Origin of the sequence: Pseudoalteromonas sp. BSi20480, from assembly GCF_000241365.1 — a bacterium.
Classification (GTDB): Bacteria; Pseudomonadota; Gammaproteobacteria; order Enterobacterales; family Alteromonadaceae; genus Pseudoalteromonas; species Pseudoalteromonas marina.
On the sequence record NZ_BADX01000073.1, the window covers coordinates 1 to 55,688 of the forward strand.

General features: G+C 38.3%; 51 protein-coding genes and 3 pseudogenes. 25 read left to right on the plus strand and 29 right to left on the minus strand.

Features of this window, described 5'->3' with window-relative positions:
• Both P20480_RS10505 and P20480_RS10500 read right to left on the minus strand, forming a co-directional pair.
• A pseudogene (locus tag P20480_RS10505) lies at positions 1-1,630 on the minus strand (AMP-binding protein); the annotation flags it as partial.
• Between the two features lie 115 nt (positions 1,631-1,745).
• Entirely contained in the window at positions 1,746-2,597 is an 852-nt protein-coding gene (locus tag P20480_RS10500; RefSeq protein WP_008129123.1) for an alpha/beta hydrolase, read from the minus strand.
• A gap of 358 nt (positions 2,598-2,955) precedes the next feature.
• Between P20480_RS10500 and P20480_RS17980 the strand changes: the two are divergent.
• Positions 2,956-4,244: pseudogene (locus tag P20480_RS17980) on the plus strand (alkaline phosphatase).
• Between the two features lie 62 nt (positions 4,245-4,306).
• On the opposite strand, the gene P20480_RS10495 reads toward P20480_RS17980, so the two are convergent.
• The 4 genes from P20480_RS10495 to P20480_RS10480 form a co-directional block, all read right to left on the minus strand.
• Positions 4,307-4,636, minus strand: a complete 330-nt coding sequence (locus P20480_RS10495; RefSeq protein ID WP_008129130.1) for a hypothetical protein — start codon at positions 4,634-4,636, stop codon at positions 4,307-4,309.
• 76 nt (positions 4,637-4,712) lie between these two features.
• Positions 4,713-5,414, minus strand: a complete 702-nt coding sequence (tsaB, locus tag P20480_RS10490) for a tRNA (adenosine(37)-N6)-threonylcarbamoyltransferase complex dimerization subunit type 1 TsaB (protein ID WP_008129131.1) — start codon at positions 5,412-5,414, stop codon at positions 4,713-4,715.
• Positions 5,415-5,423: 9 nt separating this feature from the next.
• A complete protein-coding gene (locus tag P20480_RS10485; RefSeq protein ID WP_008129133.1) occupies positions 5,424-7,340 on the minus strand; it encodes a DNA repair helicase YoaA in 1,917 nt (638 codons plus the stop codon).
• A 128-nt stretch (positions 7,341-7,468) separates the two neighbouring features.
• Positions 7,469-8,092, minus strand: coding sequence for a transglutaminase-like domain-containing protein (locus P20480_RS10480; RefSeq protein WP_008129135.1), 624 nt, complete (start codon positions 8,090-8,092; stop codon positions 7,469-7,471).
• A 196-nt stretch (positions 8,093-8,288) separates the two neighbouring features.
• On the opposite strand from P20480_RS10480, the gene P20480_RS10475 reads away from it, so the two are divergent.
• Positions 8,289-9,239, plus strand: coding sequence for a GlxA family transcriptional regulator (locus P20480_RS10475; RefSeq protein ID WP_008129137.1), 951 nt, complete (start codon positions 8,289-8,291; stop codon positions 9,237-9,239).
• A 113-nt stretch (positions 9,240-9,352) separates the two neighbouring features.
• Here P20480_RS10475 and P20480_RS19810 read toward each other — a convergent pair whose 3' ends face one another.
• Positions 9,353-9,508 (minus strand): hypothetical protein, encoded by a 156-nt coding sequence (locus P20480_RS19810; protein WP_008129140.1) that lies wholly within the window; start codon positions 9,506-9,508, stop codon positions 9,353-9,355.
• A gap of 407 nt (positions 9,509-9,915) precedes the next feature.
• Between P20480_RS19810 and hisG the strand changes: the two genes are divergently transcribed.
• The 11 genes from hisG (at position 9,916) to P20480_RS10420 (ending at position 18,576) form a co-directional block, all read left to right on the plus strand.
• Positions 9,916-10,815 carry an ATP phosphoribosyltransferase gene (gene hisG, locus P20480_RS10470; protein ID WP_008129142.1) on the plus strand — a complete coding sequence of 300 codons (900 nt, stop codon included), beginning with the start codon at positions 9,916-9,918 and terminating at the stop codon, positions 10,813-10,815.
• Between the two features lie 5 nt (positions 10,816-10,820).
• Positions 10,821-12,122, plus strand: coding sequence for a histidinol dehydrogenase (hisD, locus tag P20480_RS10465; RefSeq protein ID WP_008129145.1), 1,302 nt, complete (start codon positions 10,821-10,823; stop codon positions 12,120-12,122).
• The gene (gene hisC / locus P20480_RS10460; protein WP_008129147.1) at positions 12,112-13,221 is read left to right on the plus strand and encodes a histidinol-phosphate transaminase; all 1,110 of its coding nucleotides are present in this window, start codon (positions 12,112-12,114) and stop codon (positions 13,219-13,221) included. The genes hisD and hisC overlap by 11 nt, the downstream gene beginning before the upstream one ends.
• Complete coding sequence (gene hisB / locus P20480_RS10455; RefSeq protein WP_006793446.1) at positions 13,218-14,279, plus strand: bifunctional histidinol-phosphatase/imidazoleglycerol-phosphate dehydratase HisB; 1,062 nt, start codon at positions 13,218-13,220, stop codon at positions 14,277-14,279. Before hisC ends, hisB begins: the two co-directional genes overlap by 4 nt.
• Positions 14,276-14,866, plus strand: coding sequence for an imidazole glycerol phosphate synthase subunit HisH (gene hisH / locus P20480_RS10450; RefSeq protein ID WP_008129152.1), 591 nt, complete (start codon positions 14,276-14,278; stop codon positions 14,864-14,866). Before hisB ends, hisH begins: the two co-directional genes overlap by 4 nt.
• A 33-nt stretch (positions 14,867-14,899) precedes the next feature.
• The gene (locus P20480_RS10445; protein ID WP_004586383.1) at positions 14,900-15,634 is read left to right on the plus strand and encodes a 1-(5-phosphoribosyl)-5-[(5-phosphoribosylamino)methylideneamino] imidazole-4-carboxamide isomerase; all 735 of its coding nucleotides are present in this window, start codon (positions 14,900-14,902) and stop codon (positions 15,632-15,634) included.
• Entirely contained in the window at positions 15,616-16,395 is a 780-nt protein-coding gene (gene hisF / locus P20480_RS10440; protein ID WP_006793443.1) for an imidazole glycerol phosphate synthase subunit HisF, read from the plus strand. Before P20480_RS10445 ends, hisF begins: the two co-directional genes overlap by 19 nt.
• Positions 16,386-17,000, plus strand: a complete 615-nt coding sequence (gene hisIE / locus P20480_RS10435; RefSeq protein ID WP_006793442.1) for a bifunctional phosphoribosyl-AMP cyclohydrolase/phosphoribosyl-ATP diphosphatase HisIE — start codon at positions 16,386-16,388, stop codon at positions 16,998-17,000. Before hisF ends, hisIE begins: the two co-directional genes overlap by 10 nt.
• 119 nt (positions 17,001-17,119) lie before the next feature.
• A complete protein-coding gene (locus P20480_RS10430; RefSeq protein ID WP_033025356.1) occupies positions 17,120-17,650 on the plus strand; it encodes a hypothetical protein in 531 nt (176 codons plus the stop codon).
• A 2-nt stretch (positions 17,651-17,652) separates the two neighbouring features.
• Entirely contained in the window at positions 17,653-17,838 is a 186-nt protein-coding gene (locus P20480_RS10425) for a DUF1289 domain-containing protein (RefSeq protein WP_006793440.1), read from the plus strand.
• Between the two features lie 63 nt (positions 17,839-17,901).
• Positions 17,902-18,576: a glycosyltransferase family 25 protein gene (locus P20480_RS10420; RefSeq protein ID WP_008129162.1), complete on the plus strand. Its 675-nt coding sequence runs from the start codon at positions 17,902-17,904 to the stop codon at positions 18,574-18,576.
• 115 nt (positions 18,577-18,691) lie between these two features.
• On the opposite strand, the gene P20480_RS10415 is transcribed toward P20480_RS10420, so the two are convergent.
• The 5 genes from P20480_RS10415 to P20480_RS10395 all read right to left on the minus strand — a co-directional run bounded on the left by P20480_RS10415 (position 18,692) and on the right by P20480_RS10395 (position 26,687).
• Positions 18,692-20,206, minus strand: coding sequence for a M56 family metallopeptidase (locus tag P20480_RS10415; protein WP_008129166.1), 1,515 nt, complete (start codon positions 20,204-20,206; stop codon positions 18,692-18,694).
• A gap of 113 nt (positions 20,207-20,319) precedes the next feature.
• Positions 20,320-20,700 (minus strand): BlaI/MecI/CopY family transcriptional regulator, encoded by a 381-nt coding sequence (locus P20480_RS10410; RefSeq protein WP_008129167.1) that lies wholly within the window; start codon positions 20,698-20,700, stop codon positions 20,320-20,322.
• Positions 20,701-20,958: 258 nt separating this feature from the next.
• On the minus strand, positions 20,959-22,230 hold the full coding sequence (locus tag P20480_RS10405) for an O-acetylhomoserine aminocarboxypropyltransferase/cysteine synthase family protein (protein WP_008129169.1): 1,272 nt from the start codon (positions 22,228-22,230) through the stop codon (positions 20,959-20,961).
• Positions 22,231-22,660: 430 nt separating this feature from the next.
• Entirely contained in the window at positions 22,661-24,748 is a 2,088-nt protein-coding gene (locus P20480_RS10400) for a bifunctional diguanylate cyclase/phosphodiesterase (protein WP_008129171.1), read from the minus strand.
• Positions 24,749-24,905: 157 nt separating this feature from the next.
• The gene (locus P20480_RS10395; protein ID WP_008129173.1) at positions 24,906-26,687 is read right to left on the minus strand and encodes a M61 family metallopeptidase; all 1,782 of its coding nucleotides are present in this window, start codon (positions 26,685-26,687) and stop codon (positions 24,906-24,908) included.
• Positions 26,688-26,891: 204 nt separating this feature from the next.
• Between P20480_RS10395 and P20480_RS10390 the strand changes: the two genes are divergently transcribed.
• The 6 genes and pseudogenes from P20480_RS10390 (at position 26,892) to P20480_RS10370 (ending at position 33,973) form a co-directional block, all read left to right on the plus strand.
• Positions 26,892-28,427, plus strand: coding sequence for a GGDEF domain-containing protein (locus P20480_RS10390; protein ID WP_008129175.1), 1,536 nt, complete (start codon positions 26,892-26,894; stop codon positions 28,425-28,427).
• Positions 28,428-28,498: 71 nt separating this feature from the next.
• Positions 28,499-29,843: pseudogene (ppnN, locus tag P20480_RS17990) on the plus strand (nucleotide 5'-monophosphate nucleosidase PpnN).
• Positions 29,844-29,853: 10 nt separating this feature from the next.
• A complete protein-coding gene (gene xni, locus P20480_RS10385; protein WP_008129180.1) occupies positions 29,854-30,627 on the plus strand; it encodes a flap endonuclease Xni in 774 nt (257 codons plus the stop codon).
• A gap of 69 nt (positions 30,628-30,696) precedes the next feature.
• Positions 30,697-31,083 carry a DUF3192 domain-containing protein gene (locus P20480_RS10380; protein WP_033025357.1) on the plus strand — a complete coding sequence of 129 codons (387 nt, stop codon included), beginning with the start codon at positions 30,697-30,699 and terminating at the stop codon, positions 31,081-31,083.
• A gap of 7 nt (positions 31,084-31,090) precedes the next feature.
• Positions 31,091-32,779 (plus strand): hypothetical protein, encoded by a 1,689-nt coding sequence (locus tag P20480_RS10375; protein WP_033025369.1) that lies wholly within the window; start codon positions 31,091-31,093, stop codon positions 32,777-32,779.
• Between the two features lie 186 nt (positions 32,780-32,965).
• Positions 32,966-33,973: an isocitrate dehydrogenase gene (locus P20480_RS10370; protein WP_006793428.1), complete on the plus strand. Its 1,008-nt coding sequence runs from the start codon at positions 32,966-32,968 to the stop codon at positions 33,971-33,973.
• Between the two features lie 52 nt (positions 33,974-34,025).
• On the opposite strand, the gene P20480_RS10365 is transcribed toward P20480_RS10370, so the two are convergent.
• Positions 34,026-37,040: an immune inhibitor A domain-containing protein gene (locus P20480_RS10365; protein WP_008129188.1), complete on the minus strand. Its 3,015-nt coding sequence runs from the start codon at positions 37,038-37,040 to the stop codon at positions 34,026-34,028.
• Positions 37,041-37,525: 485 nt separating this feature from the next.
• Between P20480_RS10365 and P20480_RS10360 the strand changes: the two genes are divergently transcribed.
• Both P20480_RS10360 and ilvN read left to right on the plus strand, forming a co-directional pair.
• Positions 37,526-39,253 (plus strand): acetolactate synthase 3 large subunit, encoded by a 1,728-nt coding sequence (locus P20480_RS10360; protein ID WP_008129190.1) that lies wholly within the window; start codon positions 37,526-37,528, stop codon positions 39,251-39,253.
• The gene (gene ilvN, locus P20480_RS10355) at positions 39,253-39,750 is read left to right on the plus strand and encodes an acetolactate synthase small subunit (protein ID WP_006793425.1); all 498 of its coding nucleotides are present in this window, start codon (positions 39,253-39,255) and stop codon (positions 39,748-39,750) included. Before P20480_RS10360 ends, ilvN begins: the two co-directional genes overlap by 1 nt.
• 91 nt (positions 39,751-39,841) lie before the next feature.
• On the opposite strand, the gene P20480_RS10350 is transcribed toward ilvN, so the two are convergent.
• The 16 genes from P20480_RS10350 to P20480_RS10275 all read right to left on the minus strand — a co-directional run bounded on the left by P20480_RS10350 (position 39,842) and on the right by P20480_RS10275 (position 51,790).
• A complete protein-coding gene (locus P20480_RS10350; protein WP_006793424.1) occupies positions 39,842-40,117 on the minus strand; it encodes an HU family DNA-binding protein in 276 nt (91 codons plus the stop codon).
• A gap of 207 nt (positions 40,118-40,324) precedes the next feature.
• Positions 40,325-40,864 carry a DUF3833 domain-containing protein gene (locus tag P20480_RS10345; RefSeq protein WP_008129191.1) on the minus strand — a complete coding sequence of 180 codons (540 nt, stop codon included), beginning with the start codon at positions 40,862-40,864 and terminating at the stop codon, positions 40,325-40,327.
• 1 nt (position 40,865) lies between these two features.
• Positions 40,866-41,342: a chalcone isomerase family protein gene (locus tag P20480_RS10340; RefSeq protein WP_370587932.1), complete on the minus strand. Its 477-nt coding sequence runs from the start codon at positions 41,340-41,342 to the stop codon at positions 40,866-40,868.
• A 51-nt stretch (positions 41,343-41,393) separates the two neighbouring features.
• On the minus strand, positions 41,394-41,903 hold the full coding sequence (locus P20480_RS10335; protein ID WP_033025361.1) for a DUF2878 domain-containing protein: 510 nt from the start codon (positions 41,901-41,903) through the stop codon (positions 41,394-41,396).
• On the minus strand, positions 41,881-43,143 hold the full coding sequence (locus tag P20480_RS10330; RefSeq protein WP_008129194.1) for an SAM-dependent methyltransferase: 1,263 nt from the start codon (positions 43,141-43,143) through the stop codon (positions 41,881-41,883). Before P20480_RS10330 ends, P20480_RS10335 begins: the two co-directional genes overlap by 23 nt.
• Before the next feature lie 49 nt (positions 43,144-43,192).
• Positions 43,193-43,921, minus strand: a complete 729-nt coding sequence (locus P20480_RS10325) for a DUF1365 domain-containing protein (protein WP_008129195.1) — start codon at positions 43,919-43,921, stop codon at positions 43,193-43,195.
• Positions 43,914-45,170 (minus strand): NAD(P)/FAD-dependent oxidoreductase, encoded by a 1,257-nt coding sequence (locus P20480_RS10320; protein WP_008129196.1) that lies wholly within the window; start codon positions 45,168-45,170, stop codon positions 43,914-43,916. Before P20480_RS10320 ends, P20480_RS10325 begins: the two co-directional genes overlap by 8 nt.
• The gene (locus P20480_RS10315; protein WP_008129197.1) at positions 45,167-45,877 is read right to left on the minus strand and encodes an SDR family NAD(P)-dependent oxidoreductase; all 711 of its coding nucleotides are present in this window, start codon (positions 45,875-45,877) and stop codon (positions 45,167-45,169) included. The genes P20480_RS10320 and P20480_RS10315 overlap by 4 nt, the downstream gene beginning before the upstream one ends.
• Before the next feature lie 2 nt (positions 45,878-45,879).
• Positions 45,880-46,308 carry a nuclear transport factor 2 family protein gene (locus P20480_RS10310; RefSeq protein ID WP_006794850.1) on the minus strand — a complete coding sequence of 143 codons (429 nt, stop codon included), beginning with the start codon at positions 46,306-46,308 and terminating at the stop codon, positions 45,880-45,882.
• 1 nt (position 46,309) lies between these two features.
• Positions 46,310-47,704: a deoxyribodipyrimidine photo-lyase gene (gene phrB, locus P20480_RS10305; RefSeq protein WP_008129198.1), complete on the minus strand. Its 1,395-nt coding sequence runs from the start codon at positions 47,702-47,704 to the stop codon at positions 46,310-46,312.
• The gene (locus P20480_RS10300; RefSeq protein ID WP_010556229.1) at positions 47,704-48,657 is read right to left on the minus strand and encodes a YbgA family protein; all 954 of its coding nucleotides are present in this window, start codon (positions 48,655-48,657) and stop codon (positions 47,704-47,706) included. The genes phrB and P20480_RS10300 overlap by 1 nt, the downstream gene beginning before the upstream one ends.
• Before the next feature lie 8 nt (positions 48,658-48,665).
• Positions 48,666-49,346 carry a ChrR family anti-sigma-E factor gene (locus P20480_RS10295; protein ID WP_008129204.1) on the minus strand — a complete coding sequence of 227 codons (681 nt, stop codon included), beginning with the start codon at positions 49,344-49,346 and terminating at the stop codon, positions 48,666-48,668.
• Positions 49,339-49,962: a sigma-70 family RNA polymerase sigma factor gene (locus P20480_RS10290; RefSeq protein WP_008129206.1), complete on the minus strand. Its 624-nt coding sequence runs from the start codon at positions 49,960-49,962 to the stop codon at positions 49,339-49,341. The genes P20480_RS10295 and P20480_RS10290 overlap by 8 nt, the downstream gene beginning before the upstream one ends.
• A gap of 67 nt (positions 49,963-50,029) precedes the next feature.
• Entirely contained in the window at positions 50,030-50,608 is a 579-nt protein-coding gene (locus tag P20480_RS10285; RefSeq protein WP_033025371.1) for an LON peptidase substrate-binding domain-containing protein, read from the minus strand.
• A gap of 235 nt (positions 50,609-50,843) precedes the next feature.
• Positions 50,844-51,116 (minus strand): hypothetical protein, encoded by a 273-nt coding sequence (locus P20480_RS10280; protein ID WP_008129211.1) that lies wholly within the window; start codon positions 51,114-51,116, stop codon positions 50,844-50,846.
• Between the two features lie 341 nt (positions 51,117-51,457).
• Positions 51,458-51,790 (minus strand): hypothetical protein, encoded by a 333-nt coding sequence (locus tag P20480_RS10275; RefSeq protein ID WP_008129213.1) that lies wholly within the window; start codon positions 51,788-51,790, stop codon positions 51,458-51,460.
• Positions 51,791-51,940: 150 nt separating this feature from the next.
• On the opposite strand from P20480_RS10275, the gene trhA reads away from it, so the two are divergent.
• The 4 genes from trhA to P20480_RS18000 form a co-directional block, all read left to right on the plus strand.
• On the plus strand, positions 51,941-52,570 hold the full coding sequence (gene trhA / locus P20480_RS10270; protein WP_008129215.1) for a PAQR family membrane homeostasis protein TrhA: 630 nt from the start codon (positions 51,941-51,943) through the stop codon (positions 52,568-52,570).
• Between the two features lie 266 nt (positions 52,571-52,836).
• Complete coding sequence (locus P20480_RS10265) at positions 52,837-53,991, plus strand: YaaC family protein (protein ID WP_008129217.1); 1,155 nt, start codon at positions 52,837-52,839, stop codon at positions 53,989-53,991.
• A gap of 195 nt (positions 53,992-54,186) precedes the next feature.
• Positions 54,187-54,603, plus strand: a complete 417-nt coding sequence (locus P20480_RS17995; RefSeq protein ID WP_238530294.1) for a hypothetical protein — start codon at positions 54,187-54,189, stop codon at positions 54,601-54,603.
• Positions 54,604-54,639: 36 nt separating this feature from the next.
• Positions 54,640-55,688: HNH endonuclease (locus tag P20480_RS18000; RefSeq protein WP_138922282.1), on the plus strand; the 1,049-nt coding region annotated here is incomplete at its 3' end.

Sequence of the window (55,688 nt, forward strand, 5' to 3'; positions counted from 1 at the left end):
TATTTTACCTACGTTTGTTTTAGGTAACTCATCCCTAAACTCAACGAGTTTTGGAACCTTGTAATTAGTTAAATTATCACGACAATGGTTTATTATATCTTTTTCTAGTTAAAGAAGGGTCTTTTTTAACAACAAAAACTTTAACTTGTTCACCGCTGACATCATGAGGAATACCAACAGCCGCCACTTCAAGCACACCGTCGTGCATTGCAACAACTTCTTCAATCTCATTTGGGAAAACGTTAAAGCCAGATACTATGATCATGTCTTTTTTACGATCTACTATATAGAAGAAGCCTTCATCGTCATATGTAGCAATGTCACCTGTTGCAAACCAACCGTCTTGTAAACATTCGGCTGTGGCATCTGGGCGCTTGTAATAGCCAAGCATAACCTGAGGGCCTTTAACGCATAATTCGCCAGGCTCACCTTTAGCTGCCTCTTCACCATTCTCAAGCATTAGCTTAATGTCAGTATTTGGTGCAGGTAAACCAATAGAACCGTTATAAGACTCTAAGTCGTAAGGGCTAATTGTAACAAGTGGAGCACATTCAGTAAGGCCGTAGCCTTCCATCAGTTTTGACCCCGTCACTTTTTGCCACTTTTCAGCAACAGGACGTTGAACCGCCATACCACCACCTAACGACATTTTTAGGTGGCTAAAATCAAGTTCATCAAAACCTGGTGTGTTTAGTAAACCATTAAATAATGTGTTAACACCGGTGATTGCTGTAAATTTAGTTTGGCTTAATTCTTTTACAAAACCCGGCATATCACGCGGATTAGTAATCAATAAGTTTAAACCACCATATTTCATGAACGTTAAGCAGTTAGCCGTAAGTGCAAAGATATGGTAAAGCGGAAGTGCAGTAACAACCACTTCTGTTCCACGGTTTAGTACCTTATCTAAACATCCAGACACCTGCTCAAGGTTACCCACCATATTACCATGGCTCAACATAGCACCTTTAGATACACCGGTCGTACCGCCTGTGTATTGTAAAAATGCTAGGTCAGATAAATTTAATTCAGGGCGTGTGTAAGCATTTTCGTCAGCGTTTAACAAATCTGAAAATTTAATCGTGTTTGGTAAGTTGTATTTAGGCACCATCTTTTTAACGTGCTTAACAACAAAGTTAACAATGTGCTTTTTAAGGCCACCCACCATGTCACCAACTTGTGTAACCACGATGTGTTTAACGTCTGTTTTACCTAAAGCCTTTTCAAGAGTATCTGCAAAGTTTGCAAGAATGAAAATGGCGCTTGTGTCTGAATCTTTTAACTGATGTTCGAGCTCACGTACAGTGTATAAAGGGTTAACGTTAACTACCACACACCCTGCTCGTAAAATACCTAAAATAGAAATAGGTGTTTGTAATAAGTTAGGCATCATTACGGCAACTTTGTCGCCTTTTTTGAGTCCCAAATCATTTTGAATATACGAGGCAACTTTTTTAGTTGCTGTGTCTATTTCTTCATACGACAACGTTTTACCCATGTTTGTGAATGCAGGTAAATCTTTGTAATCAGAAAAACTTTTTTCGAACACTTCGAGTAACGAGTTGTAATGCTCAGGATCGATTGTTTCAGGCATACCTTCTGGGTAGCGCTTAAGCCAGATTTTTTCCACTCTTAGCCCCTGTTTATAGTTATATTTTTATTAACCTTAATCTAAGTAAGGCACTTTAACAATTGAGCAAATACTCTAATGCGGGAATAATCCCACATTTAACGTCAATATACAATTAACGTGCACCACTTTGCACCATAAATGCTTGAATGTGTTCATAACATTCTTTGCTACTTTGCATATGGCAATGGTGCCCACCCTCCACATTAATTACACTCAAGTCATTGTAATAATTAATATACTTTTCTAAATTTTGTTTTACAAACACGTAACCTTGGTTACCTAAAATTAATTGGCATGGTGCAATTAATTCTTTTATTGCACCAATACATTGCACTTCATCAAACCTAAAACCTGAATGATTTTTGAGCTTAGGATCGGTTGTTAGTGCAAAACCCTTAGAGACTGCTTTGATATTTCGTTCCATCAATAGCGAAATTAATTCAACATCTAAGTCGGTTGTTTTAGACCGTGCCTCGTAAATATCTTTTTTACAGGGATATATTCTTGTTTTTTTATTATGCGTTCTTGCACGATTAAGCACAGCATTTTTTAGTTGCTCCGTAACTTCCTCGCTGGGTGTTGTTACGCAGCCAATACCCTCAATAAAATTTACCGATTTAACCATTTGACTAAAGCAACTGGCGAAAAGACCCGCGACCATAGCTCCCATAGAATGCCCGACTAAATGAACTTTGTCAGCACCAATGGCTTCAATAAATTGATAAACATCATCGATGTAATCAACAAAATAGTAATGTGCGTCATCACTGCGCCACGATGTTAAACCATGTCCAGAAAAATCAATACAGTACCAAGTTTGCTCTGGCTTTTGGCCATCAAGCATGGGCTTAAAACTTTTACAATTATCTAACCAACCGTGAAGTGCTATTACTACCTCTTCACCAGAGCCTATTTTTAAACCATGAATATCTAAATTACGTGTTTGAATATTAAATGGCCGCACATAAACCTCTTTTTATTTTTGTAAATTTATAACATACAAGTTGTCAGACCACTAAATAGTTTCACTAAATGTTTGTTATTTTAGTCGCTGAGGCTACAACTGCAACCTAGAAGAATAAATAAAAACCGTCATTTATTCATAATGTTATTTTTAATTTAGCTCGACTATTATGTGTGTATTTTTTGTTATTTGGTGTTTCCTAATAGATATTTTAACGGCTTTACAATAATTTTTACGCACAATAATCGCTTATATATAGCTAAATCATCATTTGTCGCAATCTATTAATTTATTTATCATAGTTAAGGTATACAATAATTTAGCTATTAATAAAGTACACTCAAAAGGTACATAAAACATGAAAAAACAATTAAGTGTGTTAGCTCTAATGTGCACTGCATCTGGTGCAATGGCCGAAACTGCACCTAAAAATGTAATTTATATGATTGGTGATGGCATGGGGCCTGCTTATACTACTGCTTATCGTTATTTTAAAGATGACCCCACTACAAAGTCTGTTGAGCAAACCGTTTTTGATACCATGCTGACAGGAATGGCGCGTACTTACCCTGACGATCACACAGTTGTAACCGATAGCGCCGCAAGTGCGACAGCGTTGAGCAGCGGGCATAAAAGTTATAATGGTGCAATTGCCGTAGATACTGATAAAAAACCACTTAAAACAATGCTTGAAATCGCTAAACAGCGAGGCATGACTACAGCCCTATTAGCTACATCACAAATAAACCACGCTACACCAGCAAGCTTTGCCGCTCATAATGAATCACGTAATAATTACGACGAAATTGCTAATGATTATATTGATAATAAAATTGCAGGCAAACTACCCGTTGACCTAATGCTGGGTGGTGGTACTAAATACTTTATTCGAGACGATAGAAATTTAGTTGACGAATTTAAAGCAGCGGGTTACCAGTATGGTGACGATATTCAAAACCTTAATCAAATTACGCAACTTCCAGCTATCGGTTTATATGCCGCTAAAGGCTTACCTTTTGCGTTAGACGAAAACCCAACAAGGTTAACTAAGCTTACTTCTAAAGCACTCGACCTTCTAGACAATCAAAATAAAGATGGTTTTTTGTAATGATTGAAGGTAGCCAAATTGATTGGTGTGGGCATGCAAACGATATAGCTTGTGCCATGGCCGAAATGGATGACTTTGCATCTGCTATCGAAAAAGCTAAAGCGTATATTGATAAAAATAAAGATACTTTATTAGTTATAACTGCTGATCACTCTACAGGTGGCTTAACATTGGGTGCGCACGGCCAATATAAGTGGGAAGCAGATGTTGTGCATGGCGTAAAAGCAACAGCGGGTACAATTACACAACACTTACTTGAGTCTGATGATTTAAAATCAGTGTGGAATAAATATACCAGCATTGCATTTACCCCTGAAAACAAAATAAAACTAGAGCAAGCTAAATCTATGGGTCACAAAGCACTCAACTTAGCCGTTAAAAGTATTATTAGTGACACAAGCTTTACTGGATGGACTACGGGTGGCCATACTGCAGTAGACGTACAAGTTTTTGCTTATGGTAAAGGGAGTGAGCAATTTGTTGGCTCTCAAAATAATACAGATATAGCTGATAAGTTAATACACTTTATAGAACAGTAAAATACGTATAAGAACAAAAACCGAACTATGTTCGGTTTTTTTTATTAAAGGTTGATTACTTTTTAAGCGTAAATATCTACCCCTATTAAATTTTGTACTTCAGCTCTGCGTTCTAAATTTGCAAACTCAGTATAGGTAGAAATGGCTTTGCTATTTTTTGCACTAGGCTGGTCGTAAATTGTTTGGCTGAAGTTTTCACCCTTTGCGCTAGTTTTGAACAATCTATTAGCAAGCTCAACGCCCTCGGCACTGGTTTTTACATAATCAGTATTTGTTTTTTGAGCAGCAGCTTGATCTGCCAAACCTTGTGGTCTTGCAATTACTCCCTTAGCAGGGATTACTCTACCAGGAATATCACCTGTAAAAAAACCTGAGCCAATAGGCAGCGTCATCACGCTTCTCCAACCTTAAACATAACTAAAATTATGATTTAAAAACAATCAATTTGCAAATTAACGCGGTACTGTTTTATTCGCGCCCTGGTAACTTTTTCCATGTTACAGTATCACGAACGTACTTTGGTTGGGCATCACTTGCTTGAACGCCCTGGCCTGCAATAAATGCGGCATCAACAAAGGCAAGCATAAAACGTGCATCTGGTAATGTTATGTCTGTATTAATAGTGATGTTTTCAAAGTTTGCTAATGCATCAGGGTACGTTTTAAAACCTGTGCCTACTGCAACTGATGCTTCGTTACTCGTTATATACTCATTAGTTAAAAGTTCAGGTTTAATAACACACTCGTTATTAACTAATTCCATTAAACCATTATTTTCTTGGTATTGTGCAAAGTAAATTTCACCCATACGCGCATCTATACTTGGAAAAACAAGTGAGCTGTTGTTTTGCTCGTATGCTTGTTGCGCCATAACAGCCAATGTAGAAACACCTACCAATGGTAAATTAGTTGAGTACGCTAACCCTTGAGCTATAGCAACACTAATTCTTACGCCTGTAAAACTACCGGGCCCTTGGCCAAAACCAATAACATCCAATTCTTTTAATTTACAATTTGCTTTGGCCAATAACTCATCAATCAAAGGTAGAATTTTTTGACTATGCTGCTGAGGGCACTCTTCAAAATGATGAAATGTCTCTCCCTTATAATGTAAAACAAGTGATAGTGCTTCTGTTGAAGCATCAAGGGCAAGAATATTACGTTTGATCATTTTATTACTCTAATTAATTTGTTGTAAAAATGTATTAGCGACTTCTAAGCTTCGCGTACGACGCATTGCAGGTAAGCTTTTTAAGAACACTTGACCATATTGGCGTGTTACTAATCTATTATCACATATAACAAGCACGCCTTTATCTTTGCTATCGCGAATTAATCGCCCTACACCTTGCTTTAAGGCAATAACTGCTTGTGGTAATTGGATATGTGCAAATGGGTCTTTTCCCTGCATTTGGCAATCCTGCATTTTAGCTTGCAACAAGGGGTCGTCTGGCGCTGCAAAAGGCAATTTATCTATAATAACACAGCTTAATGTACTGCCTCTCACATCTACCCCTTCCCAAAATGATGCCGTACCGAGTAGAACTGCATTACCATGGCGGGTAAATTTTTCTAAAATAATCCGCTTAGACATTTGCCCTTGCATATAAACGGGGTAGTCTATTTGCGTTGTGAGCCCCTCTGCAACTAAATGCATCATACGGTAACTTGTAAAAAGCACAAAACAGCGCCCTTGCGCTGATTTTATAAGCTCAAGGGTTAATTTTACAATAGCATGAGGCATATTATCAGCATGCGATTCTGGCAAGTATCTTGGCAAACACAATAATGCTTGGTTTGGGTAATCAAACGGGCTGTCAACCATCATGCTTTGTGCTGGTTTTAACCCTAAGCTTACATTAAAGTGGTCAAGCTTATTATCAACCGAAAGCGTTGCAGAGGTAAATACAAATGCAGCACCGGTATCTTGCATCATTTGTGAAAATTTTGCTGATACATTTAACGGCGTAATATTTATAGTTAAAAAACGCCGTGTTGTCTCATACCAGTAACTAAAACCAGTTTGTGCTGTATCAAAAACCCGCTCTAATTGACCTTTAAATGCTAAAGCCCGTTCAAACGGATGTTCTATTTTATCGCTTCTGTCTAAGCATAGTTTTAGTACTTGATAAACAAAGTCCAAATCGCTAATGACACGATGCAGTGCTGCACATATTTGCTTATCGCTTAGCTTTTCTCGCCAATCACCTCTACTGCCATCGATACCAAACTGCAAGCGTAAATCAGCTACACTGGTCTCTAATTTATTCAAGCTTTTACCAAGTTGTAACATATCAGGAATTTCAGCTCGGTATATCGCGCGTAAATCGTTAATTAAATCCACCAGCTTTTTAGTACTTACACTTTCACCAAAATAGTCGCTGGCAATTTCGCTTAATTGGTGAGCTTCATCAAAAATATAAGCGTCGGCTGTGGGCATCAATTCAGCAAACCCACTTTCTTTAACAGCCATATCTGCAAAAAATAAGTGATGATTAATAACAACAACGTCAGCTTCAGCAGCAGTTAAACGCGCTTTTCGTATGTAACACTCTTGAAAGTCTGGACACTCTTTACCTAAACAATTATCTGCAGTGGAGTTCACATAAGGTAAAACTTTGGCGTCATCTTCTATACCAATACAATCAGCTAAATCGCCTGATTGTGTTTCACTTGCAAATTTAGCAACCATGGCAAGTTGATGCATAACATCGGGATCGTCTGTAGGCACATGCGCAACATGTTGATTTAGCCTGTAAGTACATAAGTAATTAGCGCGACCTTTTAGTAAAGCCGTTTTTTTTGTAGCACTGAGTGCCTTTACTAATTGAGGTAAATCACGATGATACAGTTGCTCTTGCAATGCTTTAGAGCCAGTAGAAATAATTGTTCTACCCTTAGACTTAAGCGCGGGTGCCAAGTAAGCGAACGTTTTGCCTGTACCTGTGCCGGCCTCAACAACGAGTTGGGAACTGTTTTTTAACGCTTGGGCAACTGCAACGGCCATATCAATTTGCGGTTGACGTGGTGTGTAGCCATCAAAAGATAACGCTAAGGGGCCGGTTGCACTAAACAATTGTTTGATAACAGCAATCACATTTTAAAAACAATAGCGCGATTTTACGTAAGGCTGTAACCAAGGGCAAGCAAATCCCCCTCCTAACAAAATATAAAAATTAAAATTAAGTAATAAAGACTGCAAAAGGAGCAATACATATAAAATATTTACTTACCAATATTTGAAAAATCGAGAGCTAAATGCGGGTAATAGTGATCACAACTTTTGTTAATAAGTGTCGTTGGCATTGCATCAAATTGCCCATGATCTTTTAAATACTCCATATGCTTTTCGCCGTCAGCAGTAAATTGATGAAATAAAGAGTGGTTTACTCCATCAAATTCTAATGGCTTTATACTAACGAGGTCACATAGCTCTTTATTAAAGGCAGGTGTCGATTTCACCCACTTTCCCTCAATAAACTGCTCTACATAAGCGTGCATTGTAAACACATCATTTTTTAGTAACTTGTCTAACTTAGGTGTACTTAAATGATTACGAACATCTGCCAAACCCAAGCGGGCAGGAATATTAATAGCTCGGCTCAATGCAATTTGTAATGATGCCTTTGGAATACAGTATGCTGCTTTATTGTCTAAGCAATAGTCACTACTAAGTGACTTTGCCCCATCTAAAAGTGTAAAAGGATCATATTTAATTCCATCTCTTACAAGATAATAAATTGAAACGGCCTTAGTGCGATCGTCATGGCCTTTAACATTTTTCAACCAGTTATTTATTTCACTGTGCTTTTGATTAAAATAAGCATCATTTTGTATATACTGCTGCAAACCATTCCCCTTTGTGACTCTGATTTTTATAAATTAAAATATTTAAAATGCATTTAATATGAAACAAAACAACTTTAAAACAATCACTTAAAAAAATAACCGCTATTTAAAGTAGGTTTTAATGTTACTTTTACAAAGATTAAAATAATATGTCTTCACGGGTACTTTTAACAGTCCGATTGGGCCAAATGAAATTATGAAAAATATAGCAATTATTGCCTACGAGGGATGCTGGGCAGTCAGCGTATTATTAGCTAAAGACTTTTTTACCATTGTTTCGTTACTCGACTCGCATTATTCATTACCTCAAAGTTATAACGTAGAAATAGTTACGACAGACGGTGCACCTATAACAAGCTCAAGTAATTCAATTGTTGTTGCCGATAATTCGCTTTCTGAGAAACCGTATGATTTAGTAATTATTCCACCAATTGAGGGCTCTAAATTAAAGAGCATGCCCTCTAGCAGTATATTAATAATTGAATGGTTAATACCTAAAATCAATAGTAGTACGTCTATTCTCAGCTTGAGCACTGGTTCTTATTTTTTAGCCGCCACAGGCGAGTTAAATAACACAGCCATTGCAACTCATTGGAGTTTGGTTAAACCATTAAGAAAACTATTTCCCGACTGCCAGTTTATTAATCATAAATCGTATTTAAAAATGGGAAGTATCTATACAACGGGCTCTTTTGAGGCGGGAATAAGTGTACTACTAGAAATAGTTGCAAAAGACAAAGGCGATCGCTTTTCCCAGCAATGTGCCACACATTTACTTATTTCTGACTCTGGTAAGTTAAATTTTGCATTACCAAAATATAGTAGCCACAGAGACGAAAAAATTAGTGAAGTGCAAGACTGGATTTATAATCACTCAAGCAACGTAATCACAATCGTTGAGTTAGCAAAATACTTTAATTTTAGTGAGCGCAATTTAAAGAGGCGATTTACGCAAGCAACCGGTATATCTATAAATAGGTACGTGCAAGAAGTGAGAATAGACAAAGCCAAAAAACTATTACTGTCTACTGATAAAACCGTAAACGAAATATCAATTAACGTAGGCTACGAAAACAGCAGTTTCTTCACCCGCCTATTTAAAAAAACAACAGGGCTAACACCCGCAAAGTGGCGTAAAAATGAATAATAAGTTTTAATTTTATGAGCATTTATGCCCATGTGTCTAAATGCTCAATACCATCGTCATCTTTATTAACGCTTTTTTCTGAGTTGACGGTAGAGTCTCATCACTTAAACCGTTTAGTTTTTTCTTTTTCTGTAATTCTCTCTTTTTTTGTTTTCAAGTTCTACTTTTTCACTCGCCGCGCTACTTTGCACACCTGCAATATGGAATGCCCCTTTAGTTTCAATTGACAGTCGCGTTATTCTACCCAAATAAGGGATCATCATATCCATTAATACATCCTTAGAGCCAAAGCCTAGTTGTGAGTGAAAATCAACCAATTGATATAATACAAACTAATGCAGTTACATCTATAGTATCGGCAGTTATAAGATATGCTTTAATTAAGCTTAAAAAACACTTGCCATAGTGGTGCATAATATGTTTTTATAATCGCGAAATTTATTAAAACAAATATTTGTTCAGCGTTACGTTAGTAACGAGCAGCACAAAGGAAATAAAATGCGCTTAAACCTGACAACAGTACATCATCACCACCATTCACCGGAATAACCTGTCAGGTCTTTCGCTGAGAGGTTATTCCTAAAAGGAACCTCTGGCGATTCAAAACACATTGATTCATTTTCGCCCTGAGGTTCCCCTCGGGGTTTTTAGTTTTTAAATTAAAGGAAAATGAATAATGAATAACACAAATCGTCTACGTATCGCCATCCAAAAAGGCGGACGCCTGTCTAAAGATTGTCAAGATTTACTAAAGCAACTAGGTGTTAAATTAAACCTACGTGAGCAACGCTTAATTGCACACTCAACCAATATGCCAATTGACGTACTTCGTGTGCGCGATGACGATATTCCGGGCTTAGTAATGGACGGTGTTTGTGATTTAGGTATTGTTGGCGAAAACGTACTAGTAGAAGTACAAGCAGAACGTGAACGCCAAGGTGTACCAAGCGAAGTTAGCAAACTAGCAAAACTAGACTTTGGTTACTGCCGCCTTGCACTTGCATGGCCACAAGAGCTTGGTCCACGTGATAAAAGCTGGTTTGAAGGCAAACGTATTGCAACAACCTACCCAGAAATTTTAACACAGTGGTTAAAGCGCGAAGGCATTAATGCAAGCACTGTAATGCTTACAGGCTCTGTAGAAGTAGCCCCACGTGCCGGTCTTTCTGATGCAATTTGTGATTTAGTTTCTACCGGTGCAACGCTTGAAGCGAACGGCTTGATTCAAGGTGATACAATTTTAGAATCAAACGCGTGTTTAATTCAAAATAAAGATCTTCAAGATGAAGACAAACTCGCGCTAATCAATAAGCTTATGCCGCGCCTTCGTGGTGTTAAACAAGCCAAAGAAAGCAAATACATTATGCTACACGCGCCAAAAACTAAACTTGATGAAATTTGCGAAATTTTACCAGGCTCTGGCCAACCTACTCTACTAGCACTTGCTGGAAATGAAGAATATGTAGCGCTTCACATGGTAAGCAGCGAAACATTATTTTGGGAAACAATGGAGCAGCTTAAAGCCCTAGGCGCTAACTCTATTTTAGTAATGCCAATTGAAAAAATGATGGAGTAAGTACCATGCTTCGTTGGAATGAGGAATCTTCACAAGTACAAGCAGCGGCGCTAATGCGCCCTGCGGTTTCTGCCAGCGCAAAGGTTGAAGCTATATGCCAAACAATTATGAGCGATGTGAAAGAGCAAGGTGATAAAGCCTTACTTGATATGGCTAAAAAGTTTGATAATAGAGCTAACCCTCGTTTACGTGTACCGCTTGATGAAATAAACGCATCAGAGCAGGCACTAAGCGCAGAGCTTAAATACGCAATTGACACCGCTTATGCAAACGTTAAACGTTTTCACGAAGCGCAATTGCCTAAAGATATTAAGTTATCAACCCAACCTGGCGTTGAATGTGAACTGAAATATCAGGCCATCGAAGCTGTGGGTATTTATGTACCTGGTGGCAGTGCTCCACTGCCATCATCGGTTATTATGCAAGGTGTACTTGCACAATTAAGTGGTGCTAAAACCGTCGTACTTGCAACCCCTGTACAAGGTGATGAAAGCATTAACCCTGCGATATTATATGCAGCTAAGTTATGTGGCATTACAACTTTAATTGAAAGCGGTGGCGCAGGTGCAATTGCCGCAATGGCCTACGGCACTGAATCAGTGCCTAAAGTGAACAAAATTTTTGGCCCAGGTAATAGCTTTGTAACGATGGCCAAACAGCTTGTTGCGCAAACAATTCCTGGTATGGCAATCGATATGCCAGCAGGCCCTTCTGAAGTACTAGTTATTGCAGATGAGCGTGCAAACCCAGAATTTATAGCGGCAGATTTACTCTCGCAAGCTGAGCACGGCGCAGACTCGCAAGTTATTTTATTGTGTAACAGCGAAAGTATCATTGAGCAAACGCAGCAGGCTCTTACACGTCAGCTTGTTAAATTAAGCCGCAAAGAGACAGCCGAGCAAGCTCTGGCTAATTCATCACTTATTTTAGTGGACTCTGTTGAGCAAGCATTTGACGTATCAGCGCAATATGGCCCTGAGCACTTAATTTTGCAATTAGCAGATTCAACACCTTACTTAGATAAAGTAAAAAATGCAGGCTCGGTATTTGTTGGCGACTACACGCCAGAATCAGCGGGCGATTACGCATCGGGTACTAACCACGTGTTACCTACCTACGGTTACAGTGCAACCTATTCAAGCTTAAACTTGCTTGATTTTTTCCGCACTTACACAGTACAAACTATAAGTAAAAGTGGCCTAACACAGCTGTCAAAAGCTATTTTACCACTAGCAGATGCAGAAGGCCTTGATGCACACGCAAATGCGGTTTCAATTCGTTTAGAGGCAATTAAAAATGAGCAATGAGAGCGCACAAGCGACTAGCTTATTACCACAAAATATTGCAGCCCTTGCTGCCTACAGCTCTGCTAAAAGTGAAAAGCTAACAGGGTCAACGTGGTTAAATGCCAATGAAAGCCCGTACGCTAAAAATATTGAACTGAGTATTGAAGATTTAAATCGCTACCCAGATCCACAACCGCAATTGGTTATTGACCGCTATGCTGCGTATGCAGAGCTTGAAAGCGAAAACGTATTAATGACGCGCGGCGCCGATGAAGGCATTGAGCTTTTAGTACGTACCTACTGCGAACCTGCAAAAGACAGCATTGCGTTATTTTTGCCAACCTACGGTATGTACAAAGTAACCGCTGATACGCATAACGTTGCAATCAATGGCTTAACCCAAGCGCTATTACTTGATGGCAGTGTTGATGAAATAGTTGAGGCAGTGGGCAGCTCAAAACTGGTGTTTATTTGTAACCCAAATAACCCAACTGGTAGCTTAACCCCCCTTGAAAAAGTAAAAGCACTGGCAACAGCGCTTGCCGGTAAAGCCTTAGTTATTGTTGATGAAGCCTATATTGAGTTTTGCCCTGAGCAAAGTGCTACAGCGCTGATTAACAAATATAGTAATGTAGTGGTACTGCGCACTTTATCTAAAGCGTTTGCGCTTGCAGGGCTAAGAACCGGTTTTACACTTGCACAAGAAAGTGTACTTGCACCTATTCGTAAAGTTATTGCGCCGTATCCGGTATCGGGCGTGGTAGCAAGTATTGCTGCACAAGCCATAGCGCCTGATGCAATTACATCAATGCGCCGCCAAGTGACTATTTTAAATAGTTTAAAGGCTAAGCTTGTCCAGTGGTTAAACGCATCCCCTGCTGCATTAAAAATTCTCACTGGTGAAGGTAACTTTGTTACCTTAAAATTAGCCGACAAAAACTACTTTAAAGTAGCACTTGAACAAGGCTTAGTGATGCGCGCGTTTACCCTATACGGTGAAGACGATTGGCTACGTATCTCCATTGGTAATGAGCAAGAACTTGAGCAAGTAAAAATTTGGTTAGATGGCCTTGATAAGCCAGCAACCTCACCTCTTTTATCAGGACAAGAAGTATCATGAGTAACCCCTATTTATTTATTGACCGTGACGGCACCATAATTGAAGAGCCAATCACCGACAAACAGGTAGACAGCCTAGAAAAATTAGCGTTTTTACCTGGTGTTATCCCGGCTTTATTACAGTTACAAGCCGCAGGGTACCGTTTAGTGATGGTATCGAATCAAGATGGCTTAGGCACAGACAGCTTCCCGACTGCTGACTTTGACATAGCCCAAGATAAAATGATGGACATAATGCAAAGCCAAGGCATTAGCTTTGACGAGGTATTAATTTGTCCACACTTTGACGAGCAAAACTGTGATTGCCGTAAACCTAAAACAGGTTTATTAACTGAACTTATGCGCTCTGGCAAAGTTGATTTAGCACGTTCATATGTAATTGGCGATCGCCAAACAGATATTGGCCTTGCACAAAACTTATGTTGTGAAGGCATTTTGTATGATGGCAGCTGGCCTGCCATTGTTACAAAGCTAACCACGGCCAATCGCGAAGGCCGTGTTACGCGTAACACCAAAGAAACCCAAATTGATGTAGCCATAAACCTAGATCAAACTAAAAACGGCAGCATTGAAACAGGCCTTGGCTTTTTTGATCATATGCTTGATCAAATTCGCACCCACGCCAACATTGGTCTAAATATTAAAGCGAAAGGCGATTTACACATAGACGAGCACCACCTTGTTGAAGACATAGGTATTGCCCTAGGTGTTGCACTTAAACAAGCGCTTGGCACTAAATCGCAAATAGCGCGCTATGGTTTTGCGCTACCTATGGATGAGTGTAAAGCTGAAGCACAAATTGATTTATCGGGCCGCGCTTCATTTGTATTAAACGCTAACTTTAGCCGCGAAAAAGCCGGCGATTTAGACGTACAAATGGTGGAGCACTTTTTCAAAAGCTTAAGCGATAATGCCGCTATTAGCCTTATTTTATCGGTGAGCGACGGTAACTGTCATCACCAAGTAGAAGGCTTATTTAAAGCATTTTCACGTGCCCTTCGTATGGCAGTAGCACAAGACACGACCCAACAAACAGCCAGCTCTAAGGGATGTTTATGATTGCCATAATTAATACCGGGTGTGCCAATATAAATTCAGTTCGTTTTGCCTTTGAACGCTTAGGTCAAACGCCAACAGTCATTACCTCACCAGAGCAATTAGCTGGTTTTGAGCGTGCAATATTACCAGGCGTTGGACATGCATCTGTTGCCATGAAGCGCCTTGTAGATAACGGCTGGCAACAAGCTATAAACGAATACCAGCGCCCTCTTATGGGAATTTGCTTAGGTATGCAGTTACTGTGCGAAAGCACCGAAGAAGGTAACGTACAATGCTTAGGTAAAATACCAGGGCAAGTAAAAGCCCTTGATGTTGGTAGTTTAACGTCGCCGCATATGGGTTGGAATAACTTAAGCGTAAATAAAGAGCATGCACTTACTAAAGGGTTAACACAAGACGAGCAAGTGTACTTTGTACATAGCTTTGCGCACACCGTAAATGATGCAACACTTGTAAGCGGCGAATACGGCCAAACCTTTTCAGCCATTGTTGCAAAAGACAACTACGCTGGCATGCAGTTTCACCCAGAGCGAAGTGCAAAAGTAGGCACTCGTTTATTACAAAATTTTGTTGATTGGCAGTTATAAACGGCCCATTAACCAACAATAAAGAGATTATTTGTGATTATTCCAGCATTAGACGTATTACAAAATCAAATTGTTCGTTTATACCAAGGTAAGTACGACACCGCTCAGTTTTACCCTTTTGAGCTTGGCGCACGTTTAAAAGAATACGCCGACAGCGGCGCAGGTAAATTGCACCTTGTAGATTTAGAAGGCGCACGCGATCCAAGTAAAAAACAGTGGCAACATATTCAAGCTGCAACTAAAGCGCTTAACGTACCGTATCAAGTGGGCGGCGGTATTCGCTCAGAGCAGGATGTAAGCGATTGGCTAAAAGCCGGTGCTAACCAAGTTGTTATTGGTTCTATGGCGGTAGAAAAACGCGAGCAAGTAAAAGCCTGGATAGAACAATTTGGCGCAGAGCACTTTGTTATTGCCCTTGATGTAAATAAAACAGCCACGGGCTGGGCTCCTGCAACCCATGGTTGGTTAAGTGAATCTGAGTTTGGTTTACTTGAGCTTGTAGATTTTTATGTAAGCTTGGGCGTTATTGACTTTTTATGTACGGACATCAGTAAAGATGGCACCATGACTGGCCCATCGTTTGAGCTTTATGAAGATTTAACTCGCCATAACAGCAGCATTAAAGTGCAAGCTTCGGGTGGCGTAAGTTCACTTGATGACATTAAAAAGCTTAAAGAGCTTGGTGTAGGTGGCGTTATTTTAGGTAAATCACTGCTTGATGGCGCATTTAGTGTTGAGGAGGCGTTGGCATGTTATCAAAACGCATAATCCCGTGTTTAGATGTAAAAGACGGCCAGGTAGTAAAAGGCGTTAAATTTAAAGGCCACGAAATAGTGGGCGATATTTTAACAATGGCAAAAGCATACAGCGATGCCGGCGCCGATGAACTGGTTTTTTATGAAATCAGCGCAAGTGTTGAAAAACGCCTACTTGATGTAAATTGGGTAGAGAGCATTGCCCGCCACATCGATATTCCATTTTGTGTGGCTGGCGGTATTAAATCGGTAGCCGATGCAGCACGTGTACTAGAGCGTGGCGCTGACAAAATAAGTATTAACAGCCCTGCTATTGCCCGCCCTGAGCTTATAAAAGAGCTACACGATGAATTTGGTAAGCAATGTGTTGTTGTAGGTATTGATAGCTTTTACGATGAAGTGACCGGCGAGTATTTAGTGTATCAATTAACCGGCGATCCTAATGCATCAAGCCGTACACGTTACAAAACCGAGGAATGGGTTAAACGCGTACAAGACTTAGGCGCAGGCGAAATTGTTTTAAACTGTATGAACCAAGATGGCGTACGTAACGGTTACGACAATGAGCAGCTAAGTAAAATGCGCGCATTATGTAATATTCCTTTAATCGCATCTGGCGGTGCAGGCAGTATGCAAGATTTTGTTGATGTATTTAAACAAAGCGAAGTCGATGGCGCATTAGCAGCAAGCGTTTTTCACAAAAATGTGATTAACATTGGCGAATTAAAACAATTTTTAACCGATAACCAAGTGGCAGCAAGACTATGCAAGTAACACAACAAAACCAAACTCAAGTAGATTTTGCTAAAAGCGAAATGATCCCTGCGATTGTTCAAGATGCTCGCTCTGGTGTTATTTTAATGCAAGGGTTTATGAACAGCGAAGCACTAAAGGCGACGCTTGAAAGTAACAAAGTAACCTTTTACTCGCGTTCAAAGTCACGTTTATGGACCAAAGGTGAGTCATCAGAAAACTACTTAAACGTAGTATCGGTGCATACCGATTGTGACTACGACTCAATTTTAGTACTGGCTAATCCAGAAGGCCCAACATGTCACTTAGGCACACAAAGCTGCTTTGGTGATGACGCTAAACCTAGCCTGAGCTTTTTAGCGCAATTAGAAGATGTGATTGTTGAGCGTAAAAACGACGACCCAGCAAAAAGCTACACCGCTTCATTATTTGCTAAAGACTTAAGCCGTAGCTGTCAAAAAGTGGGCGAAGAAGGCGTAGAAGTAGCGCTTGCCGCAATGAAGCACGATAACGATGAGCTTACTAATGAATCGGCTGATTTAATTTATCACCTTACTGTATTGCTACAACGCCAAGGCTTAGCCCTAGAAGACGTTGTAAAATGCCTACAAGGTCGCCATAAATAGCGCCTACTAAAGTAAATTAAAAAGAGGCTCATATTTTATGGGCCTTTTTATTTTCCCTTTTAGTTGAATAAATGATGTGTGTTATAGTGCATGGCTCAATTTATCGGTTACTGTGAACTATGAAAAACTATATTATCCTTCTTATTATCATGTTTATTTTAGCGGGCTGTACCAGCAAAACTAATCAGACCACAATTACAGCAACTACAACGCATCAGTCAGTAAAAACCAAAATCACATCCGATGAATGTAGCAGCGTAAATAACCTAATAAATGGTTATGAGTTTGGTTTTAATTCAATCAAAGCAGATAAAGTGAATAACCCGTTTTCAAACCAATGGCACACTAATACTCATATCATTGGATCTGCCTGTACAATTACTTTAAATAAGTCTGAGCAAGTAAGTTACCAATGCCAAACACCTGTTAAAGCGCAAACGCATGCAGTAAATTCGCATCAAACACTTGCTGAACAGTTACGCCAATGCCTATCAAAAACAGGTTGGTTTGAAAGCCAAAAAGAAACAGCCAGTTCAATTTACAGCACCTTTGTACTTGATACTAAAAACCCGGTTATTACACTGTCTACAAATCAAGAAGGTAATGGGTTTTCTACTCGCTTTGAAATTGCTCCACCGTTAGGATTTTAATAATGCGAAAAACGAATAAAAACACATCTAAATTAAAAAGCGACTGTTTAGGCATATGTGAACGTCGCAGCGGTTATTGCACTGGGTGCGGTCGAACTAATGAAGAAATATTTGATTGGATCATTCTTTCTCAAGAAGAAAAAAACGCCATTTTAGCACAGCCGCGAGCTGACTTAAAAAATCCATAAATTTGCCATTTGCGTGTAACAGCCCCTCTTTAGTATTGCTGAAAACGCTAGGGGGTGAACATCATGGCAGCATTATTTGTAATAAACTTAGCGCGCTCAACGCAGCGACTCGCAAATACTCAAACGCAACTGGCACGTGTTAGCTTGCCATTTGAACGTATTGATGCCGTAGATGGCGCACAATTGAGTACACTACAAAAGTACCTACATTACAGCCCGCAATTGAATAAACAACAGTATCACTATCCGCTAAGCAATGGCCAAATTGGCTGCTATTTAAGCCACCGTAAAGCATGGCAAAAAATAGTTGATGAGAAATTAAAATACGCGATTGTGCTAGAGGATGATTTTTATATTGATGACAGCATTCATAATGCGATAAAAAATATTGAGCAGCTACAGCAGCCCTGGCAGCTTATTAAACTCGCCGCTTATGAAAACCGCACTCGCCCTATTGCCTATCAGCAAAACCTAAATAACCACCAGCGATTAGTCATACATAAAAAACTAATGACCGGCTGCTGCGCCACAGCAATAAGCTATGAAGGGGCTAAGCAATTACTTAAAGCCACAGCTCAATTTGGCCGCCCTGTAGATTGCGACTTACAACATATTTGGGAAACACACGTAAATGGTTTTTCGCTTATGCCATACCCTGTTTCGCAAAATACAGATATACAGAGCGATATTGCAAGCTGCGCTACTAAAACCAAGGTTAAAAAGCTTTTTGCGGCGTAAAGCACAGCAAATTAAAAGCTGTATTTTTAATAAGGTTTGTACAAGCGCCTTTGTAAAAAAATTTAAACAAAATGAAAAAGGAGCCTCAAAGGCTCCAAGTTTAATTACTCAACGCTTATAACATCCTTAAAAGTTGAGAACCTGGTATGCCAGTTTGCGGTAATAACGCGGGGGTAACTGCAAATACTTCTGGGATTTTACTACTGATTTCGTTCATCTTTTTGCGGTTATTTTGTTTATCATAAACATAGTATTTAAGGATATTTCCGTATACATCATCTTTTGCATCTACCTGCTCTAGAGTTTTTAAAGCCTTATCGTAATCAGCAAGGTAAATGTATGCCAGTGCTAAGTTATCAGCAGAGCCAACATGTAGTTTCCCTCCAAGCTGTTTTGATAAATCTTCAAGCTCTTCAACTGCAAGCTCATAACGCCCTAGTTGTATATACGCGGTTGCTAGTGAATTTTTTAAAAAGTAAGGCGGGTTACTACCAGGCTCATACCATTTTTCGTAAGCACTCAATATATCTTCATATTGCTCGAGTTTAGAGTAAACGTGATTTAGCAGCCTAAAGCTTTGTAGTTTGATTTCAGCTTCTTCAAAACCAGCAAGTTTATCTCTATTTAAGTGCCATTGTTGAATGCCTTGCGCAGCTTGGGTTAACAGTTCAGAGTTATCACTTTTTGCCCCTGCTGCACTTTTAAGAAGTTGTGCAAGTTGTTGATTATAAGCTTCACTTTTTACAGGTACCTGAGAAGTTTTACTACTTTGCTGTTTACTACTCGTATTACCATCTACAATTTGCGCTGCAGCTAAAGCACTAAAAGACATTGCCGCCGCAACCATAACCAAATATTTACTTTTCATTGTTTTTTCCTTGTTTAACATTTTGATCCTCTGAATATTAAAGCTCTTAGAATGAGCAATATTCAAAAGTGGGGGGGTAAAAAAGTTGTTTTTATTTATAACGTTTTGCTTTTTTAGTAATAAGCTGGCTAAATCTAATTGGTATTTATCTTTTAGCTTTTCCATACACAACTCGTCACAGCTAAGTTCAAGTTGCTCTCTTGCTAAACCAGTTAACTTTAAGCAGATAGGATTCCACCATAAAACGCTTTCTATAAAACAAATAAGCCACGTCCAATAAATATCACCTTGTTGTAAATGGGTTGCCTCGTGCTGAATGACTGAATCTAATTCTTCACGATTTATCATCGTCGACTCTAACCAAATAACAGGCTTTATTAATCCTGTAGCAAAAGCTGGCTCTGTATGGGTTGTTAGCCTAATTGGATACTGATTTTTGATGTGTTTAAGTTCAGGACTTGGCTTTGAGTTAATGTATAGATTTTTTATAAGCTTTACATATAAGCCCATGCGTAATAAAAACAATCCAAAACCGGCTAAAACTAAAACCATAAAAACATTACTAAGTGATGGCAATAAGTCCCATATACCCATATCGCTTTGTAATTCGTCCTTAGTTGCTACTTGTTCAGCGTTTGGTATTAATGCTTTAACATCGGGAATTAATTGCGCCACGTTGAATGTGTAACGATTTGTCCCTTCAAATAACGGTAGCTGGGAAAAGTACTGCCAAGGGACAAACCAACATGCCAAGGCAATCATTAAAATGTAAAAGTTTAATCGTGCAGGGGCATTTTATAACCCTTTTACTGTAAGTAAAATACATAAGCTAATAAGCGTGCAAGTTAGTAAATAATCCGTCATTACCCTCTCCTTTAATCTAACTTCTTATTTTTTAAAAGCGTTTGTAAGTATTCTATATCTTCATCATTTAGCTTTTCTTCTTTGATAAAGTGGGCAATTAAACTACGAGAATTACCTTTAAAAAATCGTTGCATAAAACTAGGCATAGCTTGCTCAGATAACATGTCTTGAGTCACGATAGTTCTAAATACGATAGCTCGCCCTTCAAGCCCACAGCGCTCTATAGCACCTTTTTGCTCTAGCCTATCAACAATGGTTTTAACCGTTGTATAAGCTACTTTTTTATCTTTTTGTTTATCTGATAAAAGTACTTTATGTAGTTGACTTGCGGTGCAGGGTTCTTCCTGCCAAAGCAGCTGCATAATATCCATTTCAAAATCACTAAGTTTCATTGTTGCTCCTATTACTACACTTGTAGTTGTACTGTTACAAATGTAGTAGTAAGAAACCTTAGTGTCAAGACAAAATTGACATATGAATAAAAAATAAACGATAGAAATATAAAAGTCTTAAGAAGGTTTTATAGAAAAGGCATATAAAATAAAGAGATATACTTATTAATCGATTTTAGAAAAACATAAAAAACGAGAGTGTATTTTCAACTAACGCTTTTTATGCTTTAAAGTTTTTTATGACAGGTAGTGAGGTAACTATGCTTTATCGAGCGCTTGGCTTACATCCGCAATTATGTCAGCAATGTTTTCAATACCGACTGATAGACGAATTAAATCGCGGCTCACACCTGCGCTTGCAAGTTCTTCATCATTTAATTGACGGTGCGTGGTTGACGCTGGATGGCACGCAAGCGACTTTGCATCGCCAATATTAACTAAGCGTAAAATCATGTTTAGTGCATCAATAAAACGAGTACCCGCTTCAAGGCCACCCGCAATACCAAAACTTAAAATACCCGATGCTTTGCCACTGGTGATTTTTTGGCTCATTTCTTTATACGGGCTTAATGTTAAACCAGCGTAGTTAACCCAAAGTACTTTAGAGTGATTTTCTAAATACTCAGCTAACTGCTGTGCATTTTCGCAGTGGCGATCCATTCTTAAGCCTAAGGTTTCAAGGCCGATTAAAATGTCGGATGCGTTTTTAGGGGCAAGCGCTGCACCAGTATTTCTCAGTGGCACTACTCTACAACGCCCAATAAATGCAGCTTCAGCAAAGGCTTCGGTATAAACCACATTGTGATACGACGGATCGGGCTCGTTCATCATTGCAAAGCGTGTGGCATTGGCTTTCCAATCAAATTGACCTGAATCAACAATCATACCGCCAATAGCTGTACCGTGCCCGTTTATGTACTTTGTCAGTGAGTGAACCACTATATCGGCGCCTAGCTCAAATGGCCGGCATAAATACGGTGTAGCCACAGTATTATCAACGATAAGTGGGACACCTTTGCTATGAGCAATCTTAGCTAAACGCTCAATATCAACAATATTACCTGCAGGGTTACCGATAGATTCACAAAAAACAGCACGGGTGTTGTCATCAATGGCATCTTCGAATGCGCTAAAGTCATCAGCCTTAATCATACGCGCTTCAATACCTTGGCGGGGTAATGTATGGGCAAATAAATTATACGTACCGCCATATACTTGGCTGGTGCTGACAATATTAGTGCCTACTTCACATAAGCATTGAATCGCATAGGTAATAGCTGCCATGCCCGAGGCTACCGCTAGCGCACCAATGCCACCTTCCATTGCAGCAATACGCTGTTCAAGCACGGCATTAGTAGGGTTCATTATGCGGGTGTAAATATTACCAGGTACTTTTAAGTCGAATAAATCAGCACCGTGTTGCGTGTTATCAAACGTGTAAGATGAGGTATTATAAATAGGTACTGCTGCTGATTTCGTGGTTTCTTCAGACTCGTAACCATGGTGCAGTGCTAATGACTCTAATTTCATAATTAATTCCCTTGGTAAATTATTAAAACATACCACTTAAGGGTAATTAAATGCACGTAAAAATATAAAAACAAAATAAAGAGATAATATAATCAATAAATGCACAATTTATGATTAAACTAGTTGATTTTATTTTAGAGCACCTACCAGCTAATACTAGAGCATGCACAAAACTTGTTAATTCTTATTGTCTATTAAATTGTCACCTCAAAACATAGCAGACGCTGAATGTGAAGTGCAGATTTAACTCGACCGATTTAAGAGCCATGGCACAGTAAAAACCCAACAAATACGCCTTAATGCTGCTGTATATGGAAGTAATAAATTAAACGAAGTCTTAAATCGATTTATGTTTGAATTAGAAAACCATTTAAAAAATGTTATTTAAACACGGTAGTTACATCGCACCAGTTACAAGGTTTACTGCAAGTTAACTATAAAAACGTATCGAAAAATCAATGAGGTCCTGCTCAGGTATTGGTTTACTAAAATAATATCCTTGAGCTAGATCGCAACCAAGTTCTTTTAATATTGTGAGTTGTTCTTTTGTTTCTACGCCTTCAGCGACAACTTTTAACCCTAAACCATGTGACATGGCAATTGTTGCTTCTACTAAACTGTAATCCTCATTATTTTTTGTAATCCCATTTATAAAACCACGGTCTATTTTTAGTACATTAAACGGGTACTTTCTTAAATAACTTAACGAGGAATAACCTGTGCCAAAATCATCCATTGACAATATAACACCTAAATTTGTTATATCGTTTAATGTGTCAGTAATGCTGGACTCTCCACTCATTAAAACACCTTCTGTAATTTCAAGTTCAAGACTTTGAGGTTCAATGTTCGCATTTGATAACGATGTTTTGATAAAGTTAAACAGGCTCAGGTCTTTAAATTGACTAGGAGATAAATTTACTGCAATTGAAAAATTTCTGTTGAGCTGTTCTACGTTCTTCCATCGATTGAGTAAACTAAGTGACTCTTTAATAACAAACTCACCAATAGATATGATCACGCCTGTTTTTTCTGCAATAGGGATAAACTCATCTGGTGCCACACTTCCTAGTACAGGGTTTAGCCACCTGAGTAATGCTTCTGCCCCTATAATTTCGTTCTTTTTAACATCAAATTGCGGTTGGTAATAAAGAATGAATTCATTGCGCTGCAAAGCACCTCGCATTTGCTCTTCTATTGTTAAGCGTCGTTGGATTACAGTATTCATTTGATTAGTAAAAAACGAGTATGTATTTCGACCCAGAGCTTTGGCTTGATACATTGCCGTGTCGGCGTTTCTTAATAAGTCAGACACAGATTTGCCGTTATCTGGAAACATTGCTACCCCAATGCTAATTGTTAACATTAACTCTCGCCCCTCAATTGTGAAAGGTTCTCGAAAATTTTGCAGGAGTTTTTCGGCAATACCCACAGCATTTTGTTGAGTGGAAATTCCTTTTGACAAAATAATGAACTCGTCGCCACCTAAGCGACCAATTGTGTCAGCTTTTCTTAATGCCCTTTGTAAACGATTGGCTGTTTCAATTAAAACTTTATCACCTGCTTCATGACCTAGTGAATCGTTAATTTTTTTAAAATCATCTAAATCTAAGAAAAATACCGCTGCTTTTTCATCATTACGAGTCGCCTCAACTGTTAGCTGTGATAAACGGTCAAGAGCGAGTAAACGGTTTGGTAATTGTGTAAGGCTATCGAAATAAGCTTGTTTACGAATGAGTTGCTCTGATTGGTGTTGTTCTGTTATATCTCGAATAATTATCATTATTTGGTCGTATTTTAAAACTTTGTTAATTCTTGCTTCAAAATACACCTGCCCTTGAGGAACGGACAGCTCATATTTAAACGTTACAATTTCATCTTGTTCAATTGCTTTTTCTATGTAAACTTCAAACTTTTTAGCAACACTCTTCGGTAAAATATCAAGCATATTATTACCAACAAATTGGTCAGGAGAGACATAGAGGGCATCTTGATTATTAGCATGGTAATCGATAATTATTCCTTTATAGTCCATTAAAAAAAGCAAGTCTGGGATTGCTTCAAAAATGGTTTTTAGCATTTGTTCTTTAAATGTGGCAATGGCTTGGGCTTTTTTTACATCCGACAAATTAATGTCTATACAATACATTTGCTTGTTTTTAAATTCATTTTCAAACATTGCGTGGCTTGAATAAACGTATACGTCAGTTCCATTTTTATGTTTAAGTAATATTTCTGCAGCAGGGATTGCTACGCCTTCATTGATCCACTTTGTATGAGCCTCAATTACCATGTCTCTCATAGGGGCTGGTACTATTAATTCTTCTAGCTTCTTTCCAAGAGCTTCCTCTTGTTTATAGCCATAAAGGAGCTCACTCCCTTTGTTCCAATACACAACTCGTCTTTGATCATCATAACCTTGCACTGAGATTGAATTAACACTTTCAAATAATTGGTGCAATGAATCGTTAGTTACAAACTGTTTAGATAATTGATTCACAATTGAGTTGGCAGTCATGCTGTGACTATCTCCTTTAAAATTTCCTTATTTTATAATAGAAGTTAATTGTTGAATTTCCATACACATATATATTTAAAAAATAAGCTTAGGTTTATTATTAATTGTTGGAGCAATAAAAAAGGAGCCTTAGCTCCTTTATTACTGTTTTTAAATCCTATTTAGTATCATTAGGATGCTCAACACCCATCCAAGCTTTGAATAGGGCTTTTTGCTTCTCACTTGCTTGTAAATTAGCAGTTAACTTTTTAGGTTTATCAAACTTTTCAGTTAATACCAATGTGAGGCTTTGTAGTGCATCACGACGAATAAAGTCAATAACCACTTTATCTCCAGGTTTAAACGTCTCAAGGCTAGACTTTAAATCTTTATTAACATGGAGCTTATTAATAGCTACAATTTTATCGTTAGTTGTTAAGCCTGCTTTCCACGCGCTACCACCGCGTTGAACATGCGTTAATGTTAAAAGCTGGCCGGTATTTTTAGCCATTGCATCTATGCTGGCAATAGCCTCAGCACCTTTCGGTCGTTCAAAAGTCAAACCTACTTTATTAAGCAACTCGTCAAAATTAATATTTGCAGGTGAGTCAACATGCTCTTCCCACCAATTTGAATAATCGAGACCTGTCAGGTTTTGTAAAATGCTTAGTACGTCTTTTTCATCAAAGCCCGCTGGTAGCTTATGATTGTTATATAGTGCTTTATGCACATCACGGTAACTTACTTTACCCGCTGTTTTTTCTAGTAAGTCAATATCAAGTACCATTGACAACAATGAGCCTTCTGAATATATGTTGGTACTGTAGTTGCGTCCGTGATCCCCACCTTGGTTAATCCATTTATCAAAACTCGTTTCACTGGCACTTTGAACTTCTCTGCCTGGTGTTTGTAAGTGCCGATTTATGGTTTTTGTTAGGCCTTTAAAGAACTCATCTGTCGTTTCAATGCCTGAACGCACTAATAAATGATCCTCAAAGTAGCTTGTTGAGCCTTCTGCAATCCAAAGTAATTTTGAGTAATTCATATTGGTGTAATCGTAAGGTACCAATCCATTTGGACGATATGCTTTTACATTCCAAGTATGAATAAACTCATGAGCTGCTGTGCTTATGAAACCTAAATAATCTTCACGAGAGCCAAATCGATCACGCGGCCTTTGAATTATGGTCGAATTTAAATGCTCGGTTGCACCACCAGCGCCAGAAGTTGCATGCACCATAAACACGTAGCGCTCATATGGGTAACTATCCCAAATTACATTACCGGTTGTTACTAGCTTTTTAAGATCACGCAGCATTAATTCAACGTCGTAGTTACCCTCTCCCCAAATAACTAATTCGTACTCACGTCCATCAACGATAAATGAGTGAAGCTGGTTAATACCTGTTTCTATAGGCGAGTCCACAAGCACATCGTAATTAGCTGCCTTGAACGAATGAGTAGAATCTAAATTATCCATTCCAGATACTGAACGCCACTGCTTTGGAACATCTAAATTAACCGTTACAGGCTCTTGTCGAAATGATTCGCTAAACATAAAAAAGCCAGAAGCGTCTATAAAAGCGTGGCTATCATCAATATGGCGAGCACGTTTGCCAAGCTCGTTTGCATAGACCTGATACCCTACACTTACTTCCGTTGGTGTATCAATGTGAACACGCCATGTGCTGTGATCGATTTTTTCCCACTTTAAAGGATTACCCTCTTTATCTGTTGGGTTAAAGTAACGTACGCCATTGGCAAGATTTAGTATTTCATAACGGCCGGTGCGCCAAGAAGGTAATTTAATATCAAGATGGGCTTGTGCTGATTTAGGGAATTGAACGCGCACATCACCAAGATGGTGTTGGGGCTGTTCAATACTTAATGAGTAGTTAACATCTGCAAATGCAGATGCAGATAACGCAGCACAAATTGATAAAACTAATAACTTTTTCATAGAAACCTAATTAAGACCTTAATTGTATTCAAGGTTAACAAGCGAACATTTAAATGTGAATTAAAAGCGATAAACACTCATGTATACGAGTTTGTACGCACTAGGTTAATAAAATTATAGAGTTTTTACCGAGATAACTACACTTAATATAAATTTGTTGTAGACTTAGAATAATAAAATTACAAATCATGGTGGCTTGCCTAGGTGTCAGAAAAATCTACTGCTACAGAGAAAAAACTTAAACAAGCAATTGGTGCGCGCATGGCACTTGAAGACGCGCGAAAACATCAAGTAGACACCCTCTCTATTTTCTCATCTAAATTATCTTTAGCCTGTAAGGGTCTAGACACGGAGCTTGATAACAGACTTGCTAACTTTAGAAGCGCATTAAATAAAGGCGTTGGTTTTGACGATTTATTCCCTTTAATCGACGAAACAATAGAGCTGTTAAAAAAGCAAGAAGCCATACAACTATCGCAGCAACGTGACCTGCAAGAAAGTGTTTTATCTGCTGGCAGACAACTACAAAAAACCAAAGGCTTGCCAGAGGGTACACGCCGCTCGTTAAGAAACTTACTTGATCACGAAATGAATAACGTCCACTCCACTCATGACTTTATTCCGCTACTAGAAAAATTAATAAGCTTTTATCATCAGGCATTAAACACAAAGCTACGTGCTGATAGCAATATTAGCTGTGAGGCCACGCCTGCACTAGCGCAAAAGCTGCTTGAACTCGCTAACGACTTAGTTCTTGAAGATGAAGCAACTGTAGAAATTAAACGTATTAAGAGCATTATATCTGAAAGCGATAATTTAGGTTCTTTGCTCGATACGGCCATAAATATAATTACTGTTGTTGTTAAAAATATAAATAAAGAACGAGAATCAGCGCAAAGCTTTTTATCGTCGCTTAACCAAACAATTGAAGAACTACACAAATCAATAGTCGCTACAAGTAAGCACTCAACCTCAATGGGGACTGAGTTTGAAAACCTAAATAAAAGTATTAAAAGTAAAATAGAAAGCTTAAACGAAAAAACACAATCTGCGACTTCTATTTCATCATTAAAAGAGCTTGTTGATAATGAGTTAAAGTCGTTAACTCAAGACTTTATGGCAAAAGAAAAACTAGAACGCGAAGACAGAGAAATACTTGTATCTAGTTTTAATGAGATTAATGGCCGTATTGGCACGCTTGAAACAAAGCTTACAAAATACAAAAAACGCTTAAACGATCAACGTTTTAAAAGCCTGCTGGACGGGTTAACAAAATTACCTAATAGAGCCGCTTTTGACGAACGCTACAATCACGAAATGCATTTATTTAATGTTCAGCAATCAAATGTTACGCTGGTCGTTATCGATGTTGACCACTTTAAGTCAATTAACGATAGATTTGGCCACACAGCTGGCGATATAACGTTGCAAGTTATTGCAAAAGCATTACAAAAGTCGATAAGAAAATCTGATTTTATAGCACGATATGGCGGTGAAGAATTTGTGCTATTAATGAGCGAAACCACTGTTGATAATGCAGTTGCACCGCTTGAAAAACTCAGAAAGGTTATAAAAAGTATCCCGTTTAAATTTAAAGACAAGCAAATTGAAATAACTATCTCCGTAGGCGCTACGCAATTAAAAAAAGGTGATACGCCAATTAAAGCTTTTGATAGAGCCGATGACGCTCTGTATGAAGCCAAAAATTCAGGTAGAGACCGCCTTTGTATAAGTAAATAATGTCATTCGATTATAAATATTGTAAATGTATGACTCAGTAGTAATTTACATAAATAGCAAGGAGTACGCCCATGTTAATACAGTTAAACCCAACTGGTGTATTAGATTTACTATCTCAGTTAGAGGTTGATTTATTAGAACAATCTTCTACCAGCGAACGTTATAAATTATTTAGAAATTGTGTGTTAGCGGTACTCAATGTAGGCAGCCACACAGACGAAAGTTCGCAAATATACGACAAGTATAAAGATTTTGATATTCGCTTGCTCAGCCGAGAGCGCGGTATAAAAATTGAACTTGAAAACCCTCCAAAAACAGCCTTTGTAGATGGTGAAATAATCACCGGTATACACGAACATATATTTTCAGTTATTCGCGATATTTTATTTATTTGTCAAAAGTACGAAAAAGACCTGCAAGAACAAAAAGACCATAACTCATATGGTGTTTGATATGCTCAGAAATGCGCATGCACTTCGTGTAAACAGCGAGCCTAATATGGTGGTTTGTTGGGGTGGACATTCAATAAACGAAACTGAGTACAAGTACACCAAACAAGTGGGTTATGAACTTGGCTTGCGTGGATTGAATATTTGTACTGGTTGTGGACCTGGGGCAATGAAAGGTCCAATGAAAGGTGCCACCATTGGCCATGCTAAACAACGCATTAAAAACAATCGTTATTTAGGGTTAACAGAACCCAGCATTATTGCAGCTGAACCCCCTAACCCAATAGTAAACGAACTCGTTATTTTGCCAGATATAGAAAAACGGTTGGAAGCATTTATACGCACAGCTCATGCAATTATTATCTTTCCAGGTGGTGCGGGCACTGCCGAAGAACTATTGTACTTACTAGGGATTTTATTGCATCCAGATAACGAAAAGCAGTGTTTGCCCGTTATTTTAACAGGACCAAAACAAAGTAAAGATTACTTTGAAAAACTCTGTGAATTTATCGAAATGACACTCGGCAAAGAAGCATTAGACAAATTTGAAGTGATTATTGATGATCCGAGTTTAGTAGGTCAAAAGCTAAAATCTAAAATGGCCAATGTACGCGAGTATAGAAAAAGTGAAGGCGATGCGTATTACTTTAATTGGACGCTTAAAATTGATCACGATTTTCAGCAGCCTTTTGCACCCACACATGAAAATATGGCAAGCTTAGACCTACATTTGGATCAACCAAAACAACAGCTTGCAGCAAACTTACGACGTGCATTTTCAGGTATTGTTGCGGGTAATGTTAAAGATGAGGGTGTTCGAGCAATCAAAGAACATGGACCTTACACTCTCAGCGGTGAGCCTGCCTTAATGCAAGATATGGACGTACTTTTACAGGCTTTTGTTGATCAGGGTCGTATGAAACTCCCTGGTAGTAAGTATATTCCGTGTTACAAAATAAAAGCATGAGTCGTACAGTTTGAAACCCCATTTATTATTAATTGATGCGCTTAATTTAATTAGGCGCATTTACGCAGTTGATGCTAACCAAAAACATAGCAACGAAGAGCAATTAGTGCATATGTGCAGCGAACGTGTAGCTCAAGCATGCAAAAAAATGCTTCGCATAACGGATGCAACACATGCTATTGCGATATTTGATGGGGATAAAAGTTGGCGTTATCACTTTTATGAACATTATAAACACTCCAGAGCCCCAATGCCTGAAACGCTAAAAAGTGCGTTGCATCATTTTAAATCAGCAATAGAGGAAACCGGCATTGTTGTTTTTGAACCAAAAAATGATGAAGCTGACGATATTATTGCCACCCTTGCTTGCAAAGCTGCTGATAATAAAATCACGAGTACTATCGTATCCACTGACAAGGGATTTTTACCGTATTTAAACAGTGAAATACATATTTACGATTACTTTAAAAGGCAGCATTTAGATGAACCTGCAATACATGAACGCTTTGGGGTAGATAAGAATAGACTCGTCGACTTTTGGGCGCTTGCAGGCGATAAAACGAATGATATACCTGGTGTTAAAGGCGTTGGTATAAAATCAGCTCAACAGCTTGTTAATAATTACACCTCTATAAATGAAGCATTAAGTGATGAATTACTTAATTCAGGACTACGCAAAAAACTTGAAACCAATATGGATATGTACGTTATCTCCAAACAATTGGTTAGTTTAAGAACAGATATAAATTTAGGGTTTAGTTTAAAGCAGCTCAGGCTTAATTAGTCGCAAGTAAATAGCGTGTATTTATAGCAAAACGTATACTAATACCCGTGGTAGTATTTAAGGTAAATAGTGTTGAAAAAGTTTATACGGTATTTAATTTTAGGATTGGGGCTATATGCGCTCATTGCAACTTTGGTGATTGCTTTTTACAAAGACGATCCTCAAGCTATGATTTGGCAAGATCGAGAGTCATTTAACAAGCGCTACATTGAAAAACTTTCGCTAGATTCTCAAACTACACTCAATACCGTACTTGATTATCTTGGTAGCCCAGACCTGACATTTGCTAAGCGGGATAACGAACAAGTATTACAGATTATTTTTTATCGTACTCAGCATATTACGTCAGACGGGATAACGACAATGGATGAATGCACAGGTTTATTATTTAAAAATGGCCAGCTCATTTTATGGGGACCTAGTGCGTACAGTAAATATCAGGAAGAAATTGGGTGAAGGCATAATGGATGAGCCTCTTGCGAATCGTTTAAAGCAACTGCACGAAAATACGCAGCGTTTTTTAACCGGCTATAATAACAAAGAGCAATGGCAAGCCTTATACCCTATGGCTTGTAAATTAGCTGAACAATATAGAATCTTATACGAACACTGCCCTAATGCACTGTTGTCTAAATTAACGTTATTTAATCCTCAATACAGCTATTCGACTAATTTAGTTATAAGCCAATGTGTAATTACCGCCGGCTTATGCGCTAGCCAAAATTACGATAAAAAACTTACCGAACTTTATATTAGCGCTGCGCTTGTGGAGCATATATGTGTTTGTTCGCAGTTAAATAAGCTAGCTGAACAGTCTAAATTTAGTGCCAATGATAAAAAAATTTGGCAGCTTCGCCACCAATTTGCAGCAAAAATAATGTTGAGCTGCGGCAATAGCGCAGCCCCTATTACACATATACTCGCTAAACTAAATAAATATAAGCAAGCCCTTGTAAACACGCCTAAAACAATGCTTTACGATGGTGGAATTACGCTTGTTGCATTAGCTAATATAATAGCAATGAATATAACTCATACCCCTGCTAAAAAGCACATAAGTTTTTATCAAGCTTTGGCCGACTTATATTTACGCACGCCAAATCTGTTTGCACAACATTTGGTGAAGTCTTACGTGGCCGACGTCGGACCCTTTTTAGCTGGTAGCCGAGTTATATATCAAGATCAAAGTATGGTTTATTTAGCGACCGACAAACAAAACCGACACATTTTAGTTAACTCAGAAAATAAACAGAAATTAGCTTGGTATAGAATAAAAGCGTCACTAAAAGACAATCCCAAACAATGGAAGTGTGCAGATAAAAAGCTTATATACAGTGTATGGAACAGTGAACATATTACTATTAACCAGCCAAGCAGTTTAGATAAACCAAGGCAACTAATTGAGTTAATTAGTCAAATTAAAGTTAACCAAGAATATAGTTTTAAAGGTTTGAATAAAATAATGGGTCATCACCCTGAGATTATTGCGCGAGTATGTGAAGCCGTAAAACCTTATAATAAAGAACATCAAGCAGCTAAAGATCTCCGCCATAGCTTGTCGATGGTTGGATACAATAATGCACCTGCGATTATTCAGCGCGTTGTATTTGAGCAATTGGTGAATTCAACACCCCATCCACTACAAAGGTTTATAGTAAATAGATTAGACAGCTTAGTAAAAATAATGGCTTTATTGGTAGCACCTAATAAGCAGTATCAATTTGAGCACATAACTTTACCTCTGTATGCATATACTCATTTTATGTTAACCCAATGCAGTACTCACTTAACACGAAAAATAGCTATCGATGAAGTGCCTAACAAAACGCTAAGTGCACCATTTAGTGCATTTTTTGGTGTAGAAAGTATTAAAAATGAACACATCGAATCATTGTTTTCACAATTGCTGAGCGATAACCCTTGGGCAAACACATTGTTACAGGCAGAGCACACAGCAAAAAAACAGCTAACAAATAAACATAAGCTATGGGTCGCTTTAAAAGTAATTGCGCAACAGGTTTTCAAACCAGAACTAAAATTAACCCCATGGCAACAGCAAACTCTTAGTGAACAACTAAAATTAAATGGCTGGAATGAAGAGCGGACTTTTTACGACCAATTAGGAAATCTTCAAATATATAACAATATTTAGTTCGGTTATTACCACTATAAATACAGGTTATACCCATTATTTATTCTATAAACTGGCAAAATAAGCGTTAAATTGGTATAAATGCGCCCTTAAAATTTTCAACCATTCACATAAATGACCTAACAAGCAGCTACTCTCTCAGAGTAATTATTTATGTGCACATCAAACTCTTTAAAGGAAAAGATAATGGCCAAACAAACCATCACAGTGATCAAAGGCGACGGCATCGGTCCTAGCATCATCGACTCAGCACTTGAAATACTAAAAGCCGCAGGATGCGATTTTGATTATGAATTTGTTGATGCTGGCCTAGCCGCTCTAGAAAAAACAGGTGAGTTACTTCCACAAGAGACAATTGATACAATTGCTAAAAACAAAATCACACTTAAGGGCCCGTTAACTACCCCTGTAGGTGAAGGTTTTACGTCTATTAACGTAACACTGCGCAAGCAATTTGGCTTATACGCTAACGTACGTCCAGTAAAATCATTTGTAGGCACTAAAGCACGTTACGATGATATTGATATCATCACTATTCGCGAAAACACACAAGGTATGTACTCAGGCGCTGGCCAAGTAGTGAGCGAAGACGGCAATGAAGCAGAAGCAAAGTCTGTAATAACGCGTGAAGGCGCTGAAAAAATCGTAACATTTGCTTATGAGCTTGCGGTACGAGAAGGCCGTAAAAAAGTAACAGCGGTTCACAAAGCGAACATTTTAAAATCTACTTCTGGCTTATTTTTAAAAGTTGCTCGTGAAGTAGCTGAGCGTTACCCACAAATTGAATCAACAGAGATGATTGTTGATGCAACGTGTATGAAACTTGTAATGACACCAGAAGAGTTTGACGTTGTTGTAACGACTAACTTATTTGGTGATATTTTATCAGACCTATGTGCTGGCTTAGTAGGCGGTTTAGGTATGGCACCAGGTGCAAACATTGGTGAAGATGCTGCAATTTTTGAAGCTGTGCACGGTAGCGCACCAGATATCGCGGGTAAAAACCTAGCAAACCCTACCTCAGTAATTTTAGCGTCTATTCAAATGCTAGAGCACTTAAACATGGGTGACACAGCTGAACGTATTCGCAGCGCTGTTGCTGATGTAATTAAATCAGGTGACCGTACTACACGTGATTTAGGTGGCAGCCACGGAACAACTGATTTCACACAGTCAGTGATCGACCGCCTGTAATTTAATAAAACGTTCAAAAAGCCAGCATTTTTGCTGGCTTTTTTTATGCCATTTAAGTGCGTTTAAATCTAATTGAAATTAACAATATAAGAATTAATAACCCGCCAAGCGCCCCTCCACTAGAGCTTGAACCGCTATTAGTTTGAGATTGTGCTACCGTTACGGATAAGTCATCACTAATAACCTCTCCCGTAATTGTGTCGGTTATAGTTAAAGTAACAGAATAACTGCCCGCATTTTGATAAGTATGACCTGGGTTTTGAACTTGAGAAAGCTCACTGCCGTCACCAAAATCCCAGCTATATGTATAATTTTTAAACCCACCTAACACATCAGCGTTAAATTGGACCGTTAAATTATTTGTTGAAAAACTGGTATTAACTGCGAGTGGAACATTGACGTTTACATTAACGTTTTGAGATACCGACATTCCTTGGTCGTCAGTCACTGTTAGAGACAATAAATAATCACCCGAGTGTAAATAGTCATATGAAATGGCTTGTGATGCTAGCGAACTGCCATCGCCTAAATTCCACAAATAACTGTATGGTGCTAACCCTCCTGCAACTTCAGCTTTTGCCGTTAGTAGCCCTTGTGTTATTTCGTAATCAATTTCAGTGATACTCAGGGGTGCGGCAATAATGACTGTTGTTGTTGCTACTTGCTCTTCTTCACCGTTGCTTGCCGTAAATGTTACATCATAGCGTCCGTAACTCTCAAAAACGTGCGAAGGGGATAACTCAGAACTTGTTCTGCCGTCACCAAAATCCCAAGTAAACGTATCAGATGGCGAAAGCGTCAATCCATCAACTGTAAAATCTGCTGTGAAATCTGAGAGTGAGTAACTAATGCCATTTGATGGCTCGTAATTTAATAATATTTCTATGCTTTGATTATCGTTTTCTTGGTTTGTGAGCGTAAAACCAAAGCCAACTTGTGGTAATTTAACACCCGATTCAGTTTGTTCTGCAAAGCCATAGTCCATCTCGTCACTAAAAGAGCTGATAGCAGATAAATCGTCATCTCCTAGCCCTGCTCGTTGAGCATAAAGGCTAAATGCGGCATCTCTTATTTGAATAGCGGTGTTTGCTGGTGATTGCGTGCCTCCTTTATTGATAGCACGCTGATCTACGTCAACAACCAATGCAAAACCACTACCGGGGTGCTCAGTTGTATTGTTATCAGTGTGCGAATCATCGCTGTACCACAGTAATAATCCCGGCGAGTAACCTTCTTTTTGTAATCCACTATCTATACCCGAATAGTCACGTAACTGCAGGTAGTAGTAAGATGGCATAGCAAATACATAACTCCCTACTTTTGCAAACCCGGATAAGGTCGTATTACTTTGAGTTTCTGCGTTATTTTGCCAAATTAATGAACCATTTTGCTCAATGCGCATATCGTCAATAACAAAACCATAATAATGCGTATTAGCGTCTGTTAAGTATTGTACTTGTAACTCTATTGTTTGCCCTGCATAAGCAGATAAATCAAATTGATGCGTTAAGTATCCGTTAGGAAGTTGTGCATCAGGATTTAAAAATGAATCACCTGTAATATAAGGACCAATATTGCCATAGAAAGGGTTAGTAGGTTGCGTATAGTTACCCGCAATTGGCACACCATTAACCTTTATTTGAACTAAGTCATAATCTTGCTCAATGCTATAAAAAGCAACAAAGCTCAGCATAAGCGATTCTGTCGTGCTTGGTAAATTAATGGTGTTCACTAAACGAGTATTAAGATTATCGCCGGTATTTGAATAATATTGAAAAACGCCTTCGACTGGCGTTTTAAATTTTTCAAGCCTTGGTGGCAATGTGACCTTTACTTGGCTTTGTGATTTAGACGTACTTGATGCGTTATTAATCACTTGCACTGGGTTCGTAACAACCTCATCCATATCAAGGCTAAGCTGGTTTACCCAATTACCTTGGTAGCGTGTTTGAAGATATTCTAGCGCATATGGGCTAAACATTACTGGCTCAGACCCTCGTGGTGAACCCGCCCACGTACCTGACGACATAACCGACCATGAGGCGACAGGCTCACCTACCGTATTAGACTGTAAATCGTATTCATCTTTTAAACCTAAATCGTGCCCAAACTCATGAACAACAACACCAATGGCGGCATCAATAGGGTTTATTGTGTATCCAAATAGCTTTATATCACTCCCAACAACTTCAGTTGGTTGGCTATTTTCGTCTAAAACATAATAACGATGTGACCAAATTGCATCTGTTGATAAATAACCCCCGCCCGACTCTTCACCAATACTAGAATGAAAAATCATAACATGATCGATTATCCCATTTGGTTCGTCGGTAATACCATCACCGTCTATGTCATCAAGATCAGTTAAGTCATAATCAGCCAAATTAATATTAAATTGTGCAACCGCTTTTTCAACAGCTTCTTTTACAAGGCTCGGCGCATTTTTATCTCGGGTAGAGCCTAAACGTTCACCATAAAATTTAGCGTTATTATTTGCAGTTACCCACCCGTAAACTTGCCCTTCAAAATTAAGGCTGTTGCCAGAAGCCGCTTTATAATAATCGGCCGCCGATAAAAGAACCTGTCCGTCAGGGCCTTCATAGCCGTTAGTGTTAAACAGCATCTGCTGGTAATGATCGTGGGAGTAGTCGGTATAAAACATATCAGTGTCTTGGGGAGTTAACTGGTTTTCGTCGTGCTTTAAATCAGGAAAATCAACTAAAATAGTTAATACTTTAACGGTATTGACTCGATCATCTGGGGTTAACCCCGCTGAAAAACTAGATTGTTCACTAGGTAAGAGCCCCTTTTGTATTGAGTTATATGTCGATAAACGAGGTAGCTGACTAAACCCATTTTTTAACGCTACTTGCACAGGTGATTTGTTATTGATGTATTCATTGTAAGACGCTTCTAACTCATCGGAAGTTAAGTCTTCTTTTTTATTAAGCCAATACAAAATTCGTTCTTTGTTGGTCACACCTACATCGTGCGGAGTAGATGTTTTAGCTACAGTTATAGAGCTAAACAACGTAGTAATAAGAGTAAGTAACGCTATTTTGTTCACTGTATATTCCTCAAACAATTTGTTAAGCACATCATACCTAATAACAACTATTTAAACATGTTATAAACCAGCTTAAAGTATACGTAAGCAATCTATAATTGCTTACTACTAAAACAACAGCAAACAAAGCAAAAACAAGCGCACTGCATATTATCTCCCTAAAAACTTCAAATCAAACGCACAAAAAGCAACAAACCACTAAAAAACAATAAAAAACGAATTTAAAATGCAAAAAACAACATTCAAGGTTGACATAAACACTTAAAACACTTAAAAATAAACCCATATAAAATTTCACATCAAAGCAGTGTTTTGCTGAGTAGAGTAAATAACTATGAAAACACAATTTAACCTTCTAGTCGTTCTCGTACTGGTCTTAGTAATAAGCCCAGCGGGGATGTATTAAAAGGTAATACTGCTTTTTAAAAACCCCCGCACCACGGCGGGGGTTTTTTTATGCACAAAAAAAGCGCAGAGGAATGAGGATGAGCAAACAAGAGTATAATGGCTCTGAACTAGTCGTTCAGGCATTAAAAGAATTAAAGGTAAAATATATATTTGGCTACCCAGGTGGCTCAGTATTAGATTTATACGATGCACTTTTTCAACAAAATGATATTGAGCACATCTTAGTTAGGCATGAACAAGCAGCAACACACATGGCTGACGGTTATGCACGTGCTACTGGTGAGGTCGGTGTTGTTCTTGCTACTTCAGGCCCTGGTGCTACAAATTGTATAACCGGTATTGCAACTGCGTACATGGACTCAATTCCGATGGTTGTATTATCTGGGCAGGTACCTACTAGTCTAATTGGTGACGACGCCTTCCAAGAAACAGACATAGTTGGTTGCTCTCGACCAATTGTAAAACACAGCTTTAACTGCAGAAGTGCACAAGAAATACCTGCAATTTTGGCAAAAGCTTTTTATATTGCAAGCACTGGTCGCCCTGGGCCTGTTGTTGTTGAGCTACCAAAAGATATGCTTAATCCTGCTGTCAAATTTGAATACGACTTCCCTGCAACGACTGAACTTCGAACTTACAGCCCAAATACCAAAGGCCATTCAAAACAAATTAGAAAAGCAGTGGCCGCTATATTGGAAGCTAAAAAGCTAGTTATATATTCTGGGGGTGGCATTATCATCTCAAACACCTCAGAGCAATTAACACGCTTAGTAGAATCATTGAATGCACCTATTACCAACACTTTGATGGGTCTGGGTGGTATTTCAGGGGTTCACCCCAATTTTATCGGTATGCTCGGGATGCATGGCACGCTAGAGGCCAACAAAGCTATGGCAAATGCCGACGTTATATTAGCATTAGGCGCTCGCTTTGATGATCGGGTTACAAATAACGTTAAAAAGTTTTGCCCTAATGCAACTATTGTTCACGTAGATGTAGACCCTACCTCTATTTCTAAAACCATTAAGGCGCATATACCTGTGGTAGGTTGTTTAGACACTGTACTTAAACAACTACAAGATGGAATAGACAAAAGCACAATTCAAATAGATCGCAGTGCACAAGAAGATTGGTGGCGACAAATTATTAGCTGGCGCGAACAAAAATGTTTGGGTTACAAACAAAGCCCTTCAGAAAAAATCAAGCCTCAAGCTGTCATTGAAGCGCTTTATAAAGCAACAGACGGCGAAGCATACATCAGCTCTGATGTAGGGCAGCATCAAATGTTTGCAGCACAGTATTACCCATTTAAATACCCTCGCCAATGGATCAATTCAGGCGGATTAGGCACTATGGGCTTTGGTTTACCGGCTGCCATGGGCGTTAAGCTCGCATTTCCTGATAAAGAGTCGGTGTGCGTAACTGGCGATGGTTCTATTCAAATGAACATTCAAGAGCTTTCTACGTGCTTGCAGTACAACTTAGCCGTTAAAGTCGTCTCTCTTAACAACCGCTCATTAGGAATGGTACGCCAATGGCAAGATATGGTGTACGGCGGTCGTCATTCATCATCTTACATGGACTCACTACCTGACTTTATAAAATTAGTTGAAAGCTATGGCCACGTTGGTATTCAGGTAAACACACTTGACGAGCTTCAACCCGCGATTGACAAAGCAATGAGCATAACGGATCGTCTAGTATTTTTAGACATACTTGTCGACGAAAAAGAACATGTGTACCCAATGCAAATTAAATTAGGTGGCATTGACGAAATGTGGTTACGTAAAGGAGTTAAAGCATAATGCGTCGTATTTTATCAATATTATTAGAAAACGAACCCGGTGCACTATCTCGTATTGTTGGACTATTTTCACAACGAGCATATAACATTGACAGCCTAACGGTAGGTACTACTGACGATCAGTCTTTATCGCGTATTACCATAACAACAATGGGTGACGACCGAATTGTTGAACAAATTACCAAGCAAGTTAACAAGCTCGTTGATGTATTAAAAATTATTGATTTAACAGAAATGAGCCACATTGAACGAGAACTACTCCTTGTAAAAGTATTTGCACAAGACGAAACAACGCGTGCCGCAGTTACTCGTGTAGTAGATGTGTTTAAAGGTGATATTTTAGATATGGGCCGTCAGAGTTACAGCTTACAACTTGTGAGCAGCACAGACAAAATAGAATCATTTTTAGATACGCTACGCCATGAAACAGATATCATAGAAGTTGTACGTTCAGGTGCAGTTGGAATTGGTAGAGGCGATAAAGCCTTAAAAGCATAACTTTTCAAATACTGAGCCGTTACATTACGGCTTTTTCAACACAAAAAAAAAGGGCTTATTAGCCCTTTTTTCAATTAATTTGTAAAACCAATTATAGGTTTACTTGGTCTTTAAGACCTTTACCTGCTTTAAAGCTTGGGATAGTTGCCGCTGCGATTTGGATCTCAGCACCCGTTTGAGGGTTACGGCCTGTGCGTGCAGCACGTTCTTTAACTGAGAAAGTACCAAAACCAACTAATGCTACTGAATCACCTTCTTTAAGTGCAGAAGTTACAGCGCCAGTAAACGCGTCAAGAGCACGTGTAGCAGCGGCTTTAGAAATTTCCGCGTCAGTAGCAATTTTTTCAACTAATTGAGCTTTATTCATTGTTAGATTCCTATTCGTTATTATTTTGCCTTCGCAAAACCTATCTTTATGTATTTTTTAAAAGTTAGCAACAGCAAATTGCAATTTTTAGTTAAAATCTTATAAAACACATAAAATTATATTAATTTCCGCTAAAATACAGCATCTTGTGTTAACAAAGACTTAATTTTTGTACAATTTTGGTGCATGTTAATCAGCATATAAAAACTATATTTTTTCGATAACTAAGGTCACTTCCCCGACCTCGACACCAAACTTAACAATAGATGTGCGGTTAATCAAGCGCGATTGTGTTACCAAGTACATCCAATCATCAAAATTAACTTCTAAAGTGCTTCCGTCATAAGGGAGTTCTACGTTGTAGTTCCAATGAAATACACTGCCATCACTCTTACCTTGCGCAACGCCAAGAACGTCTGCAGCAGTCCCTGTAAGGGTGTTATCGTCATTAAGGGTTATTTTCCAGATGCGTTTTTGTGTTTCACCATCATCATACACAAAGTCTTCTTCTATGACGCCCTGGTTGCCCTCCCACGTAGCGTTCATATCAACGACTAACTTACGGGTTAACTCACCTTTAAAGTCTTGCACTATGCCATATGCTTTTAATTTGCCGCTAAAGAAAGTTTTAAAGTCAAAATTGGGAGTTGTTTTACTGTAGTGTTCTACATTAGGCGCTGAGCAACTAACCAAAAAAAGTGCAAATACACACACAAAAATCGTTTTTAACGCGTTATTAATAATCATTTTAATTTCCTAATAGTTTTTTTCTTAAAGCTGGCTCTGACGTATTTTTACCTAACCAAATAGCTAAAAAATCACTTGAAAACGCAACATCATCAATTACGCCAACCTCGCTATCGTTATGCAAAAAAGTACTTTTGCCTTCCTTATCAGTTATCAGCGTTAACGAATCACCTTTACCTATGTTTGGCCAAATAGACAAAAGCACCTCATCGTACTTGCCGACTAGATTTTTTTTACCTATGTGCTCCCACTGCTCATTGGTTGCTTTAACTATATCTTTGGCGTCAAAATCACGTAAATAGGTCAGCTTAAATTTGACAGGGTGTTCACCCAAAGCATAATCGCCAGAAGGGGTATACAAGGTGGCGTCGTAAACATCCCAAAACAAGTATTCCATTCTACCCTCGCCCACTTTGCTATATTCAACATTAGCAAAGGCAGAAGTAGACAATAAAAGACATAAAACAGTTGTCGTTATGATTGATTTCACGATTAAAGTCCTTCTTTTAATAACAAATAAAAGGGTAAACTAATTTTGACTTGCTAAAATAATCGACTTAATTTTTTGGTTTATAAATACAATAAACGTAAAGGCTGCCGACCAAATAACACCGTAGGCTACCCAAAACTGCCATAGCGGTAAGCCTAAATTAATTACGTTAAAACGCGCACCCGCCCAGTAGCTAGCTGGCGCAAAAATAAGGCAAACAACAAATACCTGCCAAAGTCTTAATCGACTTAAAAAATGCATCGATGTATTTAATGAAAGAAGCAACGCGGCCCATAGAAGTACCAGCCAAATTGGAAAAGGATCAACTTTAAATGAAAGTAGACCAAGCTCCACCGCTATGTATTCAAGTAGCAAAGCGATAGGAAGCGCTTTTAGTAGCAATAATCCATCTTGTTTTTTTTGCTTTGATAAGTAAAACATTAAGCCAATGATGCCAGCGCTAAATAAAAGTGATTGTCCTTCAAGCAGTAATGATAAAAACCACACTGCTTGAAACAAGACAAAATTAATAAGCGAGTGCAATTTTATCTACATTGCTGCTAAAGCGAGGTTTGCGCGCCATTAAATGTACAGTACTGGTTGCACGCGTTCTAAATGCACCTTCACAGTACGCAAAATAAAATAACCACAACCTATAAAAGCGGTCATCAAATTTCGTGCGGTCTAGGTCAGGCCAACTTTTGATAAAGCGTTCACGCCAGTCAGCTAAGGTTCGTGCGTAATGCGTTCCAATATCACTAACAGTATGGATAACCATATCGGTGTTATTTTTGATTTGCTCACTCATTTCGTTTAATGAGGGTAAACACCCACCAGGGAAAATATACTGTTGAATAAAATCTGAATTTTTAAGGTAGTGCTTGTATCGCTGATCGCTTATGGTGATTGCTTGTATCAACATTGCGCCATCGTCTTTGAGTAGCGAACCGCACTGGGTAAAAAAGCTAGGTAAATATTCGTGGCCAACCGCTTCAATCATTTCAATCGAAACGAGTTTGTCGTATTTGCCCGTGAGTAGTCTGTAATCAAGCTTAAGAAGCGAAATTTTATTCTCTAAGCCTAACTCTTTAATTTTTTCTGCAACAAAGTCATGTTGCTCGTCAGATATTGTTGTAGTCGTCACGTGGCAGTCGTAATGTGTTGCTGCGTAAATGGCAAATGCGCCCCATCCTGTGCCAATTTCTATAACGGAATCGCCAGGTTGCAATTCTACCTGTTCACATATGCGCTTTAATTTGTACTGCTGCGCGTCTTCTAGACTGGCATCTTTTGATGGATAAACAGCACACGAGTAAAGCATTTCTTTACTCAAAAACGATTCGTATAAATCGTTACCTAAATCATAGTGAGCAACTATATTTTTTTTAGAGCCTGACTCAGAATTTTTATTTTTTAAATGAGTTAGTCTGTGGGCAATGTTGCTGAAAAACGCGAATTTTTTCTCAAACTCGTCTAACTGTTTTTCATTTATAGCAAATAACTCAATTAGTCGGGTTAAGTTGTCACAACTCCATTGACCTAAAATGTAAGACTCGCCTGCGCCAACACTTCCAGATAATGCAAACGCCTTGTACATCGCTTTGTCATGAATTGTTACCGTTACTTTTAAGTCGGATGATGCATCTCCAAAAACAAGCTGCAGATCTTCATCAATAACGGTGATTTGCCCTGTTTCTATTGAAGAAAAAGCTTTAAATACTAATTTTTTATAAAGCCCTGTAAACCAGCCCGTGTTTTGTTCGCAATTTAAGCTAGACACTTTTTCCATTAGAACACCTATATTATTTTTATTACTGCTTGTATGTAATTTGTGACTTTTAAGAATGACCTAAAAAAGGCACTCTTTTTATAAACAGCTTCAACGCTTGGTAATAAATACCTTTAAATATTGTCCACGTCATTGCTGGGAATCGCTTTAACAACTGACTCATTTCTTTTTCAGTCAGTTCTTTGCGGGTTAATCGAAGAGTAGCATCAAATAGCAATTCTCCATCCCGCTTATTTTCAATATGAATCAATGTTTTATCTTGCGTTAACCTAATTGTCCAATGATAGTTCATATCAAGGTTCATAAAAGGTGATACGGAAAATACTTTTTTAAAGTTCACTTTTTTTTCTAGTGGTATCAAGTAGTAGTGTCGCTCATTCCATGGCGTATTACTTACTTCAGCCACCATGTACTTAAACTCACTGTCGCTATGACCATAAAAGAAAAAATTTACAGGGCTAAAGTAAATACCAAAGCAACGGAGCTGTCCTAGCATGTATACATGGTTAAAAGTCTCAGTTACACCAAGCGATAATAACTGATGATTTGCACGTTCAATGATTGACGCATCATTATTGTGGGGCTTATTAACAAAGTAGTCTGATTCGTTAAACTTTAATGCTTTTGAACCAGACGTACCTAACCATTTATGCTTATTGTTCAATTGCTCTGGGTTGTTGAGATCAACCCACATCATATAAAGTGGATTACTAAAATGATGAGTCTTAACAGCAAAACGGCGATGCTTAACATCGCCTAAATAAACAGCACTAGTCAAATTCAACCCCTAACTGCCTTGCCACATCTACACCACTGCGTACACCATCTTCATGAAAGCCGTTGTACCAATAGGCACCACAAAAATAACTATTATTTTGACCATCGATCGTTTGTTTAAGCCCTTGCGCAGCAATAGACTCTTTGTTGAAAACAGGGTGATGATAAGTGAATTCACGCAATATTTTGCTTTTATCTATCCCTTCAAGGTGGTTTAACGTAACGCAAAACTGCGTGTCTGATTGAATACCTTGCAATATATTCATCTGGTAAGTAACAACAGCTGCTTTGTCGGTATTGTTATTTAATAAATAATTCCAACTAGCCCAAGCGGCTTTTCTGTCAGGTAGTAAATTTGTATCTGTATGAAGTACTACTGAATTTTCAGTATAAGGAATTGCGCCAAGTACTGATTTTTCTTGGCTTGTTGCATCACCAAGTAGTTTGAGTGCTTGGTCTGAGTGGCACGCAAAAATAACTTTATCAAAAAAGTGCTGCTCGCCATTAGCAAGCTCAATGGTTACATCGTCATTTGCACGTGTTACCGATTTAATATCAGTGTTAAGCTTTATTCTGTCAGCAAACCCTTTAATTAATGGGTTAATGTATTCACGTGATCCACCCGGTACAACATACCATTGCGGCCTATTTGTGATATCTAAAAGGCCATGATTAAAGAAAAACTTTACAAAAAACTCTACGCCTACGTTTTCCATTTCTTTAATACTAGTAGACCAAATAGCTGCGCCCATAGGTAAAATATAATGATATTTAAAAAAGTCGTTAAACTGATTTTCATTAAGTAGCTGACCGAGTGTTTGCGATTGCTGATATTCGCCTTTTTCGTGTATGGCTTTACATAGTTTGTTAAATTTGACTATGTCAGATAACAAGCGCCAAAATTTAGGCCTAAAAATATTTCTTCTTTGTGCAAATAAACTGGTGAAGGTATGGCCATTGTACTCAAAGCCTGTTGCCTCATTATGAACACTGAAACTCATTTGGGTTTCTTGCTTTTTTATACCAATACGCGCAAGTAACTTTTCAAAATAAGGGTAGGTTCGGTTATTAAAAACAATAAATCCGGTATCCACGGCGTAATTAACGCCCTTAATATCTACGTCAACAGTCGCAGTATGCCCGCCAATATAATCGTTTTTTTCAAATAAAGTGACATCGTAGTGTTTGTGAAGCAAATGCCCACATGTTAAACCTGATACACCAGTTCCTATTATTGCTATTTTTTTCAACGGGTTAATCCTTTTGCTATTTTAAGCCAAAGCGGCAAAGGCAATATCCGCAATGCTTTTAATATAAGCGTAAAGCGATACGGAAAGTGTACCTCTTTACGTCGTTTGTTTATTCCTTTGATCATATAATCTGCCGCTTCTTCAGCGGTCACTGCCATAGGCATGGGAAAATCGTTTTTTTCAGTCAGAGGCGTTTTTACAAACCCTGGGTGAACTAACGTGACATCCACATCCATCAAATCAACGGCTAGGCTTTTAGCTAAATAACTTACGCCCGCTTTAGACGCCCCATAAGCCTCGGAGCGTGGTAACGGTAAGTATGTAACGCTTGAACTAACAATAACTAATTGACCGCCACTTTTAACTTTAGGGAGTAATGCTTCTAAGCAGTAGCCAACCGACAGTAAATTTGCATTAATTACGCGCTCAAACAAAGCACTGTCAAAGTTTTTTGCGTCGTCTATGTATTCACAATTGCCCGCATTAAGAATTACTCGGTCAAAGTGTGGGTATCCAATGGTTGCTTCTTTAATATCTTTTAGGCTTGTTGCATCAAACTTACAACTTTCTATGTTGTTATGTTTTGAAAGCTCAGCTAGTTTTTCTGTATTACGTCCACATGCAATAACGGTGTCGCCCATTTGTGCATATTTAATAGCTAGTTGTTCGCCAATGCCTGACGTTGCGCCTGTAATTAAGGTAACCATAATTAGCCCGCCCTCTTATCAATGTAACTAACCACACTACCTAGAATTGGAATATGCTTGTAAAGTAGTTCGCCTACGTTGAAATAATCACGATGCTTAACAATTTTATCATTATCAAAAATTAGCTTACTGTGCCCCTGCACAGATATGGTTTTGCCAGAGGCCAGTTTGGGATGTGAATAATGCATAGTCCAATAAACAAATGCATTGTTGTTGATACCAAACGAATCCGTTATATCAAATTGACAATGCTTAACATTGCTATATAAATTTGCAAAATAGTCACGCAAACTTTCTATGCCGTTAATTTCGTGCATCGGATCAATAAATTGAATATTGTCGGCATAAATGTCACTTAATAAGTCCAAATTAGAGCTATTAAGTTGCTGGTAAATATCAACAAATTTATCTACTGGTAACTGGTTATCCATATCATACCTTAAATGCAGCGAGCGCACGTTCACGTGCAGCTTTGTGGTCAACAATTGCTGGCCAGTAACATTCACTTCCCTTGCCTGTTGCAGCTAAGTAAGTATGCGGAAAATGAATGTGTTTATCTGGCACATTTTCAAGCTCAGGCAAATACTTACGTATAAACTTACCTGTTGGATCAAAGCGCTCACTTTGAGTAATAGGGTTGAAAATCCTAAAATACGGTTGTGCATCACACCCTGTGCTTGCAGCCCACTGCCAGCCACCATTGTTAGAAGCTAAATCGCCATCAATAAGGTGCTGCATAAAAAAGCGCTCACCTTCACGCCAGTCAATTAATAGGTGTTTAGTTAAAAAACTGGCCACTACCATTCTTAAACGGTTATGCATCCATCCAGTTTGCTTAAGCTGTAACATAGCTGCGTCTACGAGTGGGTAACCAGTTCGACCTTCGCACCACGCGTTAAATTCTTTTTCACTTTTTCGCCATTCAACAGGATTGTATTTCTCGTTAAAGTTTTCACCACGAGAGAGCTTCGGGTACTCTGCAATAAGATGCCTGTAAAACTCTCGCCAAATAAGCTCGTTAACCCACGTGAATGTTTTACTTTTTGATGTAGTCAGAATGTCGGGGTAACGTTGCTGTATATTAATTAGCAACTGCTTTGGGCTAATAATGCCCAGCGCTAAATACGGGCTCAAACCCGATGTACCTTTAATACTGGGGATATCACGCTGATCGTCGTAGCTTGTTAACTTATCGCAAATAAAATTATCAACTACACTCAAAAGTGTTTCATCATCAACAGGCCATTTATCCGAACTACAATCGCTTTCAAGGTGCTGGCTTTTTTCAATTTTTATAGGGTTTTGTTCTAGTGGCCATTGCGCCAAGCTAAAGTGAGTATCTTGATACTGTTTTAACCATGCGCGTTTAAATGGTGTGAATACTTTATACATTTCATTACTTTGGTTTTTAATGCTACCAACAGGCGCAATTAAATCTCCTTCGTATAATGTAAAAGTAATGGAACGTTTGTCACATTGCGCTAAAACAGCTTTGTCTCGATTTACTTCGTTAAGCTCATATTCTGTATTAGCAATAATATGCTGAATATCATGAGTTTCACAAAACGAAAGTAGCTCAGATTCACAATCACTAAAACTGGGAGCGTTTATTACATTAAGCGTTATCCCGAAATTGGCAAGTTGCTCTTGCAAATAAGTTACACGTCGCTTTAGTAAATCAATTTGTATTGGCGCTGCTTGGTGTTGTTGCCACTGCTTTTCGCAAACAAAAAAAATGGCGTGTTTAGCGCCATTATTTAGCGCTTCTATTAACGCTTCATTCGAAAAAAGGCGCAAATCGCGCCTAAACCAAAATAATGTATTCATTAAATACCAAATCGTAGTTTTAAATCATGAGGATAGGGATTAAAAAACACCTGTTTTTCTAGGTACTCTTTAGGGTGAACTTTTAGATGGTGCTTAAGTAAAGTAAGAGGCACATAAAGCGGCACTAAACCAGAGCGATACTCGTCTATTGCTTCACGCAGTTCTTGCTTTTCTACCTTAGCAAGGTCTTTTTTAAAGTAACCTTGTAAATGCATTAAGGTGTTACAGTTATTACGACGAGATGCAGGTTTTTTAAGCCCTGTCATTAAACCTAAAATGTATTCATCGGCCAATGCGTTTATATCATCACCAGCGTAGGTTCCAAGTAACTTGCCAAGCTCTCGATAAGCTTGGTAATTGTGTGCCATTAATAAATACTTATGCTTTGCATGAAATTGCGTTAAGTGATGAACACTTAATGGTTCTTTTACAAGCTGCTGCCAACTGTTTAGAACGTACACGCGCATTACAAAATTTTCACGCAGGTGTATATCGTTTAACCTACCATTTTCCTCGCAAGGCAAAAGTGGGTTGTGCTTCATAATTTGTTCTGCAAAGAAACCAACGCCCTCTGAGGTATTACCCGTCCCAGCCTCGTTGTATATTTTTATACGCTCCATGCCACAACTTGGGCTTTTGGCACAAAATACAAAACCACTCAACTCTTTAGCTTGCTCAGTAGCAACCTTTTTACCGTACTCGGTTAACTGCGGTCCAACGTCACCAGAGCCATCAGGACGGCAAACTTTAATTGTGTCGCCAACTCGAACTTGGCGAATTGTAGGTCGAGGAATTGGTAAGCCAACCGCAACCTCAGGACAAAAGCGTGTGTATTCAACATGCTTTGCAAGTTCGTCCATACAAAAGTTTGACCTTTTGTGACCTGTATCAAATCTAACTTTCTCGCCTGCTAAGCAGGCGCTTATACCTATTTTTATTGTAGTTTTTTGCATGTAATCTCTTAGTAGATTAAATTACCAATTGGATTTAGTAATTTACTTAGCCCTTTATTAAAATGTAGCGCACTGCTCACAACTGTAAAGCATAAACACCCATCTTTTGTTATTGGCGTGTGTTGATGGCGACCATCTTGCCAAATAAAGTCACCTGGCACGTAGTGTCCGTCTTCATCACAAAACTCACCGTCAAGTAATAGGGTTATTTCAAAACCTGTGTGCGTATGTTCAGGAATTTCACCGCCCGCATCTATGTGCAGTAAACTTGAACGTAATGCGCCATCGTCTAGTGCTACACGTGAACGGGCTAATTTGCCAACTTGAGTAAACTTGCTGTGCGAAATACGAGTCAGAGCACGAGGGAGTTGGTAATTGTGATCATTTACACTTACTTTAACTGGCTCTACTTCATATACTTCGTCTACAGAATCGTCTGCAGTAATTAAGTCAAGCACATTCATATCAAACTCTTCAAGCAACTGAGATTGGTTATTAACCGGATTCTCAAAAGCTTCGGTGTCTTCACTAAACAAAGCATCTGCGTTGCTTGCTTCTATTTTTGCTACTTTTTCTTGGCAAACAGGACACATATCCACATGTATCGAAACTGCAAGGCTCAAAGAGGCACTTAACGACGCTGAACAATACTCTGTAAGTAGTGTTTCACTCGGGTGATGTTTAATCATGCTGATCTCCCATTTCATTACGTAATTTCTGCAAGGCTAAACGTAATCGTGATTTTACCGTGCCTACTGGAATATTAAGTTGTTGAGCTAATTGCTCTTGCGACATATCTTGAAAATATACACCACGAACGACCTCACGTTGAGCGATAGGCAATTTATCAAGGTAGCGTTTAATTTGTTTGTCTTCTAAATGGTCAGTGTATTCGTGATTTGTGTCTTCAGAATCATTAATTAAAGGCCAAATGTCTTCGCTGATATTTTCTTCTTTATTGCTCTTCATTTTACGAAGCATATCAAATGACGCATTACGCATTACTGTATAAACCCACGTAGTCGCAGCACCCTTATCGCTGTTGTATAAGTGTGCTTTACGCCATACAGACGTTAATGTTTCTTGTACAAGCTCCATTGCTTGTGCTTCCACACCAAATTGCTTTATTCCAAAGCGTTTAATTTTTGGTGAAAAGTATTCAAATAAATAGGCAAATGCTTTTTTATCACGGTCTTGTGCAACCGACAGTAATGCTTGCATAAGTTCAGAACTAGGCGTTTCTGGCATGGCAGTATACTTACCTGTATTAGGTTCACAACGAGTTGACTGTTGTTGACTTACCATAGTAATTGATCCCATTATTGTTTTGATAAAGGTAATACGTGCAATAAATGGTACGAGATCACATTATTTAGGCAAATTCGTTATTAATTACAGTATGGAGGAAATTAAGTAAGTTATCAAAGTTAGTTTCGAACGCAAGTTGTTGTTTTTTCTCGATCGAAATAGGTAACAACTCAAGCCAACGGGCGGCTATCCAAGCTAAATTATTAAAGTTAGTTGTTTTGTAAAGTAGGCTAAGTTCAGGGTTGCCATAAAAAACGTTACGCAATGCGTCATGCAATAAAAAATGCTCACCCACTTGTTTGTTTTTATCGCTATACCAGTAAGGCGTTTTGCAATCAGATATTAAACCATGGCGAAGTTCTTCTTCGTCTTGGTAAACATCATTTATTTGAACACTTTTAGACGCAAAAACATCAATAAGCAGCACGTCATTATCGTCTTGGTCAAAGTCGATTATATCAACCAAGCATCCTTGGGCGCTAATGTTAAAAGGTGTGTCGTGCTCAAACGTACATAGCACAAACCCCGTGTTATTTTTTAATGCGGTTTTAACCATGTTTAAATAACGAGGTTCAAAAATACGCAAACGCGTATAACCTTCAGGTAAAATAAAAATGGGTAATGGGAAAATCGCACGTTTCATAAAGTCTACTTCTATCAATAACACTGCCTTTATTTACGTGCGTTTTTACTAAGTCGATCAGCTTTAAATAAACCGAATTAATTGCATTATACTTAATTGGTTAAATATTAAGCCACCCACCCATACTCTTTAATGCTTGTACAGATACATACGCAGTTATAATACTCACTACGGGTGCCAACATAAGTGCAAATAATCCAAGTTCGGTACTCATCGCCTTATTCCTTTAAGTTGCTTATTTTGCGTTATTAACTGCAGGGTCTTTACTTTCTGCCGCTTCATTACTCACTAAATCAGCAGGCTCAATTAACGTTTCCAGTGTTAATTTTGTATCAAAATAAAGTGTTTCTTTTATAGATTTTTCAAGCTCAATGGTGGTTTGCTTAATGTAGGTAGTTACAGTGTTTGTTAAAATATCAGTTACATCTAGGTCCACTTCTGTCGCGTTTACTTGCGAAGAACCTAATACTAATAAACTAGCCATAGCGATTTTAATTGAATGTTTCATAATGGTATTCCTTGTTTGTGTATTGTTTAGACGTAGTTATATACTCAAGGGTTGTGCCAAGATGAAAATAAAGTTTAAATTGCTGATATTAATAAAGTTTTAATGAGCTGGTTAATTTATTGAAATTCAGGAAAGGTTAATTTAACCACGTAGTTTTATTTTTTAGCCACTTTTTAGTTAAAAAATAAATAGGGGTATGCTTAATTTTTTTATGCTAGCTAAAAAATTTAAATACAAAATGGCACGGTGAATTACAAAGTCATTACAAAAAAACACACAACTTTAAATAATGGTTTTGAAATAACAAAAAAGTGAATACAAAAAAATGGGGAGGCCTGGGTTTACTTTTTACCTAAACGATAGGCATCAACCATACTCAGCACCCAAATAATTATCATAAGTGGCAAGTATTTGTATTCTGCAAGTTTTGCACATGCCAGTGACGGCTCTTTTGCAGCACCTAATATAGAGGTGATGGTCATCGGTATTTTTCCTGCCACAATTTCATTGGCTGTACATTGTGCAACGGCAAATATATCTTTCATCGTTAAAATTAATAATACCGAAAACACACCAGCAAATATTGCACCTATTAAATGTTTTTTTAACGAAAAGTGCCCTGCCCCTGGGTAAATAATGGCTGTTAGTAATGCGGCTTTTAAATTTGCTTTCATGGTTATTAACTTGAGTTTTGTTGTAAATAGGCCAACCCATAGTGAATTATTTTTGTTTAAAATCAAGAAAAGCTTTAACTTATACAGTGATTGAAAGTTTCAGCGTACACTTGTACACTAAACTCAAATTAAATAGTGGTAGGAGCAGTAATGTCACTCGACGCCCCTTATTCTCGTAAAGAAGAACAGCTCAATGTTATAAGCCACGCACTCGGTATTTTTTTTGCTGTTTTTGTTATGTGGGATTTATTTAACCAAGCAACCAGCACTAAAGCCAATATAAGTACCGCAATATACGGTAGTAGCTTATTTATACTATTTTTATCATCAACACTATACCACGCGAGCGTGCAACCTAAGTTGCGTGCCTTGTATAAAAAGTGTGACCACTGCGCCATTTATTTACTTATTGCAGGCACATACACTCCTTTTTTATTACTCTCACTAACGGGGGCCTGGTCATGGGGTACACTCACCTTTATATGGACCGTTGCGATTGCAGGTGTTGCATACAAAATACTTGTTAAAAATGGTAACAAAAAAATATCCCTAGCCACCTACCTACTCATGGGGTGGTTTGCATTAGCAATTATCTATCCATTGTATTCAAGCATTGATGTAAAAGCTTTGTATTGGCTACTCGCTGGCGGAATTTTTTATAGCGCAGGCACACTATTTTACAGCGCTAAAACAACTCAATTCAGTCACGCAATTTGGCACTTATTCGTAATAGCTGGTTGTGTTTGTCATTATATTTCGATCAGTACCTACGTTTATTAATGGCTGCTTAGAGCTTGAGTTAACAGTTACTTTTTAATTTCGTCAAAGTATAGTGCTTGCATAGTCAGGAAAACGACCCAATCGCTCGTTTTTATCTTGCATTAAAAACCTGAACGACTGTATTTTGTTAGTACTAGCAAATGCTTAAGAAGTTTGTTACAAATGAGTAATTAAGACAAACAAGCGATGCTATGGTAGAAATACGCGCGATTAGCTCGCTATAAACATGTTACGTGTCTTTTGAAGATCATCTAAGGAATTGAAGATTGGCAAACCCAAATAATTCATTGTCGCAAAAAGTTACCAGATTGGATGATGATATTTCTAAGATTAAATCTGATCTCAAAGAGAATAAAATTCGCCCATCTACTCAGTGTGGTAAGTGGCCTGTAAGAGTATATCGGCCTCTTATTTCCCCGAAATTAGACAGCAAAGTAATTCTCACTGACTCAACTTGGCAGTTTGTAGAGATATATCTAAAAAGAAATTGCACGAATAGTGATGCTGTTTTCTATTGGCAGCAGGCAAAAAATTTCTATGAAGCAACCAAACAGCTTGATCTTATATCTAAGCCATTAACAACGTATTACTGTTTTCTAAATGCAACAAAGGCTTTGCTGGAGTGTAAGTCAATTGATTATCATTTTTCGCATGGGGTTTCTGGAAAGGTATCAGATGGCCACAAACGTCTAAATAATGAGCTTGTCAGGTTTCAGGTTAGAGGTGTACTTTCGGGGTTATGTGTTTACCTAGAAGAACCAGTTACACCAGAGTCAACAGAGAGAAAGTTTGAAGAATATAATCTGAAAGACATTTTATATAATTTACCCTATGTTCATCGAGCGTATCATTCAACATACGGTAATCAAGCTGAAGTATTTATTCCTGTATTAAATCCTAGAATTGTTCACGACAAAAGTCGAGGTAAATGCTGGCTTGAACTCCAATTAGAGCCAGAGCATTCAAATGCAACAACGTTAGGTAGACTTGTGGGGTATAGTTTAGATCGTAGGTATCGAAATGACGAAATTTACACCGTGAGAAGGAATAAAGATTTTAAATGGAATGCACCAAGAAATAAACCTGACTTGATTAGTAATAATAGGCTAAAAAATTATTTAAAGAATAGGCGCTCTGAAATGGCCTATATTTATAGCGCAAACGACCTCTGGTACGTTAAAAGAAAAGACTTAAAATCTACATCTGTAATTAGTCGTAGCACGCTGCCTCTAACTTATGCTGCAATGCATAGGCTAAGTGAGCTTGCTCGGTATGAACCACAGTCGCTAAGAGCACACTTAGAAAAAGATGCGTCTTGGCTACTTAGTGAGTTCATCGAAAAATCCATAGTACAGTTTATTGATCAAATATCCTGTGAAATCACTGGAAATGAGTTCCGGATGACTGGGTTTCGCTCATGAAAACACGTAACAAGGCGCTGCTACGGAAAAATTACTCGCTGGCGCTCCCAAATTTCCGCAGAGCGCGGCGTTATAACTTTTATTGGAGTTTGAGTGAGAAATAGAAATCATGAGCTATCAGAGATTCTCGTTGGTTTGATCGGTGATCTAACTATTTCAGTTAGTATCATTCGTGAATATGAAGATAAGCCTTATATGCACAAACCAGAATTAGTAGCTAGTCGACAAAGTATTTGGAGACTGTGTTTTAACTCAATTGTATTAAACTGCTGCAAGTACGTTGAGTTAAATCGTAAGTACTCTCGTGAATTTAACGAAATGACTCCTGAGTTGAATAAAATTCGGGGGCAGTATAACGAGCTAATTACTAGCAACAAATCACTGTTAACCTTGCGAGATGACTACGTGGCTCATATTAACTCACTGAAAACAAAAAAGTGTCTAACACCAGACGAAGTACAAAATCATATTATCACTATGATTGGTGGTGGGACTAATGCGGCAGAGTTTCTAGATTGGATATGTCCTGATGATTATGAATCATCTAACCCGAATGAAAGTTTAGTCGGGGTAGTGACGCAGCTAAGAGACCTACTGGTATCAAAGTTATAACAAAGCATTTAAGAGTGATTCGCAACGCTTGGCAGTATGATGATACTTGAAAATGGAAATATTGTAGATGCGAATGGTAAAGTTACATTTGTTAGCATTGCAGCATTTGAATCTGACGTTTGTAGTTTAAATATATGCTTTCTTTGTACGAAAGTTCTAAACCCACAGAATCAGAATAAAGAGCACATCATACCTAATTGGATTCTAAAGCGATTTGACCTTCACAATGAAGCCGTGAATTTACCTAATGGTTCAAAATATAAATACAACCAATATGTGATTCCCTGTTGCATCGAATGTAATAGCCTACTTAGTGCTGAATTGGAAACTCCATTGAGTAAGGCGTTTTCAAGAGGTTTCGATGATTTGGTTAATTATATTGAGAAGAAAGGATACTTGAACCTTTATTTGTGGATGGCGCTTCTATTTATTAAAACTCATGTTAAAGATCAGTCTCTACGAATGTACTTAGATCGAAGGGTTGAGTATTCATCAATCGCAAAAGGAGTAGGTTATGAGTGGGAAAGTTTTCATCATGTTTATTGTTTAAGCCGTGTGCCCTATACCCAAGCAACATTAGAACAAAATTGTGTAGGATCTTTCTTTATTGTTCCGGTTGAAAGTATTGATGCAGAAAAAGAGTTTGATTATATGGACGTCTCTTACGCAAATACTTCAGGAGTTATTATTGGAGGCATTGGCATTATTACTGTATTCGGCGACGCTGGCGCCGTATATAATCAGATCCAACCAACAGTTATAAATAAGTTAAGTGGTTCAGTTACAAATATGCAATTTAGAGAACTTGTTGCTCACTTCGCCTGTTGTAGTTTACATCTAAAGAATAACCCCAAGCACTCTACTATTTCGGATTCCTCGGGAGTTCAACCTCCACGTATGATATGTACTTTGTTAAATTCAAATCCTGAATTTGAAAATTATAATGACCTAGTATTTGGTAGTTTGATGGACATGTTACTAGGCGATCTACTTGATGGTAAAGTTGCTTTACCTGACTTTCGAGAAAAGTTGAAATCAGGTCAACTATCCATACTTTTTGATAGTTCGGGGCAAGTGATTGCGCA

Excerpts from the sequence above, each read along its gene's own strand:
- P20480_RS10495 (WP_008129130.1), bottom strand. The coding sequence starts at position 4,636 with ATGACGCTGCCTATTGGCTCAGGTTTTTTTACAGGTGATATTCCTGGT.
- tsaB (WP_008129131.1), bottom strand. The coding sequence starts at position 5,414 with ATGATCAAACGTAATATTCTTGCCCTTGATGCTTCAACAGAAGCACTA.
- P20480_RS10475 (WP_008129137.1), top strand. The coding sequence starts at position 8,289 with ATGAAAAATATAGCAATTATTGCCTACGAGGGATGCTGGGCAGTCAGC.
- P20480_RS19810 (WP_008129140.1), bottom strand. The coding sequence starts at position 9,508 with ATGGATATGATGATCCCTTATTTGGGTAGAATAACGCGACTGTCAATT.
- hisG (WP_008129142.1), top strand. The coding sequence starts at position 9,916 with ATGAATAACACAAATCGTCTACGTATCGCCATCCAAAAAGGCGGACGC.
- hisD (WP_008129145.1), top strand. The coding sequence starts at position 10,821 with ATGCTTCGTTGGAATGAGGAATCTTCACAAGTACAAGCAGCGGCGCTA.
- hisC (WP_008129147.1), top strand. The coding sequence starts at position 12,112 with ATGAGCAATGAGAGCGCACAAGCGACTAGCTTATTACCACAAAATATT.
- hisB (WP_006793446.1), top strand. The coding sequence starts at position 13,218 with ATGAGTAACCCCTATTTATTTATTGACCGTGACGGCACCATAATTGAA.
- hisH (WP_008129152.1), top strand. The coding sequence starts at position 14,276 with ATGATTGCCATAATTAATACCGGGTGTGCCAATATAAATTCAGTTCGT.
- hisF (WP_006793443.1), top strand. The coding sequence starts at position 15,616 with ATGTTATCAAAACGCATAATCCCGTGTTTAGATGTAAAAGACGGCCAG.
- hisIE (WP_006793442.1), top strand. The coding sequence starts at position 16,386 with ATGCAAGTAACACAACAAAACCAAACTCAAGTAGATTTTGCTAAAAGC.
- P20480_RS10430 (WP_033025356.1), top strand. The coding sequence starts at position 17,120 with ATGAAAAACTATATTATCCTTCTTATTATCATGTTTATTTTAGCGGGC.
- P20480_RS10425 (WP_006793440.1), top strand. The coding sequence starts at position 17,653 with ATGCGAAAAACGAATAAAAACACATCTAAATTAAAAAGCGACTGTTTA.
- P20480_RS10420 (WP_008129162.1), top strand. The coding sequence starts at position 17,902 with ATGGCAGCATTATTTGTAATAAACTTAGCGCGCTCAACGCAGCGACTC.
- P20480_RS10415 (WP_008129166.1), bottom strand. The coding sequence starts at position 20,206 with ATGATTGCCTTGGCATGTTGGTTTGTCCCTTGGCAGTACTTTTCCCAG.
- P20480_RS10410 (WP_008129167.1), bottom strand. The coding sequence starts at position 20,700 with ATGAAACTTAGTGATTTTGAAATGGATATTATGCAGCTGCTTTGGCAG.
- P20480_RS10405 (WP_008129169.1), bottom strand. The coding sequence starts at position 22,230 with ATGAAATTAGAGTCATTAGCACTGCACCATGGTTACGAGTCTGAAGAA.
- P20480_RS10400 (WP_008129171.1), bottom strand. The coding sequence starts at position 24,748 with ATGACTGCCAACTCAATTGTGAATCAATTATCTAAACAGTTTGTAACT.
- P20480_RS10395 (WP_008129173.1), bottom strand. The coding sequence starts at position 26,687 with ATGAAAAAGTTATTAGTTTTATCAATTTGTGCTGCGTTATCTGCATCT.
- P20480_RS10375 (WP_033025369.1), top strand. The coding sequence starts at position 31,091 with ATGGATGAGCCTCTTGCGAATCGTTTAAAGCAACTGCACGAAAATACG.
- P20480_RS10370 (WP_006793428.1), top strand. The coding sequence starts at position 32,966 with ATGGCCAAACAAACCATCACAGTGATCAAAGGCGACGGCATCGGTCCT.
- P20480_RS10360 (WP_008129190.1), top strand. The coding sequence starts at position 37,526 with ATGAGCAAACAAGAGTATAATGGCTCTGAACTAGTCGTTCAGGCATTA.
- ilvN (WP_006793425.1), top strand. The coding sequence starts at position 39,253 with ATGCGTCGTATTTTATCAATATTATTAGAAAACGAACCCGGTGCACTA.
- P20480_RS10350 (WP_006793424.1), bottom strand. The coding sequence starts at position 40,117 with ATGAATAAAGCTCAATTAGTTGAAAAAATTGCTACTGACGCGGAAATT.
- P20480_RS10345 (WP_008129191.1), bottom strand. The coding sequence starts at position 40,864 with ATGATTATTAATAACGCGTTAAAAACGATTTTTGTGTGTGTATTTGCA.
- P20480_RS10330 (WP_008129194.1), bottom strand. The coding sequence starts at position 43,143 with ATGGAAAAAGTGTCTAGCTTAAATTGCGAACAAAACACGGGCTGGTTT.
- P20480_RS10315 (WP_008129197.1), bottom strand. The coding sequence starts at position 45,877 with ATGGTTACCTTAATTACAGGCGCAACGTCAGGCATTGGCGAACAACTA.
- P20480_RS10310 (WP_006794850.1), bottom strand. The coding sequence starts at position 46,308 with ATGGATAACCAGTTACCAGTAGATAAATTTGTTGATATTTACCAGCAA.
- phrB (WP_008129198.1), bottom strand. The coding sequence starts at position 47,704 with ATGAATACATTATTTTGGTTTAGGCGCGATTTGCGCCTTTTTTCGAAT.
- P20480_RS10300 (WP_010556229.1), bottom strand. The coding sequence starts at position 48,657 with ATGCAAAAAACTACAATAAAAATAGGTATAAGCGCCTGCTTAGCAGGC.
- P20480_RS10295 (WP_008129204.1), bottom strand. The coding sequence starts at position 49,346 with ATGATTAAACATCACCCGAGTGAAACACTACTTACAGAGTATTGTTCA.
- P20480_RS10290 (WP_008129206.1), bottom strand. The coding sequence starts at position 49,962 with ATGGTAAGTCAACAACAGTCAACTCGTTGTGAACCTAATACAGGTAAG.
- P20480_RS10285 (WP_033025371.1), bottom strand. The coding sequence starts at position 50,608 with ATGAAACGTGCGATTTTCCCATTACCCATTTTTATTTTACCTGAAGGT.
- P20480_RS10280 (WP_008129211.1), bottom strand. The coding sequence starts at position 51,116 with ATGAAACATTCAATTAAAATCGCTATGGCTAGTTTATTAGTATTAGGT.
- P20480_RS10275 (WP_008129213.1), bottom strand. The coding sequence starts at position 51,790 with ATGAAAGCAAATTTAAAAGCCGCATTACTAACAGCCATTATTTACCCA.
- trhA (WP_008129215.1), top strand. The coding sequence starts at position 51,941 with ATGTCACTCGACGCCCCTTATTCTCGTAAAGAAGAACAGCTCAATGTT.
- P20480_RS17995 (WP_238530294.1), top strand. The coding sequence starts at position 54,187 with ATGCACAAACCAGAATTAGTAGCTAGTCGACAAAGTATTTGGAGACTG.